This window comes from Chelatococcus reniformis, assembly GCF_014640075.1.
GTDB classification, from domain to species: Bacteria; Pseudomonadota; Alphaproteobacteria; order Rhizobiales; family Beijerinckiaceae; genus Camelimonas; species Camelimonas reniformis.
This window is the reverse complement of sequence record NZ_BMGG01000005.1, coordinates 57672-101522: the sequence shown is the minus strand read 5'-3', so window position 1 is coordinate 101522 and position 43851 is coordinate 57672. Positions and strand designations below refer to the sequence as shown.

Annotated in this window: 49 protein-coding genes, 1 tRNA gene, 3 pseudogenes and 1 other annotated feature (1 of these 54 cut by a window edge); of the genes and pseudogenes, 24 read left to right on the top strand and 29 right to left on the bottom strand. The window is 64.9% G+C overall.

What is annotated here, in order from left to right:
- The 10 genes from IEW34_RS14305 to IEW34_RS14260 form a co-directional block, all read right to left on the bottom strand.
- The coding region (locus IEW34_RS14305; RefSeq protein ID WP_194446519.1) for a phage portal protein at nt 1–1067 on the bottom strand (1067 nt) is incomplete at its 3' end.
- Nucleotides 1067–1273 (bottom strand): phage head-tail joining protein, encoded by a 207-nt coding sequence (locus IEW34_RS14300; RefSeq protein ID WP_188609891.1) that lies wholly within the window; start codon nt 1271–1273, stop codon nt 1067–1069. The genes IEW34_RS14300 and IEW34_RS14305, both read right to left, overlap by 1 nt.
- Nucleotide 1274: 1 nt before the next feature.
- Nucleotides 1275–1751, bottom strand: coding sequence for a hypothetical protein (locus IEW34_RS14295; RefSeq protein ID WP_188609890.1), 477 nt, complete (start codon nt 1749–1751; stop codon nt 1275–1277).
- A gap of 9 nt (nt 1752–1760) precedes the next feature.
- A complete protein-coding gene (locus tag IEW34_RS14290) occupies nt 1761–3680 on the bottom strand; it encodes a phage terminase large subunit family protein (protein WP_188609889.1) in 1920 nt (639 codons plus the stop codon).
- Nucleotides 3619–4149 (bottom strand): DNA packaging protein, encoded by a 531-nt coding sequence (locus tag IEW34_RS14285; protein ID WP_188609888.1) that lies wholly within the window; start codon nt 4147–4149, stop codon nt 3619–3621. The genes IEW34_RS14290 and IEW34_RS14285 overlap by 62 nt, the downstream gene beginning before the upstream one ends.
- Nucleotides 4146–4523 (bottom strand): SLOG family protein, encoded by a 378-nt coding sequence (locus tag IEW34_RS14280; protein ID WP_188609887.1) that lies wholly within the window; start codon nt 4521–4523, stop codon nt 4146–4148. Before IEW34_RS14280 ends, IEW34_RS14285 begins: the two co-directional genes overlap by 4 nt.
- Complete coding sequence (locus IEW34_RS14275) at nt 4445–5080, bottom strand: phosphoribosyltransferase (RefSeq protein ID WP_188609886.1); 636 nt, start codon at nt 5078–5080, stop codon at nt 4445–4447. The genes IEW34_RS14280 and IEW34_RS14275 overlap by 79 nt, the downstream gene beginning before the upstream one ends.
- Before the next feature lie 220 nt (nt 5081–5300).
- Nucleotides 5301–6038 carry a protein-tyrosine phosphatase family protein gene (locus tag IEW34_RS14270; protein ID WP_188609885.1) on the bottom strand — a complete coding sequence of 246 codons (738 nt, stop codon included), beginning with the start codon at nt 6036–6038 and terminating at the stop codon, nt 5301–5303.
- Nucleotides 6035–6406: a hypothetical protein gene (locus IEW34_RS30540; protein WP_188610316.1), complete on the bottom strand. Its 372-nt coding sequence runs from the start codon at nt 6404–6406 to the stop codon at nt 6035–6037. The genes IEW34_RS14270 and IEW34_RS30540 overlap by 4 nt, the downstream gene beginning before the upstream one ends.
- A 150-nt stretch (nt 6407–6556) precedes the next feature.
- A tRNA-Met gene (locus IEW34_RS14260) sits at nt 6557–6631 on the bottom strand.
- A 255-nt stretch (nt 6632–6886) separates the two neighbouring features.
- Between IEW34_RS14260 and IEW34_RS14255 the strand changes: the two genes are divergently transcribed.
- Nucleotides 6887–7144, top strand: coding sequence for a hypothetical protein (locus tag IEW34_RS14255; protein ID WP_188609884.1), 258 nt, complete (start codon nt 6887–6889; stop codon nt 7142–7144).
- 109 nt (nt 7145–7253) lie between these two features.
- Here IEW34_RS14255 and nusG read toward each other — a convergent pair whose 3' ends face one another.
- From nusG to IEW34_RS14200, 11 genes are all read right to left on the bottom strand, one after another.
- Nucleotides 7254–7787, bottom strand: a complete 534-nt coding sequence (gene nusG, locus IEW34_RS14250) for a transcription termination/antitermination protein NusG (RefSeq protein WP_188609883.1) — start codon at nt 7785–7787, stop codon at nt 7254–7256.
- A 99-nt stretch (nt 7788–7886) separates the two neighbouring features.
- Nucleotides 7887–8636 carry a hypothetical protein gene (locus IEW34_RS14245; protein ID WP_188609882.1) on the bottom strand — a complete coding sequence of 250 codons (750 nt, stop codon included), beginning with the start codon at nt 8634–8636 and terminating at the stop codon, nt 7887–7889.
- Between the two features lie 287 nt (nt 8637–8923).
- A complete protein-coding gene (locus tag IEW34_RS14240; protein WP_188609881.1) occupies nt 8924–11260 on the bottom strand; it encodes a DUF3987 domain-containing protein in 2337 nt (778 codons plus the stop codon).
- Nucleotides 11260–11631 carry a DUF6511 domain-containing protein gene (locus IEW34_RS14235; RefSeq protein WP_188609880.1) on the bottom strand — a complete coding sequence of 124 codons (372 nt, stop codon included), beginning with the start codon at nt 11629–11631 and terminating at the stop codon, nt 11260–11262. Before IEW34_RS14235 ends, IEW34_RS14240 begins: the two co-directional genes overlap by 1 nt.
- Nucleotides 11619–13532: a DEAD/DEAH box helicase family protein gene (locus IEW34_RS14230; RefSeq protein WP_188609879.1), complete on the bottom strand. Its 1914-nt coding sequence runs from the start codon at nt 13530–13532 to the stop codon at nt 11619–11621. The genes IEW34_RS14235 and IEW34_RS14230 overlap by 13 nt, the downstream gene beginning before the upstream one ends.
- Nucleotides 13525–14409, bottom strand: coding sequence for an oxidoreductase (locus tag IEW34_RS14225; protein ID WP_188609878.1), 885 nt, complete (start codon nt 14407–14409; stop codon nt 13525–13527). The genes IEW34_RS14230 and IEW34_RS14225 overlap by 8 nt, the downstream gene beginning before the upstream one ends.
- A gap of 88 nt (nt 14410–14497) precedes the next feature.
- Nucleotides 14498–14950 (bottom strand): DUF7694 domain-containing protein, encoded by a 453-nt coding sequence (locus IEW34_RS14220; RefSeq protein ID WP_244641985.1) that lies wholly within the window; start codon nt 14948–14950, stop codon nt 14498–14500.
- 92 nt (nt 14951–15042) lie between these two features.
- Nucleotides 15043–15597 (bottom strand): DUF669 domain-containing protein, encoded by a 555-nt coding sequence (locus IEW34_RS14215; RefSeq protein ID WP_188609877.1) that lies wholly within the window; start codon nt 15595–15597, stop codon nt 15043–15045.
- Nucleotides 15598–15622: 25 nt separating this feature from the next.
- Nucleotides 15623–16420, bottom strand: coding sequence for an ATP-binding protein (locus IEW34_RS14210; RefSeq protein ID WP_280516288.1), 798 nt, complete (start codon nt 16418–16420; stop codon nt 15623–15625).
- An 84-nt stretch (nt 16421–16504) separates the two neighbouring features.
- On the bottom strand, nt 16505–17071 hold the full coding sequence (locus tag IEW34_RS14205; protein WP_188609875.1) for a RuvC family protein: 567 nt from the start codon (nt 17069–17071) through the stop codon (nt 16505–16507).
- Nucleotides 17068–17319, bottom strand: a complete 252-nt coding sequence (locus IEW34_RS14200) for a hypothetical protein (RefSeq protein ID WP_188609874.1) — start codon at nt 17317–17319, stop codon at nt 17068–17070. Before IEW34_RS14200 ends, IEW34_RS14205 begins: the two co-directional genes overlap by 4 nt.
- Nucleotides 17320–17415: 96 nt before the next feature.
- Here IEW34_RS14200 and IEW34_RS14195 point away from each other — a divergent pair, with 96 nt between their 5' ends.
- The gene (locus tag IEW34_RS14195; protein WP_188609873.1) at nt 17416–18171 is read left to right on the top strand and encodes an XRE family transcriptional regulator; all 756 of its coding nucleotides are present in this window, start codon (nt 17416–17418) and stop codon (nt 18169–18171) included.
- Here the strand turns inward: IEW34_RS14195 and IEW34_RS14190 are convergent.
- Complete coding sequence (locus IEW34_RS14190) at nt 18168–18428, bottom strand: hypothetical protein (protein WP_188609872.1); 261 nt, start codon at nt 18426–18428, stop codon at nt 18168–18170. The two genes, IEW34_RS14195 and IEW34_RS14190, sit on opposite strands and share 4 nt — an antisense overlap.
- Nucleotides 18429–18611: 183 nt before the next feature.
- On the opposite strand from IEW34_RS14190, the gene IEW34_RS14185 reads away from it, so the two are divergent.
- The 7 genes and pseudogenes from IEW34_RS14185 (at nt 18612) to IEW34_RS14155 (ending at nt 21831) form a co-directional block, all read left to right on the top strand.
- Nucleotides 18612–19340: a hypothetical protein gene (locus IEW34_RS14185; protein WP_188609871.1), complete on the top strand. Its 729-nt coding sequence runs from the start codon at nt 18612–18614 to the stop codon at nt 19338–19340.
- Nucleotides 19333–20052, top strand: a complete 720-nt coding sequence (locus tag IEW34_RS14180) for a hypothetical protein (RefSeq protein ID WP_188609870.1) — start codon at nt 19333–19335, stop codon at nt 20050–20052. Before IEW34_RS14185 ends, IEW34_RS14180 begins: the two co-directional genes overlap by 8 nt.
- Entirely contained in the window at nt 20049–20765 is a 717-nt protein-coding gene (locus tag IEW34_RS14175) for a hypothetical protein (protein WP_188609869.1), read from the top strand. The genes IEW34_RS14180 and IEW34_RS14175 overlap by 4 nt, the downstream gene beginning before the upstream one ends.
- Complete coding sequence (locus tag IEW34_RS14170; RefSeq protein ID WP_188609868.1) at nt 20762–20935, top strand: hypothetical protein; 174 nt, start codon at nt 20762–20764, stop codon at nt 20933–20935. The genes IEW34_RS14175 and IEW34_RS14170 overlap by 4 nt, the downstream gene beginning before the upstream one ends.
- A gap of 18 nt (nt 20936–20953) precedes the next feature.
- Nucleotides 20954–21145: pseudogene (locus tag IEW34_RS30910) on the top strand (DUF4031 domain-containing protein); the annotation flags it as partial.
- A gap of 120 nt (nt 21146–21265) precedes the next feature.
- The gene (locus IEW34_RS14160) at nt 21266–21601 is read left to right on the top strand and encodes an HNH endonuclease signature motif containing protein (protein ID WP_188610276.1); all 336 of its coding nucleotides are present in this window, start codon (nt 21266–21268) and stop codon (nt 21599–21601) included.
- Nucleotides 21598–21831, top strand: coding sequence for a hypothetical protein (locus IEW34_RS14155; protein ID WP_188609867.1), 234 nt, complete (start codon nt 21598–21600; stop codon nt 21829–21831). The genes IEW34_RS14160 and IEW34_RS14155 overlap by 4 nt, the downstream gene beginning before the upstream one ends.
- On the opposite strand, the gene IEW34_RS14150 is transcribed toward IEW34_RS14155, so the two are convergent.
- Nucleotides 21795–23108, bottom strand: a complete 1314-nt coding sequence (locus IEW34_RS14150; RefSeq protein ID WP_188609866.1) for a site-specific integrase — start codon at nt 23106–23108, stop codon at nt 21795–21797. The genes IEW34_RS14155 and IEW34_RS14150 overlap by 37 nt on opposite strands.
- A 262-nt stretch (nt 23109–23370) precedes the next feature.
- Here IEW34_RS14150 and IEW34_RS14145 point away from each other — a divergent pair, with 262 nt between their 5' ends.
- On the top strand, nt 23371–23565 hold the full coding sequence (locus tag IEW34_RS14145) for a thermonuclease family protein (RefSeq protein ID WP_188609865.1): 195 nt from the start codon (nt 23371–23373) through the stop codon (nt 23563–23565).
- A gap of 288 nt (nt 23566–23853) precedes the next feature.
- Here the strand turns inward: IEW34_RS14145 and IEW34_RS14140 are convergent, their stop codons facing one another.
- Nucleotides 23854–24876, bottom strand: a complete 1023-nt coding sequence (locus IEW34_RS14140) for a helix-turn-helix domain-containing protein (RefSeq protein WP_188609864.1) — start codon at nt 24874–24876, stop codon at nt 23854–23856.
- 160 nt (nt 24877–25036) lie between these two features.
- Here IEW34_RS14140 and IEW34_RS14135 point away from each other — a divergent pair, with 160 nt between their 5' ends.
- The 6 genes and pseudogenes from IEW34_RS14135 to IEW34_RS31110 all read left to right on the top strand — a co-directional run.
- Entirely contained in the window at nt 25037–25609 is a 573-nt protein-coding gene (locus IEW34_RS14135; RefSeq protein ID WP_188609863.1) for an SMI1/KNR4 family protein, read from the top strand.
- Between the two features lie 47 nt (nt 25610–25656).
- Nucleotides 25657–27141: a DUF1254 domain-containing protein gene (locus tag IEW34_RS14130; protein WP_188609862.1), complete on the top strand. Its 1485-nt coding sequence runs from the start codon at nt 25657–25659 to the stop codon at nt 27139–27141.
- 64 nt (nt 27142–27205) lie between these two features.
- Nucleotides 27206–28741, top strand: coding sequence for a DUF1254 domain-containing protein (locus tag IEW34_RS14125; protein ID WP_188609861.1), 1536 nt, complete (start codon nt 27206–27208; stop codon nt 28739–28741).
- A gap of 143 nt (nt 28742–28884) precedes the next feature.
- Nucleotides 28885–29184: a DUF3302 domain-containing protein gene (locus IEW34_RS14120; RefSeq protein WP_188609860.1), complete on the top strand. Its 300-nt coding sequence runs from the start codon at nt 28885–28887 to the stop codon at nt 29182–29184.
- Between the two features lie 4 nt (nt 29185–29188).
- Nucleotides 29189–30304 (top strand): HlyD family secretion protein, encoded by a 1116-nt coding sequence (locus tag IEW34_RS14115; RefSeq protein ID WP_188609859.1) that lies wholly within the window; start codon nt 29189–29191, stop codon nt 30302–30304.
- Between the two features lie 64 nt (nt 30305–30368).
- Nucleotides 30369–30586, top strand: a pseudogene (locus IEW34_RS31110) (IS5/IS1182 family transposase); the annotation flags it as partial.
- Nucleotides 30587–30763: 177 nt separating this feature from the next.
- Here IEW34_RS31110 and IEW34_RS14105 read toward each other — a convergent pair.
- Nucleotides 30764–31651, bottom strand: a complete 888-nt coding sequence (locus IEW34_RS14105; protein WP_188609858.1) for a Hint domain-containing protein — start codon at nt 31649–31651, stop codon at nt 30764–30766.
- 223 nt (nt 31652–31874) lie between these two features.
- Here IEW34_RS14105 and IEW34_RS30530 point away from each other — a divergent pair.
- The 6 genes and pseudogenes from IEW34_RS30530 to IEW34_RS14080 all read left to right on the top strand — a co-directional run.
- Nucleotides 31875–31975: pseudogene (locus tag IEW34_RS30530) on the top strand (type I methionyl aminopeptidase); the annotation flags it as partial.
- A 271-nt stretch (nt 31976–32246) separates the two neighbouring features.
- A complete protein-coding gene (locus tag IEW34_RS14100; RefSeq protein WP_188609857.1) occupies nt 32247–33371 on the top strand; it encodes an acyltransferase family protein in 1125 nt (374 codons plus the stop codon).
- Between the two features lie 60 nt (nt 33372–33431).
- Nucleotides 33432–34367 carry a glycosyltransferase family 8 protein gene (locus IEW34_RS14095; RefSeq protein WP_188609856.1) on the top strand — a complete coding sequence of 312 codons (936 nt, stop codon included), beginning with the start codon at nt 33432–33434 and terminating at the stop codon, nt 34365–34367.
- A gap of 177 nt (nt 34368–34544) precedes the next feature.
- Nucleotides 34545–35672, top strand: a complete 1128-nt coding sequence (locus IEW34_RS14090; RefSeq protein WP_188609855.1) for an acyltransferase family protein — start codon at nt 34545–34547, stop codon at nt 35670–35672.
- A 269-nt stretch (nt 35673–35941) separates the two neighbouring features.
- On the top strand, nt 35942–36778 hold the full coding sequence (locus IEW34_RS14085; protein WP_188609854.1) for an endonuclease/exonuclease/phosphatase family protein: 837 nt from the start codon (nt 35942–35944) through the stop codon (nt 36776–36778).
- Nucleotides 36775–37767 carry a putative bifunctional lysylphosphatidylglycerol flippase/synthetase gene (locus IEW34_RS14080; protein ID WP_188609853.1) on the top strand — a complete coding sequence of 331 codons (993 nt, stop codon included), beginning with the start codon at nt 36775–36777 and terminating at the stop codon, nt 37765–37767. Before IEW34_RS14085 ends, IEW34_RS14080 begins: the two co-directional genes overlap by 4 nt.
- Here IEW34_RS14080 and IEW34_RS14075 read toward each other — a convergent pair.
- On the bottom strand, nt 37758–39227 hold the full coding sequence (locus IEW34_RS14075) for a phospholipase D-like domain-containing protein (RefSeq protein ID WP_188609852.1): 1470 nt from the start codon (nt 39225–39227) through the stop codon (nt 37758–37760). The genes IEW34_RS14080 and IEW34_RS14075 overlap by 10 nt on opposite strands.
- 220 nt (nt 39228–39447) lie before the next feature.
- Nucleotides 39448–39503: a sequence feature (sul1 is cis-regulatory element that is thought to sense ions involved in sulfur or methionine metabolism; They are found in Alphaproteobacteria), on the top strand.
- Nucleotides 39504–39574: 71 nt separating this feature from the next.
- On the opposite strand from IEW34_RS14075, the gene IEW34_RS14070 reads away from it, so the two are divergent.
- A complete protein-coding gene (locus IEW34_RS14070; RefSeq protein ID WP_188609851.1) occupies nt 39575–41056 on the top strand; it encodes a SulP family inorganic anion transporter in 1482 nt (493 codons plus the stop codon).
- 53 nt (nt 41057–41109) lie between these two features.
- Here the strand turns inward: IEW34_RS14070 and IEW34_RS14065 are convergent, their stop codons facing one another.
- Together IEW34_RS14065 and IEW34_RS14060 are read right to left on the bottom strand one after the other, a co-directional pair.
- Nucleotides 41110–41286 carry a hypothetical protein gene (locus tag IEW34_RS14065; protein WP_188609850.1) on the bottom strand — a complete coding sequence of 59 codons (177 nt, stop codon included), beginning with the start codon at nt 41284–41286 and terminating at the stop codon, nt 41110–41112.
- 117 nt (nt 41287–41403) lie between these two features.
- Nucleotides 41404–42699: an acyl-CoA dehydrogenase family protein gene (locus tag IEW34_RS14060; RefSeq protein ID WP_188609849.1), complete on the bottom strand. Its 1296-nt coding sequence runs from the start codon at nt 42697–42699 to the stop codon at nt 41404–41406.
- Between the two features lie 136 nt (nt 42700–42835).
- Here IEW34_RS14060 and IEW34_RS14055 point away from each other — a divergent pair, with 136 nt between their 5' ends.
- Complete coding sequence (locus tag IEW34_RS14055) at nt 42836–43828, top strand: LysR family transcriptional regulator (protein ID WP_188609848.1); 993 nt, start codon at nt 42836–42838, stop codon at nt 43826–43828.
- Here the strand turns inward: IEW34_RS14055 and IEW34_RS14050 are convergent.
- On the bottom strand, nt 43777–43851 hold the end of the coding sequence (locus IEW34_RS14050; protein WP_188609847.1) for a hypothetical protein. 633 nt of this gene lie beyond the right edge of the window; only the last 75 of its 708 coding nucleotides appear in the window; its start codon lies beyond the right edge, outside the window; its stop codon occupies nt 43777–43779. The genes IEW34_RS14055 and IEW34_RS14050 overlap by 52 nt on opposite strands.

The following is a 43851-nucleotide window of genomic DNA, read 5'->3' as shown; positions in this document are numbered from 1 at the left end:
AGGCCCGCGGCGACCTCGTGCAGCGTCGCCGATGCGTACGGTCCGAAGTCCTGTGTGGTCGGCGGCGTCGCGAAGGAGACGCTCTCCCCCGAGCGGAGCCGCTCCACCATGCCCGGCTCGAAGCTCTCGACCGGGTAGGCGCCCTGCGGGTCCGCGGGCTGGATGGTGCCGTCGGCATTGGGAACGCCGAAGTCCCCGTCCTCGTCGGTAGTGATGAAGGCCGCGAAGCAGGCGGCGATCTTCTGTCGGATCAGCTGCGCGTCGGTGTAGTCGGCGAAGTCGCGCATCCGCAGGATCACGGGAGCGAACCAGCTGACCCCCCTCACCTGCCCGGGGCGATCGACCCGGTAGACGTGCGCCACGAAGTCGGCCGAGACGCGCTGGCCCCGCGTGGCCATGCGCCGGCCGAGCATCAGCGAGCCGGGGTGCTGGTCGAACAGGTAGTAGGCGACGCGCCGACCGATCGCGTTGAACTCGATGCCCTGGATCGCATAGTTGCCGTTCGGCTGCGGCCCGTCGATGGACGTGTCGAGAAAGTCGGGCTCGAGCACCTGGATCTGGAAGGGCAGCGCGAAGCCGTCCGACGGGCGGCGGATGCGCTTCCGAATCAGGACCTCTCCGGCCTCGACGATCGTGCCGAGCGCGAGCGCCTGGAGACCGTAGAGGTTCAGCCGGCCGTCGGCGTCGATGTCGGTCGTGTCAAAGTGGCGCGTCAGCAGCGCCTTGATTTGGACGGCACGCTCTGCCCGGTCCGCCATAACTCGAGGCAGCAGGCCGGCGCCCACGGCGTTGCTCGTGATGACCAGCTTGGCGGATGCCGCATGGGCGTTGTTGCGCACCATGTCGCGCGCCACGTCGCGGAGGCGGCCGCCGGCGGTGCGCGTCTCGACGTTCGCATCCGTCCCGACCGCGCGCCAGCCCTGCGTCCGCCGGCCGACGCTTGCCGCCTCGTAGACGTTCCGCGTCAGCGCCGCGCGCTGCATGCGCGTGCGAGCTTCTGTCCGGCGCTCTGCCGCCCGCGGCGAGACGTAGCTGATGGCCCGGTCGAGCCAGGTGGCCTGCGGCATCAGAGCCCCGAACTGTAGCCGGCGACCGTGCGGCGGGTCCGCACCGGCAGCCCCAGCTCACGCTTCAAGGCGTCGCGGATCGACCGCAGCTCGGCCAGGCTCGCGTACTCGACGCTCTTGCCGTTGTAGCTCACCCGCGTCGTGCCCGACGCGATGGCAAGCTCGATCGCCTCGAGGCGAGCCTGGATCTGCTGCGGTGTGGGCACGTCAGGCCGCCGGCTTCGGCTTGCTCTGGCCGGCGGAGGCCGCGTCGACGAGACCGGTGGACGTCGGAGAAGCGCCCGTGGCAGCGGCGAAGCTGCGCTCGACCTCTCCGGCAACGTCGGCCGCGGACGCGGTCACCTGCGCGCCGGCATCGTGCGTAGGCCGCGAGTTCGGCGGCAGCTCGGTGCCGGCCTCCGCGGTGCCAGCCTGGGCGGTAGTCAGCACGACGGCACCGTCATCGCCCTTCAATCGCACCGACAGCAGCTCACCGCCGACGCTCTGCGTCACGCCAACAAGGTCGCCGGCCTGCAGCAGTTCCTTCACCTCGGCGTCGCTGACATACTCCAGCGGCAAGCGGAGGTTCGTGCCGCTCGGATCGATCGCGCAGCCCGGATAGGTCCAGACCGAGCCGACACGTGTCAGCACGCCGTCGCCCTTCTTCGCCAGCGCCGCGGCGCCGTTCTGCTTTTTCTCAGCCATCGCAACCTCCTATCGTGGTGACAGCCACCCCTGGCGACGGCTCAGAAATCCCTGCCGGCGCCCCCGCGGCACGGCCTGAACGGCCTCCCCCTGTACGGCGATCGGCACCTCGTCCGCCGGCGGCGTCTCTGTCGGCGTCTTACCTTCGGGCTCTGGGTCCGGAGCCGCCGCCCGTGCGATCTTGTCGAGCTTGAACGGCAGCGACCGCAGGGCCGCGAGGGCCAGCACGGCGGTATCGAGAGCCTCGTTGCGCTTGCCCGGCGGCAGCACCCAGGCCCGGAACGGCCGCCCATGACGAAAGCGCGTCACGACCTGTTCAGATGTCAGCTGCGCGAAGTAGGCCGGTCCGAAGTCGTCGTGCTTCGGGAAGTGGATGTAGCCAGCACCGGGCTTAGTGTTTCGCAGCCGGCCGTAGATGGATTCCTTGGCGGTATCGACGCCGACAATGAACAGGGAGTCCTTCGTCTTGGTCTTGCTCGCCCACTTCGGCCAGATCGGCCGTGCGCCGGCCATGCCCTTGGTCGGAAAGATCCGTCGACCGCGGCGCGTCCGGCAGAAGGACAGCACCTGTGCTGCATGATGGCCGCCGGTATCGATGCACGCCGCCCGGACGCGCAGCCGGCGCCCGGCTTCGGTGTGGAAGGTCTCCATCAGCAGCTCGTCGAGGTCCTTCCAGACTTGCGCCTGGGCGGGGTCGCCGAACAGCACCTCGTAGAAGACGACCCAGGCTTCCTCGTGCGCGCCCCAGGCGATGCCCTGCGCCTCGAGGCGGTCGCCCTGGACGTCCACGCCGACGGTAAAGACGAGCGCCTGGTCGGGGAGACTGTCGCTGTCGTAAGCCTCGCCGCGGTTCAGCAGGTCGTCGGCGTTGGCGCCTTCACCCTGCTCTTCCCACGGCTCGCCCAGGACGGTGTTGACCCAGACCTGGAGCAGTTCCGGGTGATCCTTCGCCTCGATGAACTCGCGCACGATCTGCTCGAGCGTGAGCCATGGCGACAGAAAGCCCGGCACATGGAAGCCAGCGATTCCGGCGAAGGCGGCGGTCGCGGCCCACTTGCCTCTGCGCAGGGCCGCCCAGCGCTCGACGTCCGTCCAGATGACGCCGCAGGCTTCGCAGGCATAGCCGGCCGTCTCCGGATGATGGGCGATGGTCTGCCCTTCGGCGTCCTTCGTCTTGTCCCAATGCACCTGCGACCACTTCAGGTGCTGCGGAGCCTTGCAGTGCGGGCACGGGACCATGAACCGCCTCTGGTCCGATCGCTCCCATTCACGCCAGACGATCGACGTCGCCTTGAGCGTCGGCGTCGAGCCCAGCAGCGTCTTGCGATTCCAAAACGTGGTCTGACGCTTGGCCGCCAGCTTCAGCGGATCGCCTTCGGACCCGGCCGACGCCGGATAGCGGTCGACCTCGTCGGCGAGCACCACGCGGATGGGCCGGGAGGCGAGCGACGCCGGCGAGTTGGCGCCCACGATCGAGACGTGCCCGCCGGGGAATACCTTGTGCAGCAGTGTGTTGCCGCTATCGCGCGCCCGCGGGTCCTTGACCTTGCCAGCCAGTGCCGGCGTATCGCGCAGCATGGGCGCGAGCCGATCCTTCGACCAGGCCTCGCCCATCTCCAGCGTGGGCTGGATCAGCAGCATCGGCGCCGCATCCTGGTCGATGTGGAAGCCGATGATGTTGTTCAGGATCTCCGTCCAGCCAACCTGCGATGCCTTGGGCACCACGACAGCCTGGACCGTCGGATCGGACAAGGCATCCATGATGCCGCGCTGATACTCGGCCGTGGCGGTGACCCAGCGGCCCGGCGCCGCCGACGACTCCGGGCTCAGTCGGCGCTCGCGATCCGCCCATTGCGAGACGGTGAGCTTAGGAGGCGGCTTCCATCGTGTCGCCGTCTGCCGCACCAGAGGCGCCAGCCGCGTCGTCACCCGGATCGTCAACGGCTTCGACGGAAACGCCGGCAAGCTCCTCGAGCGCCGCCGTGACTTCGGCTTCAACTGCACTCTGCACCTCGGTGGGAGTGCTCATCACCGCCAGCACCGGCCCGAGCTTCGACGGCATCGCGAGCAACCTGCTGCGGGCGACGCCGATCATCTCGACCCACGCCGCGTGAACCTCTTCGGCCGGCACGAGCTCGCCGCGCGTGACGGCATTCTGGAGCTCGGTCTTGTCGGCGAGGGCCCGGTCCTTTCGGGCCCGCTCGTGATCCGGGTCGAGTTGGTCGTTGTCGACGGCCGCGCCCTCGCGAAGGTGCTTCACGTAGGAGGTCACCGACGCAGGCGCATCGTATCGATCGCGCCCGGTGCGCACGACGGCGCCACGCTTGGCCAGGTCGCGAATGGTTCGTTCAGAGCAATCGAACAGCACAGCCAGCTGCTCGCCGGTAACGCCCGTCATGCGATCTGGACCGGTTTCCCTGCCCGCTGCGCCCGACGGATCGTGTCTTCGGTTCCGCCCTTTCGGCTGAGCGCCACGAAGGCGATGACGCGATCCGCGGCGTCGACGACCTGCTGGTTTCGTTCGTGGTAGCGCCGCGAGGCTTCGCCCCGGGATCGAACACCGCCGAGATCCGGTAGCAGTTCGGTCACCGGCAACCCGCGGGCCCGCGCCGCGTCCGCCGCCCAGCTGTCCACGCCCCGGCAGCCGCCGGAGACGACAATGGTGCCAGCCGGCAGAGCGGCAATGGCGGCCTCTACAGCGTGGCGGTCCAGTCGCTCCCGTGAGCCGACGACCGCGACCCGTTCGACACCGTTACCGTGCCCGATATCCATGCGATCCCTACCGCGGCGCAGCCTTTGCCCCTGAGGGCGGTCAGCGCCTCTTCCATGTGCCAGCCCGAGGTGGCGACATCATCCACCAGAAGCACAATGCCAGGATGTGACGTAACGTCAATCCAACTTATAGGAGCAAGCTTCCGGAACTCCTTCGGGTGAGACGCCCCGCGAACGAAGCGGTCCTCGAAGCACTGCTGGAACGGCGCGGCCAGGCGGTCGGCCACCGCCACCGCGAGCTGCTTGCCGAAGCAGTCCGGCCGGCGGGAATGGCCGCACGGCACAGTCGTCACCGATGCGGCCTTGCCGATCAGACGTTCAGCCAGCTCCGCTACCTCTTCCGCCGCCGGCGCGAGCACCGGTGACAGCGGCAGCGCCTTCTCTGCCCTGAGCGCGGCGATGTCTTCCGCTTTCGCCCGAGACGCCCACGATCGCACCGACGCCCAGGTGACGCCGTTGCGGGAATAGAGGGTCGGCCGCAGGACCAGCGCGCCAAGTGGCGCAGGCCGATCCGTTGGCTGGCCTGGGTTCAGGCCCAGCGCGGCGTTCCAATCCATCTGTGAAACAGCCCCTTGGGCCCGCGACCGCCGCGCTGTGAAACATCAGCGCTCGGGCGTTTGGGCAGCAGCCCTGCAAAATTCTGGCGCTAGCACGATGTCGGGGTGCGAATTACCCGCACCGGCCCACCCCTCAAGAAGGACCCGGGGTTTAGTTGGGCGAGACGGGGTGCCGCCGTGAAACAGGGTCCCCTTCCGGGGCGACGGGGCCTGTGAAACATCAGGCGCGCCGGACGTCGTCGACGATGAAGCGCTGGAAGCCCACGGCGAAGTGGCGGGCGAAGGCGGGCGGCAGCGCGCGACGAGCCGTCTCGTAGTACGGGAAGCGCTTACGGTAGCTCGGCGACCTGACGAAGAGCAGGACCGGCACGGCGAAGTTGGGCTTGCGCAGGTAGACGCCGTCGGGCGCACCGGCGTTGTGCCCACGGAACACGACGTAGTCCATGTTCCTCTTCGGCTTGCGCTTCCTGGACTTCGCCGTGGTGTTCTGCATCCGATCGGACTGCGCACTGAGCGCCGACAGGATGCGGGTGAGCAGGCTGCCCGGGATATTGCCGTAGGCGTCGAGCTGGAGCCGCTTGCTGGGAACGACGAACTCATCGGCGTTCATGATGCCAGCGCGCTGGAGCAGGCGTTCGAAGCGCTTGTGCCGGCGCGGGCCGCCTTCGACCTGGGGGCCGAGGTACTTCCATGCCGGGATGCTGCCGAAGCCTTCCTTAAAGTAGAGCTCACCGCGGAAGGGATCGGCCTTCGTAGAGGGCCGCACCGCCAGGGCATTGAGGGTGAAGCGCGTCGGCCGGTCGAACACCGACCGCATGACCTTCACCTCTTCCTCCCGGGTGTCCTTGAGCGCGTTGTTCAGCGCGTAGGAGGTCACGAAGCGCATGTTGCTTTCAGTCTTGCCGAGGGCGGCGGCCTTGCGGTCGAACTCGCGGAAATCGAACTTGATGTCGATCACCAGACACCCAACCAGATGCCCACGCCGTGCACTACCGCCACGGGCGCTGCAATTGCCCCAGCGATCAGGAAGCCCCACGACGCCGTCTTGAGGCACACGATAACGTGGGTGGCCCAAGCAGCGATACAGGCCAGAACCAAGATCACAGCGATCGTGCTGACTAGGAGAGCACCGCCCTCGCCGGGCTGGGGACCATATGACGGAGGCTTACCTGGCATACTCAACCGCCTGTCGTTGCAACGCGGTCCGAACAGCATCTCCACGGCGGCAACCGACAGCAGCACCGCGTACAGGCCCACCGCGAGGACCGCAGCCGCACCGCTTCTCATGGCATCGAAGATTGGCGATGGCGGGCGGTGCGCGTCCATGCTCCACCTCCCGATCGATGGCTTCGACGCGGGCCGGGCGCTACTCCGGCTGCCGAACGCGCCCGCCTCCCCGCTATTCGGCGTAGGGGAGCGTCAGGTTTAAGGCGGCTCTGCGTTGCGTGTCTGCTTTCCACGCCGCCGCGTCGAACTTGGGAGCAGGGGCCGGGATCGCACCGGCGACCTTCTGGTTATGAGCCAGACGAGCTACTGCTGCTCTACCCTGCTGGAAAACGATCAATCTAAATACGAAAAAACCGCGCTTCGCTATTGACGAAGACGCGGTTTCTGCGTATAGTAAATGGGTCGGGGCAATCCCGCTCCGACAATCGGACTGGAGGAACCCATGAGCGTAAAGCTCACCTTCCAAGTCCGTTTCGGCAAGTGGAGATTGACCTTCTCCATTAGCCGGTAACGGGGGCCGGGAGAGGGGCGCATCCTCTCCCGGTTCTCTGAATATAATCGAGGCCGAAGGGACGGACAATGAGCAGCGCATTCGACCTAGTGGAGCTCCGCAAGCGCCTCGGCCTGAAGCAGGCGGACATGGCGAAGCACATGGGCATGGGCATGCGCGCTTATCAGGACCTCGAGGCGGAGCCGGCGCGCGTTCTGGATCGCCATCAGCTCCTGGCCGAAGCCGTGTCCCTGCTGGTGGCCCAGGAGCGGCGCGATCCCATGCTTGCGGCGCCAAGGATGCGGGCGGCTGCCCTCGACATCGCGCAGATGATGCGCGGCGAATAGCGGCCCTACCCCATTGCCAAAAGAAAAACCCCGCGCGTCACCGCCGGGGCTACCCTCTCAAGGCTCCGCAGGACAGGGTGAAAATCACCTGCCCACGAATCACTGAAAGCTAAGCGATCTTCTTCAGCTGCGCAAGTGGCAGCACGAGCTTCATTGCCTTGCCGTTGAGTAGAGACAGGAGCACCTCGATCCGCCGCTCGCTCTTCGCCGCGATGACCTCGGCCCCGAAGGCTTCGAAGCGATCGTCGACCACCGATACCTTGTCGCCGGCCACGACTGGCAGGCGCTTCGGGTTAACCTCGTCGAAGGCGCCATCGGCCTCCATCTGCCGGATCTTGTCGACGGCCCGCAGCGGGATCGGCGCAGGCTTGCCGGCGACCTCGAGCATCCAATGCACGCCGTGTGTCCGGCGCACCAGATCGAAGTTGGGAGCGGCCTTGTCCAGGCCAACGAACACGTAGCGGGGGAATGCGGGACGCGCGACGATGTGCTCTTGCCGGGCGTGGCGGATTTTCACCGTGGCCATGGGCAGGAACGTCTCCACGCCGCGGCGTCGCAGCGTGTCCTCGACCAGGCGCTCGGCGTGCCATCGCACCTGCGCGGCGTACCAAGCGAATTTCGGCTGTGAGCTGGTGTCGGTCATGATCTCCGGCGCCGAAGCGTCGGAGACAGGTAGCGGTGTGGCCGGATCAATGTGCCAGACGCGCGTCGGCGGGGCAAGCGCTACGGGAATAGGTATGAATCAGAGATTTGCACTCCGATGCCTAGCTTTATCAGACGAAGACAAAGTATATATTGCTGATTTTTTCTCATCAACTATAGCTATTTTCAGATCATATTCCATGTCATAATACTCACCATGCATAATCCTTCCAATACGAATAACATCTTCGATGTGGTGACTGCATGACTCTCCATTTTTCATACTCACATCAATCTTATTGTATAGAAAATGAAGTTCTTTTCTCAAGAATATTCCGTTACTTGCAAATCGGTCTAGAATAGCATATATTTTAGCCCCTCCTTTAAAATCATTAGCTACATTTCTCGCATAATCCACAGACGAATATTGATCGCCAGCGATAAATGAGAAGGATTTATTCTCAATTAATTTATATAAGCTAGCCTTTTCATCAATTACATTTCTCAATATTATTTCTATTTCTTGCAACTTTTTAAGTCTTTCCTTTGCGATTTGGTGCGATTGAAGCTGAATTGCATATTGCGCGCTTCGCGTTTGTTGCAGCAATGTTATTGCAGCCCAAAGCGCAACGGCTCCCGCAACTATATTCCCGAGCAACGTTTGATACCTATTCAGCCAGAACTCTGCGCAGTTCATCGCGGCCACGCTCTTAGAGGCTTCACTGGCCGAAACCGAACACCATCCGCCGCGCGACGCGGAGAACGCCAGCGCCAGCACCACCAATGCCAACAGCACCACTGTCCGCCAAAGCCATATCGGCGCATGGCGATCCGACTGATACAGCCCCACCTCTCCCCCCCCTGCCCGAAATCGGTTGTCCCCGCTCGCGCATAAAGCATATCTGGGGAAGTTGTATGCCCTGGAAACGGACAACCGAACAAGATTTGAGCCAAGCATGAAAATGGGGGCAACCGAACAAGAGATGGAAAAAAATATATATATATCATCATCTTAATTCGGCTTCGGTTGTCCCCACGGTTGTCCCCGTGTCACCGGTTGTCACCCATATTTTTGAGCGCCGCAGATCGGCGCCGAGCGGCGGGCCGTGGGGACAACCGCCGCGGTGGGGACAACCGTCAGCCTGGAACGTGATAGCTGAAGGTCGTCTTTCCGCCGCCTTCCGGGGCCGTGGCAACGACCACGATGTCGCCCGCCTCGACCAGCGTCTTCATCAGGTCGTCGAGCTCCTGGGTCTTTTTGAACGCCCGCTTCATCGACCTGAATAGGTCACGCCTCGACATCTCGCCGCCGGCATCCTTGATCCGCTGCAAGGCCTTCGCCGCGAGCGAAGCCGTTGCGCTCTCCGGCACATGGTTGTTGTAGCCGGCCAGCATGTCGCACAGGGACGCCTCGGCGATCTCGATCCCGAGCTCGACGTGTTCGCGGCTGACGGTCGGATCGCCGGCGTTCTCGCCGATCGCCATGATGGTCGCCAGCTTAAGCGCGTTCTGAGCGCACCGCGGCGCGAACGCTTCGATGCTGGCGTCGTCCTTCATGCGCGCAAGGTTGTGGTCCTCATAGCTCATCCACCGAGCCCGGGCCGCCTCGTCTCGCCACGGCACCCGATAGGGTCGCTCGTTGAACTGATCCTCCGCCGGGCTCGTCCTGAACCTGGCGGCCGTCATGCCCCCCGGCCGGTTGGCTATAGAGAGGATCCCGTCGACGATCGCCGGCGGCACATCGGCGATGTCGCGATCATCAGCGCCTCGAGGCGCGTCGCCGGCGGCGTTGACCAGCAGGAAGCGGTTCAAGAAGCCGTTCAGCACCTGGGCCGATCCGATGGCGTCGTAGAACTGCCCCGGCGTCGAGGCGCAGATCATCGAGACGCATGGGTTTCGCAACAGCACGCTGCCGCGCGTCAGGGCGTGGGTGGTCTTGATCGCGCCGCCATCCCACAGCGTGCGCATCGCCGCCATGATCTTCAACGTGTGCGGCGCCGCCCGCTGGCCCGTCGTGGCCGCGATGAAGTCGCCGAACTCGTCCACTGACATGATCGAAGCAGGCTGCCGATTGGCATAGTCGAGCAGGCCGACGTCGGATGCGGCGCCGTCCGGCCCGATCATCTCGTCGAGCCTGGCAGCGCCCAGCACCGACTTGACCGCCTTCATGGGCGCGTCCTTGCCGTTGCCGCTCCGCGTCGTAATCAGGACGTAGAGGTTGAGGTTGCTGAACGTCGGCGTCACCAGCTGCCGCGAACTTGCGGTTCCGACGAGCGCCAGCGCCGCCGCCACGGCGAAGCGGGGCTGCGGACGGCGCGCCACGTAGAGGATCCAGCGCGCGATGTCGCCGACCAGCGTGTCGGACGCCAGGATGGCCTCGTCGTAGCTGGTGCCGGCCGGGCGTGGCTCCGGTGGCGCCGGCGCCGGCCCCTGGCGGACGACAACACCGTCCTCATCGATCAACGTGCCATCCTCGGTCAGGGTGTAGGAGGCGCGCGGTCGCAGGTCGAACGCCAGGCCCTCGGTTAGGCCGAGCATCTCCGATAGGTGCCGGAACGCGTCGCCGGCGTCGGCGATGCCGCAGGCCTCCTGTACCAGGTCGATCGGCGTGTAGCTGCGGTCGTCGTGGAAGTCGCGGATGCCCTGCGGGTGGATCTTCAGGTTCGGGCTGCGCTTCTCCAGCGGCCGGCCGCCGTAGGATGCCCGCCACGTCGCCACCGCTCGATAGCCGCCCTGGTAGGGCTGGCACTTGTAAAGCCCCAGCCGCGGCACCCAATCCGGCAGGTTGGCCATGGCCATGTCATTGAGGGAGCGGAACGGGTTGTCCGCGTCTTCGGTCATCTGCCGCACATGCTGGCGCGACGGCTCCGGCCGGTAGCCGAACGGTGACAACGCCTCGGCGATACGGTCGCCGATGTCGGGCGGGAGCACGGGCAGTTCGTCCGGATCGACGTTTTCCAGCGCCTCGCCGGCGATCCAGCGATAGGGCTGCTTGGTGTCGGGGTGGATCGTCGGCGGTAGCACCGTCTGGCGCCCTGGCCCGATCAGATCGCACAGCCGCCGCCCCCGCTTGCCGTCCGGCAGGTATTCGGTGAAGGACCGGGACGGCACGCCGGGACCGCGGAAGAAGAGCGTCTCGCCCTTCTGGCCGGTCTTGCTGACCGGCGTCGGCGGCAGCACGCCCTTGATGGCAGCGACGATAGGCTCGTCGTCGACATCGATGTCGATGCCGATCAGATCATGGCTCGCCGGCCCGGTGACGACGCAGACGCCGCCGTCGCCGTCCGACCACAGGCCGACCTCGTATTCGGTTGGGAGCCGCTTCGAATACCGGCCCTGCCAATCCCACATGCCGACCCATTCCCGCCCCCTGATCTCGCCTGGCCGCTTGGTGCCGGGCATGATCGGGATGGCGGCATAGCCGCGCTCGACGAGCTTGGCGCCGACCTGGCTATAGGCACCCTGCTCCGCCATCAGAACGGCGGCTCATGCGAGAGGACCATGCGGCGCAGCGCGTCCTCGTAGCCGAGCAGCAGCCGGCGCAAGAACTCGTCGATCTGCTCGGGCGTCAGATAGTCGAGCCGTGTCTCGCCGACCTCGTCGAGGAACGGGCCGGCCACGTCGAGCGCCTCACGCGCCGCCCGGGCCTCGAAGGCGTCAAGCTCAGCTTTGGGCATGAAGTAGACCTTCCTCCCATGGGGGGCGTCGGTTTCGCAAAGCCAGATGCCCGGCGCGCCATGGCGCGGCATGTAGCCGAGCCCGGTGGCGCTCCTCCGGCAGATGGCGCAGATCACGGGCTCGCGCGTCCAGAAGCGGCGGACGAGATCAGGGTCTAGGCCCGACATGCCTTGGCCTCCTGGTACGCGCGATTGATGTTCGCCATGGCGGCGTTGCTGCCGCCGCGATCGGGATGGTGTTGCTGGGCAAGGGTCCGGAAGGCGCGGCCGATCTCTTCGGCCTCAGCGTCCGGGCTGACCGACAGCACGCGCCACCAGTCCGCCTTTTCGTTCTCTACGGGCGGTAGGCTGGCGACCGAGCGCGCCCGCTCCAGCGCCTCCGGCGTGATCTCGCGGCGGATGACGTCGTGGAAGTTGCCCCTGGGCTTCACCACGATGCGCACCGGCCACGCCACCTCGCCAGCTTCGGTACGGGCGACCGCTTCCTCGACGGTCTCGGGGATCGGCGCCGCCGAATGCCGGAGCCACCACCGCTCTGCCCTCTCGCGGGCATAGTTCATCGGCGGGTGCTCAAAGCAAATGTACTCGTCGTAGCTGGTGAAGCCGCACCGGTAGGTGACGCGCATAGTCGGCGGCTTGGTCTCGTCGTATCGGTTCTGGTGGCGGTAGAAGGACACGCCGTCCACATCGAGCCAGCGCTCCGGCCTCTTTTCGAGTAGCGCCATGATGACGGCTTCGGCGTCGGCCTTTGCTTCGTGCATCGGCTTCGGCTTCGGCCATTCGTGGCCGCAGTGCTCGCACAGCATCGTCCGGAGTGGCCACAAGGTGCTGCACTCCGGGCAAGCTTTCGCCTGGATGCTGTCGACCTTCACGGCGCCTTCGCGCTCGCCGGCGGCCGCCTTGCGGCCTGGGCCGACCACGATGTCGTCAACGGGCCCGTGTCGCCGGACGTTGCCGACGAAGTCGAGCACTAGGCAGTTGGGTTTGGAGCTCGAGGCGATGAACGCGCGGCGCTCATCGGCTGTCGCCAGCTCCGCCGGAGGGGGCTCGATCGGCCGCGTGCCGCGCCCGCAGATCTGGACATAGAGGCCGGTCGACAGCGTGGCCCGGAGCATAGCGATCAGGTCGACGCCAGGCGCATCGAAGCCCACCGTGAGCACGTTGGCGTTCGTCAAGCACCGGATGCGGCCCGCGCGGAACTCGCGGATGATCCGATCACGCTCCTGCGCCGGCGTGTCGCCGGTGACCGTCTCACAGGTGATGCCGCTGCGGCGCATCTCGTCTCGAACGGACTGCGCGTGCTCGACGCCGGCGCAGAACACGAGCCAGGATCGACGCTCGGCACCGAACTCGATGATCTCGCGGACGGCCGCCGCGGTGATGTCCGGTCGGCTCGTCGCCTCCTGAAGTGAGCTCTCCACGAACTCGCCGCCGCGGCGCTGCACGTCAGAGACGTCGATCGACGTCACGGTCGCCTTCGACACCAGCGGCGCAAGGTAGCCGTCGCGCACGGCCGCGCCGACGTCGTAGTCGAAGATGACCTCGTCGAAGAGGCGGCCGTCGCCGGAGTCGAGACGCCCCGAGCCCATCCTGAAGGGCGTCGCTGTGAAGCCGGCAACGCGCAGGTCCGGCGTCATTTCCCGCAGATCGGTGAGCAGGCGTCGATACATGCCGTCGCCATCGGCGGGCACCAGGTGGGCCTCGTCGATCAGGACCAGGTCGCGAGGGCCCATGCGTCGGGCAGCGCGATAGACGCTCTGGACCGAAGCGAACAGGATCTGCGAGTGCCATTTCCGCTGGCCGAGGCCCGCAGAGTTGATCCCGATCGGGGCGTCCGGCCACAGGCGCAGAAGCGCCTTGGCGTTCTGCTCGACGAGCTCTTTCACGTGCACGAGCGCGAGCACGCGCATAGTGGGATAGTAGGTCAGCAGCTCCTTCACGGATGTGCCGATCACGACCGACTTCCCCGTGCCGGTCGCCATCACGACAAGGGGGTTACCGCCCCCCTGCCCCCAATAGTCGAACAGGCGCTCGACCGCGCCACCCTGGTACTCGCGAAGGTCAACCATGGGCCGGCGCCTCGCCGGCATGACCGCCGTCAACCCACAACGAACCGTCGGGCTTGCGGTAGGTGACCGTCAGTCCCCGTTCGTCGACGTCGATTTGCTCATAGGGCACGAGATCAGGAATGAAGAGATGCGCCGAGCACCCCCTGGCCTGATCCTCCGGCGCCAGGTCGACGTCATGCAGCTCGCAGCGCCACCGGGCGGCGTCACTGTCGTCGACGACAGGCGTGCTGTGCAGGCACGTCCGGCAGTGCTGCCGCGGAAACTTGCCTTCGTGGCAGACCTGTCGCGCCGGGCACCAGCCGCAGGCGAACGCCATCTTGGCGGTCGGATCTTCATGCAGCTTCGCCGGCGGCCGCGAGGCCCGCACGATCCGCTCGGCCCGCGCGACGAGCGTTAGAGCTATTGCCGGGTCATACGTGATGCGCTCGGCGTATAGACCCTCGTCATTCTTGGTGGACGCGAGATAAAGAGCACGCTGCAGCCCGGTGCGATGCATGTAGAATTGCATCTGCGCCAGGTGTCCGGGCTTCGACTTCGCGACGCCGTCCTTCACGAGCGCCTTGAAGGACTTTTCGTTGTGCGTCTTCAGCTCCACCACATGCCAGGTGGCGGGCGCCTCCGGCACACCGAGGGCGCGTCCGTCGAGACGGCCGCTCAGGTGGCCGCCGACGCACGTCACCTTCCATTGCTTGTCCGTGTCCGGGTCGCGGTCGACGACATCGACGCCGGCCTTGCGAAGGTCGTCGATCAGCCGGGCCTCTTCACGGTGGCCGGTTTCGAACAAGCGCAGCTTGTTGCCTTGGAGCCGAGGCTGTTCAAAGGTTCGGCGCCACTCCAGCCAGATGGCCCGGTCGCATTCGGTGCCGAAGGTCGACATGCCGATGTTGCCGAACCACTCGCTGCGCTGCTCGGCCTCGTAGGCGGCGTAGATGGCGCCGACGGTCTGGCTCTCGACGCGGGGGAGCTCAGCCATGGGCGCGCTCCTCGTCCGAAAGGCCGAAGGGGAGCAGGTGGCCGGGCGGCAGCACCCACACGTGGTACATGTCCGCCTGGTCGACGAGCCGCGCAGCCGGCGGCATCACCTCGACCGCGACACGGTCGGCGCCGAAGAGCTCGTTCTTGATCCGCTGCTTGTCGCGCCACGGCGGCTCGATGCTGGACACGGTGCAGATGGCCAGATGCTGGACGACGCCCCAGCCGGTGTGCACCGGGCGCACAAGCACGGCGTAGAGCTGGTTGCGGTAGGCGAACCGGATCTGTTTGCACCAGCCCGTGCCGGGGATGCCCTGGGGCAGCGTGACCCGTTGCCAGGGCCCCCAATCGCCGGTCTTGATTGCGGCGCGCTCCAGCGCCGCCGCGGCGCGCCGATCCGCGCGCGAGAACAGGAAGCCGTTGTCAGGACGCAGGTGGTCGTTCATCGTCGCGGTCTCCGCGCGATGCCATCAGGCATTTCGTTGTGAGGTGGGCGGCCGGTGCGACCTTGCCGGGATGAACCGGCCGCCCGGCTACATCAGCGGGCGCCGGCCGTGCGGTTCCCCCAGGGCCGGGTCTGTCCCGGCGCCGGCGCCGCGGACGGGGGCGCCTGCTGCTGGCGCGGCTGCGCCTGGGCTGCGGCCTGCGGCTGCTGCGCATATCCGCCAGCGGGCTTGCTCTGTGGCGGCGAGTCGTAGGCCGGCCTGAAGCCCTTGACCTCGTTCTTGTCTCCGTAGGCCTCGTCGCGCTTGATCACGACGCGGATGCGCATGGGCTTGTAGTGGAGATCCTCGGAGTCGCCGAGCGGCCCGGCATGACCGACCGCTTCGCAGATGGCTTTGAGCCGCTGCTGCCCGATCAGCTGTGCCGTCGGATTGGCGTGCTGGTAGTTGATCTGGTCGAAGATCACTCGCCGCTCAAACGGGCCGTCCATGATGTCGAGGCGCAGCTTGAGCATGAGACCCTGGCCGCTCTTCGGCGTCACGACCTCGCTGCTGACGATCTGAGCCAGGTATTCGCCGGCCGGGATCGGGCTGAAGTCGCCGCCCGACTCGACCGCTTCGGGATTGAAGTTGGTGTTTAGGTTCGCCATCGCTGTTTGCTCCTGTGCGGCCGGCTTAGGCCGCGGCTTCGCTGGGCGACACGGATGCAGGGGCATCCATGCCGGGGAAGTGCTTCGCCAGTTCGTCGAAGGCGTGCGCCCGGTCGAAGAGGATCTTCGGCGGCATGTCGAAGCGGTTCTTGGCGACGAAGGCCGGCCGACCCTCGGTGTAGATCCAGCGCTGGTGCCCGCCTTCGCCACGGGATCGCTTCTTGTTGAAGCCCTGCTCCTCGGTCTGGATCGTGACGTCCTGGTTGATGAACAGAATGGCGTCGGCCTCGTCCTGCACCATGGCCAGCGCCCGCTTGTGCAGGCGGATGTCGTAGCGGGAGTAGGAGACGGTCGACGGGTCGTCGAAGCGGATGATCTCCGAATGCCCGATCAGGACGACGATCATGCCGCGGTCGCGCCGGAGCGCGAACAGGCCATCGAGCAGCTCGCGCCAGAAGGGGTCGGCGGCGAGGTAGCCCTTGCCGAACCCCGGGCTCTCGATGCTCTCCCAGCGGTTGGCCGCGCAGGTCGCGGCCCACACCAGCGGCTCCGCTTTGTCCAGGCTATCAAGAACGACGGTTTGATAGCCGTGATCTTCGGTATATAGGGCGCCGATGGCGTCCATAATCGACTGGTAATCGGCGAGCAGACCGAAGGTGTCGATCTCGGTGTTCTTCAAGTTTCCTTCCTCGGTCTGAAGAAACACCGGATTAGGGAAGCACGACGCCAAGGTCGTCTTCCCCATGCCAGGACCGCCGTGAACAAGAACGCGCGGCGGCTGGTCGGCCTTCGCTTTGCGAAGGTCCTTCAATGAAATCGCCATTTCGCTGTTGCTCCTACGCTGGCTTGCTCCTGATCAGGTCCGGGAGCGGGAACGCCCGGAGACAGGCCAGCGAAACCTGGGGCTCTACAGCCCCGACGCTCCCGCCCTCGGTGAACTGCTGTTGATGACGGCGCCGGCGAACTCGCCGCCGACGCCGTCGGCCACACCGCCACCCGTCTCCGGGGTTGCGGATCCGATGTTTGGAATGGTCTGCGCGCCGAAAAGCGCGATCAGCGCCGCCTCGGCGCGGCCGTGATGCTTTTTCAGCGCCAGCTCGTCGGCGGCATGCGGGAAGAGCTCCAGCGCGCGGCGCCGGGCCTCTTCCTTGTCGGAGCTGAGCCGGAAGTGCTTCTTCCAGCGACCCGGCGTCACGAAGTGCAGCGGGATGTCGAGCCCCTGGACGACGCCGATGGCGGTGCCGTAGGCGAGCCCGAACTTGAAGGTGCTGGCGACGCCCTGTTTGGGCATCGACGCTACGTTCTCGATGATGGCGACGTCGGGCCGAAGCTGCCAGATACGGTTCTTCAGCAACGTGCCGTTCACCCGATCGCCAGCAATCGGCATGTCCTCGACGGTGACGCGCCCCGCTTCGAGAAAAAAGAAGCCGACGGCGCCCGTCTGGCCTGGGTCGATCCCAAGGATGCAGGTCATTGCACCACCTCCGATGCAGGACGCCGCACGCCTTCCGGCCAGTTGGTCTCCTCGGGCCAGTTGGCCGAGAACCACTCCAGCAGCCTGTTGTAGCGCTTGAGCGTAAAGCTCAGCTCCGGGTCGTTCAGCCGCGTGAAGAAACGGCCGTCCTTGGCCGCGAGCCGGCCGACGGTCGTCACCTTCAGTCCGGTCGCCTGGGCGTAACCCAGGAAGCAGCGGCGGAGATCGTCGGTCGGGTCGGTAACCATAGATACCGATTTAGTAGGAAATTTACACCTACGCAATACCGTCGTCGTATCAAAGATGCAATTTGCACAGGCGACGGAAAAATAGGAGTTTTCCACATGCCCGACGCACAGCCTGATCCGACCGTAGAAAAGCGCACGCCGTTGTCAGCGCGCGTGCAGGCGCGCCTCGAGGCGCTTGGCATCAACCCCTTCGAGGCGGCCCGCCGCGGCGGCTTGCAGCGGAACTTCGTCAACGACATTCTGATCGGACGGAAGCGATCGCTGCGGTCGGCGACCATGCCGGCTCTGGCCCGCGCCCTTGAGACGACGCCGGCTTACTTGAACGGCGAGAGCGACGAACCGGAGATCTCGGGCGACAACGACACCACGCTGGTCCGATCGCGCATGGTCCCGATCGTGATCGCCGGGAAGGTCGAAGCGGGAGCGTTTTGGGAGGTGGACGAGTTCGATCAGAGCGAGCGGGAAATCATCTTTGATGTGCCCGACCCCGACTTCCCTCAGGCACGCATCGTCGCCTTCAACGTGGCCGGCGATAGCATGAACGATCTGAAGCCCACGCCCATCATGCCCGGAACCCGGATCGTGGGCATCGACTACGGCGATTTGGCGGGCCGGCTACCGCTGCGGACGGGGATGGTTGTTGTCGTTCAACGGACCCGCGAGGGCGGGCACTTGCGCGAGTGGTCGGTGAAGCAGGTCGAGCTGCGCGAGGGCAGCATGGCCTTCTGGCCGCGCTCCACGAACCCTCGCCACAAGCCGATCATCGTCGACCGCAACCTGCTGGCGGACGATGGCCAGACGGTCGAGGTCCTAGCCATCGTCAGACGGATCACCAGCGAGGTCCCGATCTAGAAATAGATCGGCTCAAGCTCCTCCTGGTCCGCCTCCTCTTCCTCGTCGTCATAGACGACCCCGGCGCCTGTGATGGTGCCGATTGCGCTTTCGCACTGCTGGCAGACGAAGCGCTGGCGCTGCAATAGAGAGCTCTCCATCAGCTCATCTATATCGGCGGGCGCGTCCGGGTGATCCGGGACGTCAATTCTCCTGACGGACTCCTTCAGGCAATTTTCACAGCAAACGAACAGCTTGAACGCAGAGACACGCGACATCGGTTAACCCCCTGTTAACTGCGACACGCTGACTCACCCTCTGGAACAAAGCAAGAACAACGTGATTCGCGATTCGTCGCGCCGCCGAAAGGTGGATGCCGATATAGTTGCAAATTTCCTACTGAAAGGTTGACGGTAGTAAATTTTCAACTAGCCTCCGCTGCAATGCGTAGGAGGCATTGGATGTTCGGTTTCAAAAATTCGGACCTGAATGAGGAGAGCAGGGCCCTTCTCGGGCTAATCGAGACCTACCTCGGCGAAGAGAACGCCTATCAGATGGCGACGACGGAGGCTGACCTATGCATGGTGGCCCTTCGCGATGCCCCAGCCCTACCGCTCCCCGATGCGCTGTTCGAGCGCGACGGCGATCATAAGCTCGGCTTGTTCGGCCTCTACCAGTCTGGCCAGAACCGTCCGGTGTTCTCGGACAGCACCGCCGAGGCGCTTCGGAAGATCCCGCGCCGCAAGTCTGTCACCTATCCGATGCCGCCCGAGATGCTCAACCCGGGCGAGGAAGAAGCCTCAATCTCTCGCAAGGAACCGTGGCCCGAGGCCCAGGCCCGAGCCGACGAGATCGTCGCTGCCTATGATGCCCATAAGAAAGCGTTGGGCAGTAGGCCCGAAGCCGTTGCTCTTGAAGCGGCAAGAGCGGCCCGTGACGGCCTCGAAGAAAGACACGACGAGGCCCGGCAGACAATAGTTGATGCAAAAGCAACAAACGTCTTTAGTCTGTATCTGAAGGCCGCTGTTGTTTGGTATTTATACGACTACGACACCGAAGGCATGGAAGCCGATACGCGGGGCGGCGACGACAGCTTTGATCACCGGCTTATGCTGTCGATTGCTCTCAGCATCATCTCGATTGTCGGCTCTGTCGTGAACTTCAACCCGCTTGAGGCCGACAATGCTTGACTCCACGATGCGATCGCCCCCCGCGATCACGGCCGATATCGATCAACTTTGGCTCCAGCTGCTCGACGCGGCTGCGCAGTCACGCGCGGCAAGCTCGGCCTACCACTGCGCCGCGAGCGCCCTCCCATGGTGGGCAGCGTTCGGTCCTAAGTATCTGGCCGCCGAAGGCGTCGAGCCGCCGGCCGACATGTGCGGATGGCCAGCGATCCAGGACTTGGAGCCACCGGAAAACCAGCACGCCTACAAGCTGCTCCGCCCCGGCCGAGATGACATTGAACGGCACCGCTTGAATAGCGAGATGCTTGTCGGGAAGAAGCGCGCTCAAGCCGTCTATGAACGGCACATGGCCGCGCTGGACGCTCGACTCGCGGCGCAGAAGGCGGAGGAAGATAAGGTCGGCCTGCCGGAGCTCGACCGCGCCTTTGACGCAGCGGCGGAGCGCATCTTCGGGATCGAGGGGCAGATCGAAGCTCTCCCTCCCAACCTGGAGCGCGTCGTCGCCCTCACGCTGATCAACCTCCAGCACGAGGCAGACCAAAAGCGTTGCTTCGACGATTGGGAGGAGCGAACCAGCTTCGTCGCGCTTGAGGCCCTGCTGCCATTCATCAGCGGGCCGGTCGCCGAGACCGCGCGTGACCTGGTCGAGCACACCGATCGGCCCTTTTACCTCTCGCCCCTCTCTTCCAGCTGCCGGGAGTGGTTCACGAAATGAGCACCATCGACCTTCGGCCCTTTTGCGGCCACGACTTCACGCGCCCGATGCTCATGAAGCCTTGGAGCCGCGGCGATCACACCTATGCCGCCGACGGCGCGATCCTCGTGCGCGTGCCGCGCCGCGCCGAGGTCGAGGAGAATAGCGACATAGCTTCCTTGGCCGAGGCACGTCTTGCGGAATGCGACTTCAGCACCCTCCGGCCCGTGGCGCTCGTTCGCCTGCCGGCGCCCCTCTGTGAAGAGGATGAAGATGGGTACGTGGGCCCGGCGCCGACGTCGGTGCGCCTCTTCGGCCACCTGATCCAGTTGCGCTATGCGCAGATCCTGTTTTCGCTCGACGATCTGCGGATCGGAGCGCCTCGGGATGCGGTGTCGCCTATCCCGTTCGGATCACACGACCTGCTGGGCGTGCTCATGCCCTGCGGGCGGCCGATGGCGCGGCACTTCGATATCGAGACGCCGGCCACGGTCGCAGCCGCGCCGCCCGCAGGTTTGCTCGGCGCTGCCGAGAAGCTCGCAGCGATAGCCGACGCTTACGACGCCAATGATCTCGAAGACGAGGCGCGCAAGCGCTGGGGCGCCAATCTGGAGTTCCTAAACCCCCGCGCGCCCGAGGACATCGAGCTTTATGCGAGCCGCGGCGGGCGACGGTTGCTCACGCTTCAAGACTGTATGGATGCCCGAGCGGCGCTCAGAGGGGGCGCGCGATGAGCGAAGGGCACGATCCTGGCCCAACGGCCCGTCGGGTCGCGCTGACGCTGTGCACAATCTCGGCGGCGGTGTCGATCGCCGCCATGATCTTCATCGCCATTCAGGTTCATGCGGCCTCTGAGCAGCTGCGCCAGTCGGACCTGCGGCTCCTGGAGCTGCTGCGGCGATGACCGTCTTACGTCGACGACGGCAAGTGGCCCTTCGGGCGGATGCTGATGGCCCACATGTGGGCCGACACGCTGCCCGAGCTGCTGGCGATGGCCGACAAGATCGGTCTACCGCGCCGCTGGCTCCAGCAGCCGCCCAAAGCCTCGTGGGTTCACTTCGACATTTCGCAGTCACTCCGCCGGCTGGCGATCAACCATGGCGCCGTGAAGACCGACCGCTATGGCCCGGTCGAGCACGAGGCTCGCCTTGACCTGCTCAGCGGCAACCAAGCGCGCATCGAAGCGCGGCCTGAAGAGGCTGGAGCGCGTCCGCGCCGTCCGGGAGGCGCGAGCGTGAGCCGTCGACTGGCCATCCGCGCCAAGATCCTGGCGGGCGTCGTCGGCGTTGACGGCTGCTGGATCTGGGCGGGCCCGACGTCCGGCGATAGCGGCCGCGGCGCCGGCTACCCCCGCATGTCGCTCGACGGCGGCACGATGGCGGTCCACAAGGTGCACTGGATCTGCGAATACGGCCCGATCCCGCCACGCAAGCAGCTCGACCACCGCTGTCGGAACCGGCTGTGCGTCCGGCTTGATCACCTCGAGCTCGTGACGCACCGGCAGAACCAGCTCAGGCGCGATCGCGCCCGCCGGCAGATCGTCTGCACCTCCGAAGGCATGTCGGCATGAGTGGGCCGCCGGTCGTTGTCCTGCCCGACGAACTGACGCCCGAGCGCATCGAGCAGGCCATGGTGTTCATGGCCTACGTCGTCATGCGCTACGGCGACCAGTACGCGCCGATCCTGGAGCGCCTTGAGCAGGAGCTCGCCGACGCCCGCCGGCGGGAGACCCCGCGATCCCGCGCCGAGCGCCTGCTGAAGGCTTACACTCTGGACGGCGGCAGCAAAGCTATCCGCTGAAGCCACTCGCGTTTGTGGGCCAGCGTCGGGCCGGCGCCGTACTTCGGCCGCTGGAACTTGTGCCCCATCAGCATGGCGATCATCTTGTCGGGCGCATCGATCGCTGTCAGGCGGTCCTCGAATGTGTGCCTGATCGAGTAGAGCGTGTGACCGTCGGCAGGCAGCAGGCTGGCCGCTCGCATGGTCTTGTTGACCGTCGCCGACAACGTCGCGCCCTTGTCCCGGTATCGCGGAAACCCCTTCGGCTGTGCCTGTGCCGCCAGCAACGACACACCCACGAGGGGGATGTCGCGGGCCGACTGCGCCGTCTTCATGCGCCGTCCGTCCGGGCGCGCCTTGATATGCGGAACGTCGTGATCGAGCACGATGGTCTCCTCGGTCAGGTTGACCACCTCCGACGGCCGCAGGCCGGTCTCCACCATGAGGTAGATGACGCGTCGCGCCTCGTCGTTGAGATCGTCAAGAGCCCCAACCGCCAGGATCCGCTTCTGGAGAAAGTCAGGCTCGAACGCCAAGCGCGAGCCCGATTCCTCACCCTCGATTCGCAGCTCGCCGAACACCGGTGACAGCCCGAGCTTATGCGCGGTGTTGATCGTGCGAAACATCTTATTCAGGTGGCCGATGTCTTTGTTGGCGGTGCCGATGTCGAGGTCGTCGGCGAGGATCCGATCCTGCCACCATGCTCGGAAATCGAGGGCGTCCGATCGGGTCAGGGCGGTGATGGACTTGTCGGCGACCACAGAAAGGAGATTGGCTAGGGCGCGCTTCTTCGGGTTGCGCCATTTGCGGCGCTGATCCTCGGACAAATCCTTGATGGAAGCCGCCTGGAGCTTCTCGAACTCGTCGAATAGCGTGGTCAGCTTGATCTCCGGCAGGCCCTCTCCGCCAAGCAGCGCCGTGACCGCGCTTTCCTCGTCGGCCCTGGGTGCCGCCGCCTGGGCGGCCTCTACCCGGGCAACGATCTCAGCCGCGGGCCGGGCGGCAATGTCGGCCGCAGGCGCATAGTCGAAGCCGAACGACCGGGCACGCCGGCGGGCGGCGTCGTAGCGGCGCTGCGCCTCCGCCGATTGGCCGTCGAGCAGGCCGCGCCAATACGCCTCGAGCTCGCCGTTGATCCGATCGGTCTCCCTCCGCGCCCGGGCGCCGCGCGGATCATCCACGACCTTGATGCGTGTCGACTGCTTGACGATGCCGCGCCTGTCGAGCTCAGCGCAGTTCTCCGGCACACGCCGGACGAAGTGCCAGAAGCCGTCCCGCTTGGTCAGAAACTCGCCCATCAGCGCCCGTCGAATGTTGCACGTTACGTTGCACGTTCTGTTGCACGTTTTCGGCCGTCAGGGCAACGTATGGCACCATAAACATAGGCTGCGCATAGATTTTCGCTACAACGATCGAATCCCTCCGTCTCCGCCACTATGTGGCAAATCCCCTTCCTAATTGATTTATCTGACTAATTTCGCGAACTGGCACGTAAATTTTGCACGAAAAAGCCATGCCGCGGGACGGCCTTGAGAAATCGCGTTCGCGCTGATTCTCCTAGTGGCTGCGTCGGCCTTCGCCGCCGACGACCCTATTGTCGGCCAAACCAGCAGGGTCGACGGCGACACGATCGAGCTCCACGGCACGCGCATCCAGCTCAGCGGCACTGATGCACCCGAGCGCGACCAGGTGTGCGTCGGCGCCGGCTGGGACGAGCCCTGCGGCCGGCAGAGCGCCTTCTTCTCGCCACCATGATCGGACGCCGAACGCTCTACTGCACCGCGAACGGCAAGGACGCTACGGCCGAACGCTGGCGCACCGCGAGGTCGTTGGTCGAGAGATCGGCGCCGAGATGGTGCGCGCCGGGCAAGCGCTCGGCTTAAGGCGCTACAGCACCGAATACGCCGGGCAGAGCCCAAGGCCGGCATGTGGGCGACCGACTTTCTGCTTTCTGCCGCCGTGGGCGCGGCGTCGGCGGTAAGAGTTTGCCCATGCTCTGGGGCACTGGTCGCCCCCGTCTCGTGGCGTGCCGGCATGGCACTTCTAGACCGGCAGCGCCCGAATCCAATTCTCAAAATCTTGCGCGCCAAAGGACCTGAACGGGAAAGCCTTGCCTGGTTCTCCTCCATCGCGATGTGGTGGACCCCGCGCTTCACTGGGAGATAGCCCGAACTGATGCTTAAACGCCCGAGCGAAGTGATCGCTGCGCGAGAATCCAAACGCCCCCGCGATCTCGGAAATTCGACGGGTGTCATTCGGGTCTACTAGTATCAAACGTATCCTCGCCAACCGGCTGCTCTGGATATAGTGTTGGACACCGCCTTCCTCCTCGAACAGCCGGTAGAGTGTCCTTCTGGAGACTCCCACCGCTTGGCACACGCCATCCGAGTTGAGCTCGGCCGAAGCGAGATGCGCGTTGATGAAGCGTTTTGCGCGCCGCAGCAAAACGAGCTCAAGGCCGGGACGCGCGGCCTCTAAGCCGACGAGCGACGGTTGAAGGCAGGCCGCGAGCATGTCGCATGTGGCCCGGCTGAGCGCCTGTTCGTGACCGGACGGCAAAGTGGGAAGCCGACGTGCGAGGAGATCAATGTAGTCGGCCAGGAGCGCCGCATGGGGACCGGTCGGCGCGCGACCGTGCAGGCCGGATAGATTGGGAAGGCTATCCTCGACGAGAAACCGCGGAACGAAGAGCGAGACGAGGTCAGAAGTCGGCTCGTCGCTGATCAGGTCACGCGCCAGATCCAGCACGGATACCTGTCCTGCGCGGCCCTTGAATTCGCCTTGCGCGGTCTGCGCCCTCCACCCGCCTGTCCGATAGAGATTGAAGACGAAATGATCCATGCCGTCGCTGCGCGAGCGTGCTGGGGACCGCACATATCGCTGCTCGCCAAGGCGGGCATCGGTCACCACCATGTCGGCGAGTTGAAAGGCCTCGACGTTGGCGTCGAACGGTAGGGCGCCCCCCTGAACCGGAGGTTCAACGTCGAACACCACGGCGATGCTTTCGCGCCAGGCATCGAACTGCCCAGTCGAAAAATGGGCGCTGGAGACGGTCGAAGGTTCCATGTTCCCTCCTCGTCGCGACCTAACGCGTGCTCCGATTGGCACGCAGAGTCAACGATTGGCACGGAGACGGTCTTGAGACGGAAAGGGGCTGTCCTAATTTCGTGAGCGTCAGGCCGCCTCGGGTTTCTGCCGGGCGGCGTCCTCGTCACAGAGGCTGCTCATGCCGTTCCCCCTCGATCCGGTGTCACCTCTCAAACGGATCGAGGGCTGGCTGGTTCGCAACCATCCTGACCGCCTGCCACTTTTCCGCCATGGGACGGACGACCGCACGCTGCAACGGGTTGAGGCGAAGCTTGGCAAGTCGTTACCCCAGGAGGTCCGGTTCCTTTATGCGGCTCACGACGGCCAACCGGAAGGCGCACCCGCGCTCTACCTCAATCAACGCTGGCTTCCACTCGATGTCGCGGCGGTCGCCTGGGAGGACCTGTGTCTCCAGCACGGCGCAAAGGGCGCGCCTGCTGGCTCCCCGGCCAGCTCCTGCGATGCAGCCAAGCGCACATTCTGGTCGGCGGAGTGGCTGCCCATCTTCGGCAGCCCACCCGGCGACCACTACTGTCTCGATCTCGGCCGGCAACGCACCCAAGGCTATGGCCAGATCCTCTGGTTCCTCTACGACCACCCAGAGCGCGCTGTCGTCGCTCCCGGCATTGCCCAACTGCTCACCCGGGTTGCTGACGGCCTCGAGGTTGGCCGGTGGCACCTCGACGACGGCTATGACGGGTTCAGCGACTGAAACCTCAGGGCCCCCGGACGAACGCCACGCCCGCGCAGGAGAAGATCATGAGACCCAACATCGCTCGTTTGACGGCCGCGGCAATGATGTGGGCGTTCTGCCTGTCGCCGCTGAGCGCGCAGGAGGCGGCCTCACCGCCATTGGTGAAGCAGCTCAACAACGGCAACTGGCTGCCCCAGAGCGAGGCCGAGACGCTCCGCGATGAGCTGTACTATCAGCGCGCGGTCCACGCCTACATGACCATGCTCCCGGCCCTGAACACCATCGGCATGCGTGATGGATCTGAGGCGGCCTTTGGCAAGGGCTACAACGTTCTGCCGATCTGGAAGGACCGGATGGACTCGCGCACTTGGATTCCAACTCCCAATGGCGACGTCATCTACTCCTTGACCTTTCTCGATCTCAAGGAGACCGGTCCGCTCGTCGTCGCAGCTCCACCAAACGTGATCGGTATGTTCACCGATCTCTTCCAACGGACACTCACCGATGTAGGTGCGATCGGCCCGGATCGTGCGCGCGGCGGCCTTTATCTGCTGCTGCCGCCGGACTACGACGGTGAAATCCCGCAAGGATACTTCGCCTTCAAGTCGAAGACCTACAATACCATGCTGTTCTTCCGGACCGTCATGGGCAGGGGCGCGACGGCGCCGGACCCGAAGCAGGCCGTCGCGCTGGCGGAGCAGACACGGATCTATCCGCTCTGGGCATTGGAAAAAGACACCAAGCCGATGCAGTTTCCGAATGGTAGCGGCAAGCGAATCCAGATGATGTACCCTGTCGACAACGCATTCTGGACCAAGCTCAAGGGCTTCGTTGATTACGAGCCGGTTGCTGCGATCGATCCCGAACTCCGAGGTGTTCTCGCCTCAATCGGCATTGTCAAGGGTCAGCCATTCAACCCGAACGCAAAGCAGCAGGAACTATTGAAGAAGGCGGTCGAAACCGCGCCGAAGATGATCTTGGCGACACGGCAGCTCGGTCGTCCGGACGGACGTGAGCTCTATTATAAAGATCGGCAGTACGTGAACCAATGGGCCGGCGCCACCTCCGAATGGCTGCAGAGCAGCTATCTCGACGTCGATCAGCGGGCCGGATTCTTCCAGATCGCCTATTCTTCGGCGCCGGCCATGGTCATGCACACCCTGGGCGCTGGCTCGAAATATCCGAACACTGTCAGGGATTCGAAGGGCGAATTTCTGAACGGCTCCAACACGTACAAGCTACGCCTGCCACCGAATGCTCCAGCCGCCTTGTTCTGGGCTGTCACCCTCTACAACATCACCGACGGCACGATGGTGGAAACGCCGCAACTGATGCCCTCAATCAACAGCTTGAATGAAGCCGTGGCGAAGAACGCGGATGGCTCGATCGAATTGTGGTTCGGGCCGTCGAAGCCCGCCAATGCCCCCGACACCAATTTCATCCAGACCGTCAACGCTCGGAACTTCATCGCGGCTGTGCGCCTCTACGGCACAGGTGTCGAGTTCTTCGACCAAAGCTGGAAGCCTGACGACGTCGTCAAGGTGAATTGAGCAGATTCAGGTCACACCGGTGGCTTGTACCGTCGGCAAACGGAACGAATTGGAGGACCGCGCAATGGCGAGAACCACCCGACGCGACGCAATGAAGGGAAGTATCGGAGCGGCGACTTTTGCCGCCCTCGGCGGCGCAGCAGCCCCTGTGGCGATGTCGACCGCCTCCCTCATCGTCACGGCCGATGCGGCGCAGGCGAAGGAGCCCGGGACCTCTGCGGCGCCGCCGCAGGTGACGCAGCCCGCGATGGGCGTCTCGATGCATCCCGGCTATGCCCGCACGGTTGCCCAGATGGCCTATGTCTGGGGTTGGCCAATCGTGAACATGCTCAATCGCAAGGCCCGCATCACTCAAGCCCCGCATCCTGGCTTGCTCGGCGGCATCTTGCCGGTCGCACCGCGCGGTCAGATCGGCATGCTGCATGACTATATTGAGCCGGCCGAGACGTTTGTGACTTGTCCGAATCAGGACGTGGTTTATGGCCTCGGCTTCTTCGAACTTGACGAAGAGCCCGTCGTCGCGCAGGTACCGAATTTCGGCAGCCGCTTCTGGGTCTATGCACTCTATGACGCACGCACGGATCAGTTCGGGCGCATCGGCAAGCCATACAACACGAAGCCCGGATTTTATCTTCTTGTCGGACCGAAGTGGAAAGGCCGAAGGCCAGCGGGAATCACCGAAGTGATCCGCGCCCCCACCTCGCTCGCCAACGCCATCCCACGGATCTTCCAAGACGATACGCCGGAGGACAGGAAGGCAATTCAGTCGGCAGTCAATCAAGTCGTCTTCTATCCGTTGAAAGATTTCACGGGGAAAATGAAGAATATTGACTGGGCCAAGCAGCCGAACATTCCTGCCCCTCAGACTGACGGCAGCAGCAGCGATGGCGAAACCAAGTGGGTCGTTCCAGACAAGTTCTTCGACCAGTTCGGGGACGCTCTCGCCTCCGCTGATCCATTGCCGGGAGAAGAGGCTCTCTATGGCCAGTTCCGGTTGTTGCTCGATGCTGCATCGAAGGACCCTGAACTGAAGAAGGCCATCGTCGCCACCGCGATTGAAACCGACGAAACGGTAATCAAGCCGTTTTTCGAGTGGAAGCATAACGGTCTCCCGGCCGGCAATAACTGGAACAGATCGACAAACAATGCCCAGTTCGGCGTCGATTATTTCAATAGAACCGGCACGTCGAAGTCGAACATGTTTGATAATCGGCCGAACGAAACCCAGTATTTTTACACGGATTTTGACGGCGCGGGCGGCCAGCTTACAGGGAGCGGCAGCTATGAGATCACGTTCACCGCCGGGCAGGAGCCGCCGGTCAATGGCTTCTGGTCCCTGACTCTCTACAACGACAAGCACCTCTTCCACGTCAACGACCTCAAGCGCTATTCTCTCGGCACCAAAAACAAAAGCCTGAAGCGCAACGCAGATGGGTCATTGACGCTCTATGCCGGCGCGAAGTCTCCGGGCGGAGACAAGGACACGAACTGGCTCCCCGCACCCGATGGGACGTTCTCTCTCTACATTCGCGCCTACTGGGGCAAACAAGGGATACTGGACGGATCCTGGAAGCCGCCGGTCGTTCGCAAAGTCGCGTGAGCTTCAACCTAATCTAGGGAGGCACTTTTCGATCGGGTTGGCAGAAGAGGGCCGGCTACGTCTACGCTACTTCGATGAGCGGCCCGATCGTCGGTATATCCTATTGGTTCTGACCGGCTGGCAGATGAGACCTGGAGGTGCCCGTGCTCGATACCGTCGCCCTCGTGATCCTGATCGTCATGATCCTGCTCGTCGTCTACGGGCTGATCGCGATCTGGGGAATTCCCTACGAAATCGCCAAGAGCCGCAACCATCCTCATCAGGATGCGATCGGCGCGGCAACCTGGGTCAGCCTGTTCACTTTGGGCGTACTGTGGCCTTTTCTCTGGATCTGGGCAATGGCCTATCGCCCAGATCGCGGCTGGGGCCTGATGCCCGGCGAGCAGGACCGGGTCGCGAATATAGAGCGTCGGCTCAAGGCCCTTGAGCAGGGAGAGGCCTGAGGCGATGGCTGCTCTCCTGCTCCTCGGCTATGCCGCGATCTTCGTCGTGATCTTCAAGCTCCTCCGCGTCCCGGTCACGCGCTGGACGATCACGACAGCCGCGATCGGCGGCGTGGTGCTCGTCGGAGGGCTGCTGCTCGCGATGAACTACAACCACCCTTATACGACCGAGGCGCGGCTCTACTTCTACACCACGCCAATCGTCCCGGAGGTCAAGGGCCGCGTGGTCGAAGTTCCCGTGAAGCCCAACGCAGCGCTGAAAAAGGGCGATGTGCTCTTCAAGATCGATCCCCAGCCTTATCAATTTGTCGTGACGCAAAAAGAGGCCGCGCTCGCCGAGGCCGAGCAGGGGGTCAAGCAGCTTCAGACTTCGCTCGACCAGGCCGGAGCAGCGGCAGCTAAAGCTCAGGCACAGGTCGATTTGGCTCAGGAGACCTATGACCGCCAAGTGCAGCTTCTGGAGCGCAAGGTCGTCGCTCAGGCCACGGTCGACACCGCTTCGCGCAACCTCGAGGCGGCCAATCAATCCCTCGTGGGAGCTCAGGCCGCCGAGGCCCGGGCTCGCCTGGCCGCGACATCGGAAATCGGTGGCGTCAACACCACCGTCGCGCGGCTGGCGGCCGATTTACGGGACGCCCGCTACGATCTTGCTCAAACCACCGTGACGGCTCCGACCGACGGATACGTGACTCAGTTGTTCCTTCGTCCCGGCATGATGGCGGCTTCGTCGCCGGCGATGATTTTCATCCATCAAGGCGATCGCATGTTCGCCGCCGCTTTTCCTCAAACCGTCGTTCAGCGTCTTCGTCCGGGGCAGGAGGCCGAGATCGCATTTGATGCCATTCCGGGTCGCGTCTTTGTCGGGAAGCTTCAGACACTGGTCGATGCCGTTTCACAGGGGCAGTTGCAGGCAAGTCCAGCGCTGCTGAACCCCGAGGATCGGGGCAAAACACCGGGTTTGGCGCTGGCGGCGATCGAAATCGATGAAGATCTTTCCCCCTACCAGCTGCCGGCCGGCGCAACCGCTCAGGTCGCCGTCTACAGCGATCATCTCGCGCCCGTCGCTGTGATCAGGCGAATTCTGCTCAGGATGAACAGCTGGCTGAACTACGTAAGATAACCAGAGAGACGAGGACAGAGCGAAGCTAGACCGACTCAACCAAGTTCAGGAGGGTGCTGAATGAGGACTACCTGTAACAGTTCAAGCGCACCGCTCGGAACCAAGGCTTTTGCGATCGCGTGCACGACGGGCAGCCGCCGCTCTCCTCTTTCATCTTGGCCCACGCACCATGGTGCTGGCAGACAAGGCATATGATGCCGGCCGCATTCGGGAGCTGAGTCAGCGTCAGGGCGCTGCCAAATATTCCGCGCAAGAGACAATCGCCGAAAGCCTCTGTTCAGCGGATACGCTGAACACGCAAACCGGAAGGTAGCGGACAAGCATGCCATGGCCCAGGACGCCATGTTTCAGCATGCGTCACCCGTAGCCTCCTCGCCGCACGGCGTAGCCTGGAACCCAAAAAAGCCCCGGTCTCCTCGCCGTCCCGGGGCCTGCTGATGACTAGAAGACAGTGCGGTGCTAGGCAGCGACTGCGGGCTCGATACCGAGTGCGCCTGCCCGCTCTGCCAGCCGCTCGCGCACCGCCCGCGGCAGCTGCCGGGCCGACTTCACGCGCGGCAGCTCCATCTCCGGCAGTCCGGCCTCGCACGCGCCGAACAGCGCCTCATACTCGGCATAGTTGTCGAAGCGGCGGCGCGTGACGTTGTCGACGAAGGTTTCGGCTGGAGTTCCCTCGGCCAGGATCAAGGCGTGGTCATCAAGCTCGACGTGGTAGACCACCAACCGCTCTCCAAGCTCGGCCAAAGTCATACGGCGGATTGTCGTTCCATTGACCAGAGCGCCAGCCTGCACAAGCACTCCGTCGAGCAGAAGGGCGTGGTCGGACGTGAGCCGAAGCTCGCGAGCCGGCAATTCGGCGGCCAGGGCGCCGGCGGCAATTGAAACCGGACGCCGCTCCTCGGCCAAACCGAATGCCGGAATGAGCGTCTGCCGCCCCACCCATTTGACGGAGCCGACGCGGCCATCGCTGGTCATGATGGGATCCCCGATCGCAAGATCCTCGATCGCGACAGCGCCACCCGGCGTAGAGACGAGCGTGCCAGCCAAGAAACAGACCGGAAACGGATCGGCGTCATGCGCAGGCACTTGGTTGGCGCCGATACCGTAGTCGTTATTGGACAAGAAATAATTTTGCCCATTGGAAATCACTTGAAAGAACGGCTCGCCGGCTGGCGTTGTTCCTGTGTATATTACCTGCACAGGACTGCCATTCAATAGTCCTGTCACCTCGTCTCCAGCCACCAACGTTTGACCATCGTCCACTTCGAACGAGAATGTACCCGCTGTCTCAGTGTTGATATTCGTGCCGGCGTACTCATAGTAGAAGTCAAACGTGTATACCGCCATCACGTCCCCCTCGATAAGCCGCAAAAGCCGAATATCCCGCAGCGGGCACGGTAGCGAAGCTACTCCGCCTATGCAATCGCGTTCTGGCGTTGGCTCAAGGTTACGACCTCGTGCGCGCTTGGTCAGATCAGGACTTGCGCGCGGCTGACAGGAAGCTCGGCCGCTTCATCAAGGTTGCCCCCCGCATCGCCGGCGAGCGCACGGGGCAGCCGAACGGCCGCGGGCTCGTTCGGCGCCGGAGATGGTCCACCGCCTTTTCCCGGGGCGACCTGCATCTGCGTCAATGAAGAGATCGCGCATAGCATCCCGGGTGACCGCAGGATGAGGCGCTGGAGCGCTTCGCGATTGGGTGGAACCATCCAATCGCACGAGACGTGAGCAGGACGGCGACCGTTCCGACGAATTGAGCCGCCCCAAGCACAGGCAGCGGCTGACGCGGCCAGACCGCGCCCCTCCGCCAAAGGGATAGCGCCATCGAGCGTACAGGTGATAGGGCCGCACCCATAAGGCGGATACGTGAAACCTAACGTTTCAAGTGTGGAAAGAAGTCTGTTGACCTTACGTTAGCTGACCTTCGATGCCACTGGGGATGGCAATGACTTTGCGCAGCAATGAACTCCACGGACTTCAGATGCTTCGCGCTGTGGCCGCCCTTGCGGTCGTCGTGCACCACAGTTTCGAGATGTCGAAGGGAGCGCAGGGTCCGCATGTCGTTCCTCACTGGCTGACCCTCTGCGGCGCGGCGGGTGTGGACATCTTCTTCGTCATCAGCGGCTTCATCATGACCTACGTGAGCTTCTCGGCAGGCCGCCGGCCCGAACGGCCGGTGCGCTTCCTGGCGAGGCGGGTCATGAGGATCTATCCACTGTACTGGATCTGCTCCACCCTCGTCTTGCTGATCGTCGGCGCGGGCTTTCTGAGAAATCAAGATTTCGATTTCATGACCGCCATCAACTCGTACACCCTGCTACCGGGCCCCAAGCTGCTGCTCATGGCCTGGACGCTGTCCTACGAGATGTATTTTTACATCATATTTGCGGCATGCCTTCTACTCGCCAATCTGTACACGTCTCTTCTGACGGCAATCTCGGTCATCGTGGCCGGAATTGTCCTCGGCGTCGCGCTGCCGCCATCGACGTTCAGCGAGTTCATCGGCAATCCGATCGTCCTGGAATTCTGCTACGGGATGGTACTCGCCCTCTTCGCCCTGCGCGCCAGGCTACGGGTGCCGACGGCTTTTAGCATCCCGGGCTTTGCTTTGCTGGCCGTCGCTCCAACCTTCGTGCCCGATCCGACGGCCGACGGCCTGACACGCGCCGTCGTCTGGGGGCTGCCGGCAACACTGATCGTCGCCGCCTTTCTGCCGATCGGGCCGCCCCGATCGGCATTGTCCCGCACCGCGGTGTCCTGGGGGGATGCGTCCTACTCGCTGTATCTGACCCATGCGTTCGTCATGATAGCGTACGGGTGGCTCATCAAGTGGACGTTCATCGGCCAGTTGCCACAGGTCGCGGTCATCCCCGCAGTGGTCGCCGCCTCTCTTGCTGTTGGAGTGGCGAGCCACGTCATCCTCGAACGGCCGCTGCTGAAGCTCGGCCGCAGGCTCACCGGTCGGCAGTCCGAGATGGGCCGGTACGCATCGCCGGCCACGGGCGAGGGCGGGGCTGAGATGCGCGCCCCCTACGGCCAGCAAGCGTGGATGCGATCCACCTTTCGCTGAGCCATCGCCGAGGCGGCGGCACCTGCGACAGACATCCATCAGTTGACGGAGCATCACCCCATGAAGGCTGCCGTGGCTTTCCTCACCGACAAAGATGGCTATCGCTTGGTCAGGTACGCCATCACGTCGTTGCTGATGAAGACGAGCGCCAGGCTTGACGTCTATCTCTTCTGCAGAGATTTCCGGCCGAACGGCTGCGATCCGATTTTTCGCTTCGCAGAAAGCGCTCGCAACCCGGTGGCCTTGGCTGAGATCAATAGTTCGGAATTCGCAAATTTCAAAAACTACAACCGAATAACAAATACGGCAATGCTTAAGCTCGATCTGACATATCGACTGCTCGAGAAATACGATCGGGTGTTGTACGCTGATAACGATGTACTGTTTTTTACCGACGTCTCGCCACTTCTGAGAATACGCATGGACGGGCATGCGCTGGCCGCCGTGCCAGATGTGGCAGAACAGCTCGGCTTCACCGGTGGCGGAATTGTCGAGAGATCCAGAGAGCGAGGCCGCACCGGTGCGTATTTCAACGCCGGCCTGCTGCTCTTCGACTGCCAGAAGCTTGCCAGCCATGACTATCGCATCCCCTATCTGGAGACGGCCTTGCGCCACGAGACGGAAGGTGATTGCGACTACAAGCAGCAGTGCGGCACACCCGACCAGTGCAGCCTCAATGTAATATTTGACAATGACTGGAAGCAAATCGATCTCAGATGGAACGCCCAGTCGTGTCTTAAGCACACGTCCGTCTGGAGAGATGCCTATATACGCCACTACAACGGCTGGCATAAGGCGGTCCCATTGCGGCCTTGGCGGAACGACAAGAAGGACACGGCTCTCATAAACGCCATGAGCGCGGCCTGGGGCGAAAGGCATGCGCTTCGCTGGCCGGCGACAAGCGCGATATATGAACTGGATCGTCACCTCAGAGGACGGAACGAACATGTTCGCTTCCTGGAGCAAGCGATCAAGCAGATGCAGCCGCTGATCTGATCGCGGCACTCCGCTCTAGTTGGGGCTGGATATCTGGAATCTACGCCCTTTTTGCCGGACAGCTCCGTCGAAGGCGGTGCCCCTCCGCCGATCGTGGGCGTCACGGCTCGGGCGCCTAGCTCATTTTCGCAGCTCTCGCTCGAGGACAGCGATGATACGTCTGCGACGACGCGCGGGATGTCCATGCGGCTCCGCCGACTTGCGGCGTCCATCAAGGCGGGATCCGAGTTCGGCATGATCGTCAATGTTCAAGTGTTGCGCTTCGTTGCGGCCGTTCTGGTCGTCTGGGTCCACGCGCAGGACATGATCGCCAGCAACGTCGTGCCGAACTGGGCGAGCCAGCTCGGCTACAGCGGCGTCGACCTGTTCTTCGTGATCAGCGGCCTGATCATGGTGCGAACGGCTCAGACCAAGCACGTCGGGCCGGTCGAATTTCTGCGCCGACGCGTTCGCCGCATCGTACCGCTCTACTACGTCTTCACGCTGGTCACCTTCGCCATCGCCCTGATGGCTCCGAGCCTGCTGAAGAGCACCGTGCCGGACCTCGGCCAGTTGGCCGCTTCGCTCGCCTTCATCCCGTTCGAGAAAAGCCCGGACCGCATCTATCCGGTCTACTTCCTCGGCTGGACACTGAACTTCGAAATGTTCTTCTACTGCGCCTTCGCAGCCTCGCTGCTGCTGCCCAAGCGCGCTCGTGTGCCGGTACTGGTGGCGTTGCTCGCCGCTCTCGCGTTGGCGGGCACGGCGATCTCGCGCGTCACAGATTTCGGCGTCGTAGCCTTCATCTACACCCGGCCAATCGTCCTCGATTTCGCGGCGGGCATGCTGATCGCCGCCGCCATGCCTCGCGCACGGCCCTCATCGCGCCCGACGGTCTGGTGGATCTCCCTGGCAGCCGGCATCGTCTGGTTGGCCATCGGCACGTCCATCTTCCCCATAGGCACCGGGCCGGCCGTGCCGATCACCGACACGTTCCTCAGCTTCGGCCTGGCCTCCACGTTGATTGTGGCCGGCGCGGTGGGCCTGGAACGGTCCGGCGCAGTGATCGCCAGCGAAGCCGCGCGGCGAGGCGGAGACGCGAGCTATTCCATCTATCTCACGCACTTTTACGTCATCGGCATTGCGATCACAATTTGCAACCGGCTGGCGCTCGGAGATGGCGTACGGCTCGCGCTGCTGCCGATCGCCATCGCGGCCGCCGTGCTTGCCGGCGTGGCCGTCTATAAGTTCGTGGAGCGGCCGTTGACGGGCGACGTCAGCGCCTTCCGTCGGCTCGGAGGACTGCTGCGGCCGGCGGCGGCCTGACACCCGGCATCTCCTCCGTTGCCTTGGCGCCAGCGCCGCGCGGGTCGCATACCGCGACGACTGGCTCACGGAGATCCCTCATCGGACGACGCGAGTGCCATAGCGCTTCGCGATTGGGTGGCTTCACCCAATCGCGAGAGCTCCAATTTCAAATGCTCAAGGCGCCCATCGGCAAAAGCTCACGGGGACCTTCAAAGATTGCCGGTCCGCCCAGCCTCGGCCCCGACGCGTTGAGGATCCGAGCGCCCAGGGGCGGCGTTGTGCAGTCCATGGAAGAGCATTCAAAGCCTCACGCGCCCCACTCGCCACGCCGTCTGCGCGTGCTGACGTACAACGTGCGGCGTTGCCTCGGCGTCGACGGCCGCTACGCCCCGGAGCGGATCGTCTCCGTCATCGCGTCGGCGAAGGCAGACGTGGTGGCCTTACAGGAGCTGGACGTCAACCGGATGAGGAGCGGCGGCCTGGACCAGGCGCTCGCCTTGGCGAGCGCGCTACGCATGTCGCACCACTTCCACCCGGCCATGCGGGTGGTGGAGGAGCTCTACGGCGATGCCATCCTCACGCACCTGCCCATGCGGCTGGTGAAGGCCGGCCCGTTGCCGGGCTCGCGCCGGGCCCTCTGGGAGGAGCCTCGCGGCGCCCTCTGGGCCGAGATCACGTTTGACGGCAGGCCCGTGCAGGTCGTCAATACCCATTTCGGATTGCGGCCCGGGGAACGCGTGCGCCAGGCGACCGCGCTCCTCGGCCCGGAATGGCTCGGCCGTGAAGATGGCCAAGGCCCGGCCATCGTGCTGGGCGATTTCAACGCGCCCCCCTCCTCCAACGCCTACCGCCTCATGGCGCGCCGGCTTCAGGACGCGCAAACGGCCGAAAGAAGGCGGCCGAAACCGACGTTCCCGAGCCGCTGGCCCGTGCTGCGCATCGACCACATTTTCGTCGGCGGGGGCGTCGAGGTGGCTGGCGTGCACGTCGTGAGGGAGGGCAAGGCACGCGTCGCCTCGGACCACTTGCCCTTGTGCGCCGATCTGCTCATCCCCGCCACGGTGTCCCGTGGGACGCCGGTGACCGGGCCCGGGCCGCTGCCGGCCCGCGAGGCCAAGGTATGATCGCCGGGACCGGCGCCGCGGAAGGGGCGGGTCACGGGGCCCGTTCGCCCTGGTCGCGCCTGAAGGTGATCGTCACCGGGCGCCCGTTCCGCCTCCTCGCCTTCGCAGGGGCTGTCCTGCTGGGGCTCGGTCTCCTCTATCGCACGCTCAGCCGCTACAGCATCGCCGAACTCTCGAGCGCGGTGTCCGCCGTCTCGCTTGGCAGCCTCGTCATGGCCGGCCTGTTTGCCGCGGCGAGTTATCTCACCCTCACCTTCTTTGATTTTTTCGCGCTGCGCGCGGCGGGCAAGCCACTGCCCTACCGCCAGGCAGCGCTCGCCTCGTTTTCCAGCCTGTCTCTCGGTCACAATGTCGGCTTTGCCGGGTTGAGCTCCGGCGCCATCCGCTACCGCTTCTATGCGCGCTGGGGGCTGAACGCCGGCGAGGTGGCGCAGGTGGTACTCTTCTGCGGCGTGACCGTTGCGATTGGGCTGTCCACGCTCGCCGGCATCATGCTTTTGGCCGATCCGGCAGCGGCGGAACAACTGCTCGGGTTCTCCCGTGGCGAGGTGGTCGGCATCGCCACGCTCGTCCTGGCCCTCCCGCTGGGGTACGTGCTGCTGGCGGCCTTACCGGAGCGCCTCGTGCGCCGGGAGGTGTGGCGCCTGCACCGGCCCCCTGTGCCACTTGCACTGGCGCAGGTGCTCGTCGGCACGGTGAATTTCGCCTGCGTCGCGGCGTGCCTGCACCAGGTGGTGCGCCAGATGGCGGATATCGGCTATCCCGCCGTCGCGTCCACCTATGTGGCCGCCAATGTCGCCACGCTGATCACGCACGTGCCGGGCGGGCTTGGCGTGGTGGAGACGGTGGTCCAGCATCTCCTGCCCGGAGCGGACCTCATCGGACCCCTGCTCGTCTTCCGCATCGTCTATTTCCTGCTGCCGCTGGCGCTCGGCCTGGCCCTGCTGTCGGCGACCGAGATTCGACACCGCGCCATGTCTCAGGGCTGACCGCGACGCCAAGGCCAGACGGCGGCCCACAGGCGCGACCAGGAGAAAGGCTCCACCGGATCAAGGACCGTCGAGCCGAAGATGGGCTGCGTCGAACCGGGCTTGTGCATGGCCCGGGAGGGCTCGAGCCAGCGCGCGCCTCCGTTGAGGCGCTCGATCGCGGCAATCAGAGAGCCCGACTCGCCGACGAGCCCTGCCAGGCGCCCGGGCCCAGCGCCGAGATGCTCGCCCAGCAGCCGGTCGCGCACCGCCGCAATGGCCTTTCGGTGGGCATCGTCCTGCGCCTCGATGACCACCTCGAATTCGCTGTCGATGCCGACCGACCGGTTGTTGAGGTTGGATGAACCGATGCGCAGGAACCGATCGTCCGCAATGATCAGCTTGGAATGCACGAGGATGGGGCACTCTCCGTCCGAGCCCGGGGCGACGGGATGATAGACGCGCAGCCGTCCATACCTGTCCGCGCGGCCGACACGGCGGAGCACGCGATTGCGATTGGCGATCATGATCACCCGCTCCAGCCAGGAATGGGTGACGTCGCTGACGACAATCACCACCTCCGGCCCGTCGGGCTCGCCAAGGCGGCGCTCCAGAATCGCGGCGACGTGCTTAGCCGTCAGATACTGTGCCTCGATGTAAAGGCTGCGGCGGGCTGCTTTCAGCACGTCGGCAATAAGGCGCGGGGCCTCTGTGATGCGGCGACGCGCCCCCCATGACGGGACCGAGCGCGCAAGGCCCACGGTGACGTCCTGGAAATCCGCCGGCCGGTGCTCCGGCCATGGTTTCGCCCCTCGGGCCGGTGCAGGGATCGGCTCGCCGGTCGCCGCCTGCCAGCGGTCGTTGGCCAGCCCGCAGATGACCTCGGCAGTCTCGCCGTCCAGCATGATCATCACGTCGTGCACCGGCCCATACGGCTTTCCGTTCGGAAGGCGACGACGCTGGTCGTGGGCTCTGTGGTCCGGCGTGTCCCAGCGGTCAACGGTGAGATCCATGCCGCCGACGAAAGCGAGAGCGCCGTCGATGCAGACGATCTTCTGATGATGCGACGCGTAGAACGGGTGAGTCGCGTCGAGCCGCAGAATGATGCGTGGATGATCCTGCCACGCGGCGCCCAGCAGCAACTCCCCCGGCGAGCTCGGGGCATGCACCACGGCGCTGCTCCAGACCAGGATCCGCACCTCGAGCTCCGGCCGCGCCTCGACCAGGCGGCGGATCAACCCGCCAAGGTCCCCGGCGGTCGCCTGCGGTCGCAGGCGCACATGTCCGTCGAAGTCCCACCCGACGATCACGACGGAATGCCGTGCACGCCGCAAGGCCGCTTCCAACTCGGAAAAATAGGCACAGCCATCCACCAGCACGGCGGCACGCCGGGCAGACACAACGCGGAAGCAATTGACGCCTTCCACCATGACGGCGGAGGCGCGGGCCGCGGGCAGTGCATCCGGGCGCGATCGCAGCATGCGGCCAAGCCAGCGTCGCGGTGCGCCAACCGCGCTTCGCCTTCTCGCGCCCCAATGGGAGATCCTCACCTGCTGCGACTCCGCTCGTGCCCTTCGGTATGAAATCCCGCGCGCGGGCGTTCGTTCCTGTCCGGTTCAGGCGAAGCTACAAGCGGTCCGGCGCGTCTTCCTGGCCCCTTGTTGCAACGCAATACGAGCTTGCATTATGTAGGGGTACTCGATCGGACCCGGTGAAAGCCCGGGTGGCTCTTCCGGCCGCCGATCCGCCGGACAACGCAAAGACCAGACGGACCCGCCCGCCACGAGATTGCGGCGGCAACGGCCGTCCATTGCGGGCAACCCTCTCGATGATTCCTCAGTCGCCGTTCCGCCGTGACTGGCTTTCCAACATCCGCGGCGACATCCTGTCGGGTATCGTCGTCGCCCTGGCGCTGATCCCCGAGGCGATCGGCTTCTCGGTCATCGCCGGGGTCGACCCCAAGGTGGGCCTGTTCGCCTCGGTGGTGATCGCGACGGTGATCGCCTTCGCCGGCGGCCGGCCGGCGATGATCTCGGCCGCAACGGCGGCCACCGCCGTGGTCATGGTCGACCTCGTCCGCGATCACGGCGTCCAGTATCTGTTCGCCGCGACCATCCTGATGGGCGTCTTCCAGATCATCGCCGGTATTCTCAAGCTGGGCCGGCTGATGCGTTTCGTCTCGCAGTCGGTGATGACCGGCTTCGTCAATGCCCTCGCCATCCTGATCTTCCTGGCCCAGCTGCCCGAGCTCGTCGGCGTCCCGCCGGCCACATACGGGCTCATCGCGCTGGGCCTCGCCATCATCTACCTGGTTCCGCGACTCACGCGGGCCATCCCGTCGCCGCTGGTCGCGATCGCGGTGCTGACGGTGATCACCGTCGTGTTCCGGCTGGATGTGCGCACGGTCGCCCATCTGGGCGAGTTGCCGTCGTCCTTGCCGAGCTTCGGCCTGCCGTCCGTGCCGTTCACGCTCGAGACCCTGCGGATCCTGCTGCCGGTCGCGCTCACGCTGGCGGCGGTCGGGCTTCTCGAATCGCTCCTGACCGCCCAGATCGTGGACGACATGACCGATACCCCCAGTGACAAGAACCGGGAGTGCACGGGCCAGGGCATCGCCAACATCGCCTCGGCCGTGTTCGGCGGCATGGGCGGCTGCGCCATGATCGGCCAATCGGTCATCAACGTGTCCTCCGGGGCGCGCGGCCGGCTGTCCACACTGGTGGCCGGCGGCTTCCTGCTGGTGCTGCTGGTCGCCTTGCAGGATCTGCTCGCCATCGTCCCGGTCGCAGCACTGACCGCCGTGATGATCATGGTGTCGATCAACACCTTTTCCTGGCGTTCGCTGGTCCGTCTGCGCACCAACCCCGTGCCTTCGTCGGTGGTCATGCTCGCCACCGTGGCGACGGTCGTCGCGACCTCGGACCTGGCCATCGGTGTCGGCGTGGGGGTGCTTTTGTCCGGCGTGTTCTTCGCCGGCAAGGTGTCCCGGCTCAGCCGGGTCACCTCGACGCAATCGTCCGACGGCCGCGTGCGGACCTACCGGGTCGAGGGACAGGTGTTCTTCGCCTCCGCCGGCACCTTCGCCGATGCCATCGACGTGCTGGAGCCGGTGGAGACGATCGTCATCGACGTCGGCGCGGCCCACTTCTGGGACATCTCGGCCGTCGGCGCGCTGGATCGCGTGGTGCTGAAGGCCCGCCGGCACGGCCGCGAGGTCGAGGTCATCGGCTTGAATGCGGCGAGCGCCACCATGGTCGAGCGCTTCGCCGTGCACGACAAGGACACCGTCGCGTCGGCGCCGTCGCACTGACGGGCACTGCGGCGGCCATTCGCTGATTGCCAAGCCCGGCCACCTGCCCTCGCCTACGCCCCCGCGGGCGTCTCGGCGCCGGCGCCATGGTTGGTAATGCCGACGAGCGCCGCTTCGCGGCTGGGATAAGGCCCGAGGATGAGCCGGCCATTGTCGTCGGCTCCCCACCAGCCGGGGGCGACGCCACGCCGGTCCGCTTCGGCGTCTGTTATTTCGACAGGCTTCAGCACGCTCGTTCTCCTTCCTGACATCGCGTCATGGAAAGGAAACGGCGCGGCGCCCATTCCGTTCAGTTCGAATGGCGGGACCGTCGCCCGAGAGCGACGGTCCCGCGACGTCGCGTCGGATCAGGCGGCCGCTTCGACCTCGCGCTCGAGGCGCTCGGCGTATTTGGCGATGGCCGCCTCGCGCAGCGTGGGCACGTAGCCGGTGGGGAACAGGCCGTCGGTGCCCTGGTACTCGCGCAGCAGCTGACGGGCGACCGTCACCTTGTGCACCTCGGTCGGGCCGTCGGCGAGCCCCATGTGGAAGCTCTCGATCACCTGCTCGGCAAACGGCATGTCAGGCGTCACGCCGAGCGAGCCGTGCAGGTGCAGCGCGCGCGCCGCCACATCGTGGAACACCTTGGGCATGATCGCCTTGATGGCCGAGATGTCCTTCCTGACCATCATGTAGTTCTTGTACTTGTCGATCTTCCACGCCGTCTGCAGCACGAGCAGGCGGAACTGCTCGATCTCGATCCAGCTGTCGGCGATCTTCTCCTGCACCATCTGCTTGTCGGCGAGCAGCGTGCCCTGCGTCTGGCGGCTCAGGACGCGCTCGCACATCAGGTCGAGCGAGCGCTTCACCTGGCCGATGGTGCGCATGGCGTGGTGGATGCGGCCGCCGCCCAGGCGGGTCTGCGCCACCACGAAGCCGCCGCCCTGCTTGCCGAGCAGGTGATCGGCGGGCACGCGCACATTGGTGAGGCGCAGATAGGCGTGCGATGGCGTGCCGTGGAAGCCCACCGGCATGTTGCGCACCATCTCGATGCCGGGCGTGTCGGCCGGGATGATGAAGGCCGACAGCCGGTTGTACTCGGGCGCCTCCGGGTCGGTCACCGCCATCAGGATGTAGAAGCTCGCCACGTGAGAGTGTGAGGCGAACCACTTCTCGCCGTTGATGACCCACTCGTCGCCGGCGCGCTCCGCCCGGGTGCGGAAGACCTTGGGATCCGCGCCGCCCTGCGGTTCCGTCATGGCGAAGCACGACACGATGTCGTTGTTGAGCAGCGGCTTCAGAAACTCGGCCTTCTGCGCCGGCGTGCCGAAATGAGCGAGAATCTCGGAATTGCCCGAGTCGGGCGCCTGACAGCCGAACACGGTCGGGCCGAACTTGGACCGGCCGAGGATCTCGTTCATCAGCCCGAGCTTGACCTGGCCGTAGCCCTGGCCGCCGAGCTCCGGGCCGAGATGGCAGGCCCACAGCCCGCGCTCCTTAACGATGGCCTGGAGTGGCTTGACGAGCGCGTTGCGCTGGGGGTTCTGCACCTCGTAGGGGAAGCCGAGGACATGGTCGAGCGGCTCGACCTCCTCCGTCACGAACTGGTCGATCCAGTCGAGCTCCTTCTGGAACTGCGGGTCGGTCTCGAAATCCCAAGCCATGGCGTCTCCTCCCTCGATACGGATTGATGCAAGTCACCTATGATCGGGGCACGCCACCTCTGCCGTCCAATACAATTTACTCGTTCCAACAATCCAACTTGGTTATGAATGCAGATTGCGGCCCGGAGACGCGAGCATGGACCTGGATGCGACCCCTTTCCGCTATTTCGTCACCGTCGCCGACGCGCGCTCCTTCACGCGCGCGGCCGCCCAGCTCAACGTCTCGCAGCCGGCGCTTTCCGCCCAGATCCGCGAGCTCGAGCGGCGGCTCGGCTTCGCCCTGTTCCTGCGCACCAGCCGGTGGGTCGAGCTCACCGCGGAGGGCCGGCTGTTCCTGGCAAATGCCCGGCGCATGGTGGCCGAGGCGGCCTGGGCCAATCAGGCCGCGCGCGAGATCCGCGAGAACGAGCTGCGCATCGGCGCGCCGCTCTATACCCAGCTCATCCCCGCGCGTCGCGCGCTGCTCGACCGACTGATCGTCGCGCATCCGGACATCCGCCTGCGCATCTTCGACAAGAGCCACGCGCGCCACTATGCCGACCTGACGCGCCGCGAGGCCGATCTGGCGCTCTTGGTGGAACCTTCCGATGCAGCGGCGGCTCAGGTGGACACCGCCTCCGACGCCGATTGGCCGGAGGGCTTCGAGCGGCTGGTGCTGGCCGAGCGGCGGCTCGCCATCCAGGTGCCGGCCGGACATCCGTGGGCCGCGGCCAAGACGCTGCCCTTCGCTGCGCTCGGGGGCGTGCGCATCGGCGTCATCAACCGGGCCCTGGGCGCGCCGCTGTCCATCGCTATCACGCGCACACTGTCGGAAGCCGGCGTCGACGTGGTGCGGCCGCCCGAAGGCCACGCCGTCGCGGTGGAGCGCTACGGACGCCTGGTCGGCATGCCCGTGGTCACGCTGGGCTGGTTCGATGCCCTGCCGGGCGGTGACGGCGGGGCCGTCGCCGTGCCGGTCGAAGGGCTCGATCTGCGCACCCGCCTGTCGCTCATCCGCCTGCAGGGCGAGCAGCGGCCAGCGGCCGCGCTCGTCTGGCACATGGCCGAAGCGCTGGCCGAGCCGCCTGGCACCCCGGCTCAGCGCGGTGCGGCGTTGTCGATGGGAAGGGCCAGCACCTCGCTCGTATAGGTCTCGACCACCTCGGAGAAGGG

What these genes read in the sequence shown, in the direction of transcription:
- IEW34_RS14175 (WP_188609869.1), top strand. Translation starts at nt 20,049, where the DNA reads ATGAGCACCATCGACCTTCGGCCCTTTTGCGGCCACGACTTCACGCGC.
- IEW34_RS14090 (WP_188609855.1), top strand. Translation starts at nt 34,545, where the DNA reads ATGTCCATGCGGCTCCGCCGACTTGCGGCGTCCATCAAGGCGGGATCC.
- IEW34_RS14135 (WP_188609863.1), top strand. Translation starts at nt 25,037, where the DNA reads ATGCCGTTCCCCCTCGATCCGGTGTCACCTCTCAAACGGATCGAGGGC.
- IEW34_RS14230 (WP_188609879.1), bottom strand. Translation starts at nt 13,532, where the DNA reads ATGGTTGACCTTCGCGAGTACCAGGGTGGCGCGGTCGAGCGCCTGTTC.
- IEW34_RS14180 (WP_188609870.1), top strand. Translation starts at nt 19,333, where the DNA reads ATGCTTGACTCCACGATGCGATCGCCCCCCGCGATCACGGCCGATATC.
- IEW34_RS14100 (WP_188609857.1), top strand. Translation starts at nt 32,247, where the DNA reads ATGACTTTGCGCAGCAATGAACTCCACGGACTTCAGATGCTTCGCGCT.
- IEW34_RS14080 (WP_188609853.1), top strand. Translation starts at nt 36,775, where the DNA reads ATGATCGCCGGGACCGGCGCCGCGGAAGGGGCGGGTCACGGGGCCCGT.
- IEW34_RS14075 (WP_188609852.1), bottom strand. Translation starts at nt 39,227, where the DNA reads ATGCTGCGATCGCGCCCGGATGCACTGCCCGCGGCCCGCGCCTCCGCC.
- IEW34_RS14055 (WP_188609848.1), top strand. Translation starts at nt 42,836, where the DNA reads ATGGACCTGGATGCGACCCCTTTCCGCTATTTCGTCACCGTCGCCGAC.
- IEW34_RS14130 (WP_188609862.1), top strand. Translation starts at nt 25,657, where the DNA reads ATGAGACCCAACATCGCTCGTTTGACGGCCGCGGCAATGATGTGGGCG.
- IEW34_RS14070 (WP_188609851.1), top strand. Translation starts at nt 39,575, where the DNA reads ATGATTCCTCAGTCGCCGTTCCGCCGTGACTGGCTTTCCAACATCCGC.
- IEW34_RS14275 (WP_188609886.1), bottom strand. Translation starts at nt 5,080, where the DNA reads ATGGATTGGAACGCCGCGCTGGGCCTGAACCCAGGCCAGCCAACGGAT.
- nusG (WP_188609883.1), bottom strand. Translation starts at nt 7,787, where the DNA reads ATGACCGACACCAGCTCACAGCCGAAATTCGCTTGGTACGCCGCGCAG.
- IEW34_RS14125 (WP_188609861.1), top strand. Translation starts at nt 27,206, where the DNA reads ATGGCGAGAACCACCCGACGCGACGCAATGAAGGGAAGTATCGGAGCG.
- IEW34_RS14095 (WP_188609856.1), top strand. Translation starts at nt 33,432, where the DNA reads ATGAAGGCTGCCGTGGCTTTCCTCACCGACAAAGATGGCTATCGCTTG.
- IEW34_RS14225 (WP_188609878.1), bottom strand. Translation starts at nt 14,409, where the DNA reads ATGTCGACCTTCGGCACCGAATGCGACCGGGCCATCTGGCTGGAGTGG.
- IEW34_RS14195 (WP_188609873.1), top strand. Translation starts at nt 17,416, where the DNA reads ATGCCCGACGCACAGCCTGATCCGACCGTAGAAAAGCGCACGCCGTTG.
- IEW34_RS14280 (WP_188609887.1), bottom strand. Translation starts at nt 4,523, where the DNA reads ATGGATATCGGGCACGGTAACGGTGTCGAACGGGTCGCGGTCGTCGGC.
- IEW34_RS14200 (WP_188609874.1), bottom strand. Translation starts at nt 17,319, where the DNA reads ATGGTTACCGACCCGACCGACGATCTCCGCCGCTGCTTCCTGGGTTAC.
- IEW34_RS14150 (WP_188609866.1), bottom strand. Translation starts at nt 23,108, where the DNA reads ATGGGCGAGTTTCTGACCAAGCGGGACGGCTTCTGGCACTTCGTCCGG.
- IEW34_RS14060 (WP_188609849.1), bottom strand. Translation starts at nt 42,699, where the DNA reads ATGGCTTGGGATTTCGAGACCGACCCGCAGTTCCAGAAGGAGCTCGAC.
- IEW34_RS14210 (WP_280516288.1), bottom strand. Translation starts at nt 16,420, where the DNA reads ATGGCGATTTCATTGAAGGACCTTCGCAAAGCGAAGGCCGACCAGCCG.
- IEW34_RS14185 (WP_188609871.1), top strand. Translation starts at nt 18,612, where the DNA reads ATGTTCGGTTTCAAAAATTCGGACCTGAATGAGGAGAGCAGGGCCCTT.
- IEW34_RS14240 (WP_188609881.1), bottom strand. Translation starts at nt 11,260, where the DNA reads ATGGCGGAGCAGGGTGCCTATAGCCAGGTCGGCGCCAAGCTCGTCGAG.
- IEW34_RS14155 (WP_188609867.1), top strand. Translation starts at nt 21,598, where the DNA reads ATGAGTGGGCCGCCGGTCGTTGTCCTGCCCGACGAACTGACGCCCGAG.
- IEW34_RS14285 (WP_188609888.1), bottom strand. Translation starts at nt 4,149, where the DNA reads ATGACGGGCGTTACCGGCGAGCAGCTGGCTGTGCTGTTCGATTGCTCT.
- IEW34_RS14140 (WP_188609864.1), bottom strand. Translation starts at nt 24,876, where the DNA reads ATGGAACCTTCGACCGTCTCCAGCGCCCATTTTTCGACTGGGCAGTTC.
- IEW34_RS14215 (WP_188609877.1), bottom strand. Translation starts at nt 15,597, where the DNA reads ATGGCGAACCTAAACACCAACTTCAATCCCGAAGCGGTCGAGTCGGGC.
- IEW34_RS30540 (WP_188610316.1), bottom strand. Translation starts at nt 6,406, where the DNA reads ATGGACGCGCACCGCCCGCCATCGCCAATCTTCGATGCCATGAGAAGC.
- IEW34_RS14170 (WP_188609868.1), top strand. Translation starts at nt 20,762, where the DNA reads ATGAGCGAAGGGCACGATCCTGGCCCAACGGCCCGTCGGGTCGCGCTG.
- IEW34_RS14190 (WP_188609872.1), bottom strand. Translation starts at nt 18,428, where the DNA reads ATGTCGCGTGTCTCTGCGTTCAAGCTGTTCGTTTGCTGTGAAAATTGC.
- IEW34_RS14085 (WP_188609854.1), top strand. Translation starts at nt 35,942, where the DNA reads ATGGAAGAGCATTCAAAGCCTCACGCGCCCCACTCGCCACGCCGTCTG.
- IEW34_RS14235 (WP_188609880.1), bottom strand. Translation starts at nt 11,631, where the DNA reads ATGTCGGGCCTAGACCCTGATCTCGTCCGCCGCTTCTGGACGCGCGAG.
- IEW34_RS14115 (WP_188609859.1), top strand. Translation starts at nt 29,189, where the DNA reads ATGGCTGCTCTCCTGCTCCTCGGCTATGCCGCGATCTTCGTCGTGATC.
- IEW34_RS14205 (WP_188609875.1), bottom strand. Translation starts at nt 17,071, where the DNA reads ATGACCTGCATCCTTGGGATCGACCCAGGCCAGACGGGCGCCGTCGGC.
- IEW34_RS14220 (WP_244641985.1), bottom strand. Translation starts at nt 14,950, where the DNA reads ATGAACGACCACCTGCGTCCTGACAACGGCTTCCTGTTCTCGCGCGCG.
- IEW34_RS14295 (WP_188609890.1), bottom strand. Translation starts at nt 1,751, where the DNA reads ATGGCTGAGAAAAAGCAGAACGGCGCCGCGGCGCTGGCGAAGAAGGGC.
- IEW34_RS14255 (WP_188609884.1), top strand. Translation starts at nt 6,887, where the DNA reads ATGAGCAGCGCATTCGACCTAGTGGAGCTCCGCAAGCGCCTCGGCCTG.
- IEW34_RS14105 (WP_188609858.1), bottom strand. Translation starts at nt 31,651, where the DNA reads ATGGCGGTATACACGTTTGACTTCTACTATGAGTACGCCGGCACGAAT.